Genomic DNA, 57,671 nt, shown 5'->3' with positions numbered 1-57,671 from the left:
CTACGAGCGCGGCAGCGGAGCGCAGCGCAAACAGGGCGGTAACCGCTGGGTGCGGCCCGCGCAGGATCAGGAGCAGCACGGTCCCGCGCGCCGGCCGGTGCGCCCCGGGACCGCCCCGCGATGGGGTACGGCGGGCGAACGGCCGCCCTCCGACGAGCCGCCAACCTCGCGTTAAGCCGCAGGCAACCTGCATCGCGGTAGATTCTTACCGCTGTACATGTGCAGGAGTGGAGGTGTGTTCGTGGCGTCGGAACCCGGTGAATCGATCGCTGGCTACGTGATCGAGTCGGTCCTCGGTACCGGAGGCATGGGCACGGTGTACCGCGTGCGGCACCGCACGCTGCCCCGCTCCGTGGCGCTGAAGGTGCTGCAGACCCAGCTCTCGGCGGATCCTTCCGTGCGGGCGCGGTTCGACCGCGAGGCGGACCTGATCGCGGGCCTCAAGCACTCGCACATCGTGGACGTCTACGACCGCGGGGAGTCCGACGGGCACCTGTGGATCGCGATGGAGCTGGTCGAGGGCGGCAACCTCGCCGAGACCGTGCAGCGCGAGGGGCCGTTCAGCCTCGACCGCACCGTCGCCGTGATCGAGCAGGTCGCGGACGCCCTCGACTACGCCCATCAGCACGGCATCCTCCACCGCGACGTCAAGCCCGCCAACTTCCTGGTCGACAAGGGCCGGCGAGGTGAGCAGGTCAAGCTCGCGGACTTCGGGATCGGCGCCGCCCAGACCGAGGTCGGGCAGCACACGCAGGCCGGCACCGTCGTCGGGACGCTCGCCTACACCGCGCCGGAGGCACTGCTCGGCAATCCCATCGACCACCGCGCGGACGTCTACTCGCTGGCGTGCGCGACCGTCGTCCTGCTCACGGGCGCTCCGCCCTTCACCACGACCATCTCGGGCCAGCTCATGCTGGCGCACATCAGCCAGAACCCGCCCAGCATCCGGCTCAAGAGGCCGGATCTGTCGCCGGAGATCGATCACGTGCTGAGCCGGGCGCTGGCGAAGAACCCCGCCGACCGCTTCAACACCGCGGGTGAGTTCGCCGATGCGCTGTCCGCCGCCGCCCGCCGCATGTCGGGCGCAGCGGGAATGGCCCCGCCGACGGCGCCGCAGGGCACGAATTGGCAGGGCACCCCGTCGAATCCGGCGCTCGCGACCGGATTCAACCGGGCCGGTCCGCCCTCGCCCGGGATGCAGCAGGGCCTGCCGCCCGGCGCGCCGACGGGGCTGCTCGGTCCCGTCGGGCCGGGGCAGCGGGGACCCGGAGGACCGATGGGGCCGAGCTCACCGTCGATGCCCGTGCAGGGGTCCGGTGCGCCGTCGTCGAACCGGAAGAAGTTGCTGATCGGGGGCGCCGCAGCGCTGGTCGTGGTGCTCGCGGTGGTGCTCGGGGTGGTCCTGCTCCGCGGCGGTGGTGACGACGGTCCCGCGCTCGACGCGTGGAGCAAGCGCACCGTCACCGACGTCAACGGCACGACTGAGCTCACGGACCGCCCGCAGCGGATCGTCGCGCTGGGCGCAGGCGATGCGGAGCTCGTGTCGGCCCTGGGCTTCGAGGTGGTGGCGGGGGCGAACGGGCCGAAGTCCGACATGCCCGGCTGGGTGCCGGCGCTCGCGAAGACGCAGACAGCCGGCACTGCCACCAACCCGGACAAGTCGGTGATCGAGAACGCGAAGCCGGACCTGATCATCGACACCGATCCCGCCGCGGCGGACAAGGTCAAGGACCTGAAATCCCTTGCCGGGGGCCGTGCGATCGCGGTCTCGCCCGACGGCAAGAACGGGTGGACCTGGAAGGACCAGCTGGCCTTCATCGCCGAGGCCCTCGGCGCCACGGGGCGCGCCGAGGCGGTCAAGCGGACGTACGAGAGTCGCATCACCGAACTCCGCACTGCTCACCCGGAATTCGCGGGCAAGAAGGTGGACGTGGTCCACTACGACGGCACCGCCACCACGCTCGCGGCCACGGCGGCGAACGCGCTCCAGCTGCTGGGCCAGTTGGGCTTTTCGCCGCAGGTGCCCGTCACCGGGACGGGGGCGTGGATCACCCTGGGCACGAGCGACTTCTACAAGGCGGTCAGCAGCACCCAGGTGGATCGGACGATCGTCGCGCGCACCGACGCGGGCGGGGGCAATGGCGGCTTCGACGGCCTGCCCTCGTCGTTGATCTACGGCGTGCCGATCATCATTCTGGACAAGACGAACGGCGTGGACGCGCTGCTCTACGGCGGCCCGCTCGCCATCGATACCATCGATTCGACCGTTCTTCCCGCACTGGCGAAGGGACTCAAGTGATGGCCGAGCAGACGTTGACCGCCGACGACCTGGCGCGCTACTCCGCGGCCCTGACGGACGGCAAGAAGCCCCTCGTCTACCTCGTGGAGCCGGTGCCGAGCCTCGGGCTCGCCGCGGGGGCGTCGGCGCGCGTCATCGAGATCGACGGCGACACCGTCACCGTCAAGCCGACGGGCGTCGATGACCATCTGCCGTACGAGGCACGGGAATTGCGCGCCACCAAGCAACCCAAGCCGGTCAAGCGGGCACCGAAGGCACCGGTGCCCGCCAAGGTCGCGCCCGCCAAGGCCGCGCCCGGTGGCGCGGGGAAGGTGCCGTCGGGCGGTGCGGCGAAGGGCGCCGCGCGGGCGGCGCGTTCCGTGGCCGTCACGGTGTACGTGGGCGCCGACAACACCGCCGCGCTCAAGGTGACTCGCAACGCCCAGAAGCCGCAGGGCGCAAAGGAGATCCCGCTGCCCGCCCTGCACAAGGCGCTGGCCGGCCTGGGGGACAAGGATGCTCAGGCCGCGGTCGACGAGGTGCTGTCCGCGGCGCGTGACGCGGCCGCCGACCGGGTGGCCGCCCTCCAGGCGGAGCTCGCCGCGGCGAAGAAGTCGCTCGCCACGCTGGATCGGGCGAAGCGTGGGGGAGCGCCGGGCCGCGGTCGCTAGGGTCGAGGGTATGAGCGCCGAGTTCCCGCACCTGGATCTGTCCGCCGATGAGGTACTGACCACCACCCGGTCCGTGCGCAAGCGTCTCGACCTGGAGCGGCCGGTGCCGCTCGAGGTGATCACCGACGCGCTCGAAGTGGCCCTGCAGGCACCGTCGGGCAGCAATGCGCAGGGCTGGCACTGGATCGTGCTCACCGACCCCGAGCCCAAGAGGATCGTGGCGGAGTACTACCGCAAGTCCTACTTCGCCTACGCGGAGGCCGGTGCGGCGGCGCGGGCCGCGAAGCCGCCGAAGGATCTGGAGACTGCGGAGAAGGTCGCGTCGAGTGCGACCTACCTCGCCGAGGTCATGGAACAGGTCCCTGCGCTGGTGATCGGCGCGATCCACGTTCCCGGCGGGGAGCTGCCCGAGGGCAATCAGGCGGGGCTGTGGGGATCGCTGCTCCCCGGCGCGTGGAGCCTCGCACTTGCCCTCCGCGAGCGCGGCCTGGGATCGGCATGGACCACGCTGCACCTCGGGTACGAGCGTGAGGTCGCGGAGGCGCTGGGGATTCCGGCGAACATCCGGCAGGGGGTGTTGCTGCCCGTCGCGTACACCAAGGGCACGGAATTCAAGCCGGCCAAGCGTGCTCCGCTCGAGACCGTGCTGCACGTCAACCGCTGGTAGTGGCCCGCTCGCGGCTGCGGAGCCGACGTAGCATCCGGGCGTCCGTGAAGCCGACCGCGTGCGCCGCGGACTCGATCGTGGCGCCATGCCCGATGAGCAGGTCGGCGTGCTCGAGCCGTACCGACTGCTGGTAACGCAGCGGCGTGGTGCCGAGTTCCGTGGCGAACATGCGCGTCAGGGTGCGGCTGCTCACGCCGACACCGGCCGCCAGGTCATCGAGCGGTAGCGGACCCGAGAACCCGGTGTCGATCAGGTCGAGTGCCCGGTGCACGGTGTCGTTGACGTGATCGCGGTGTTCGAGCATGACCGACCGTTGTGGCGCGTGCCCGTTGCGCCGCGCGTAGACCACCATCGCGCGTGCGACTTTCGCGCCGACGCCGGCGCCGTGCCGATCCGCGAGGATCGCGAGAGTCGCGTCGATCCCGCTCGCGACACCGGCGGAGGTCCGGATCCGGCCGTCGGTCACGTGCAGGACGTCGCGCACGACCTCGGCGCGGGGAACGTGGGCGGCGAGACGATCGCACAGTTCATGATGTGTCGTGCATCGTCGACCGTCGAGAAGCCCGGCGGCGCCGAGGGCGAACGCGCCCGCGCAGACGGACAGGACGGTGCCGCCCTCGGCGTGGTGGCGCGCGATCCAGTCGAGTGTGGACCTGGAGAGGGGCACCGTGCCGGTGGCCGTGCGCCAACCGGGCACGAGAACCACGTCGTCGGGCGAGAGATCGGGGAGCGCGGTCTCGGCGCCGAGCGGAAGCCCCTGGTGGCTGAGGACGGTGCCGTGCTCGCCGAGGTAGCGCATGCGGTACGAATGCCCCAGATCCGCGGCTGCTCCGAACGCGTGCGCCGGCCCTGCGACGTCCAGGACGTGCACTCCCGGCATCAGCACGAACGCGACGGTGCTCACGGGGTCGAGTCTCGCACGTCAGGCGGTCGCCTCGTCGAGCGTTGCGATCGTGGCGAACCTGCCAGCGAGCACGAACTCCGTGCGCTCGATGATCGCGTCGACGGGGAGTACCGCGCCGGTGTCCGGACGCGTGATGGGGAAGGTCGCGGTCGCCTCGGTGACGAAGACGACCTCGTATCCCAGGTCGGCCGCCAGGCGGGCCGTGGTCTCACAGCACTGCTCGGTCTGGATCCCCGAGATCGTCACCGTCCGGACGCCGTGCTGTTGCAGGATCTGGCCGAGGTTGGTGGTGGTGAAACAGTTACGCGAGGTCTTCGTGAGCACAGGGTCTCCGGGCGCGGGGGCCAGTCCCTGCTGCAGGACGAGGAACTCCGAGTCGGGGTCGAACACCCCGCCTGAACCGGGTTCGCTGTGCAGGACCCAGACGACGAGGTCGCCCCTGTTCCTGGCGCTGTCCACCAGCCGGTTCACGTCGTCGACGATGTCCGGGTTGGATGTCTCCGCCCATGTCGGCCGCTGCCGGAACGATTCTTGGACGTCGACCACGAGTAGTGCGTTCATACCGCCCGACGATGCCGTGCTGGGCTCTGCAGCGCCAGGCACGGTCCGGGCGCACTCCGGAACGATCCGGTCACCGTGCGCACCGATCAGACGCCGAGAGCCGCGTCCACGAGGTGGACAAGCTCGTCGTGGAAGCGCGGGCGACCGCGGAGGCGGCGGGTGCGGGCGAAGTCGTTGGCGATCGTCATGGCGGCGCCGACGGCGATGCGCGCACCCGGCGCGTCGACCTCGTCGGACCCGGCCGCGAGCAGGGCCACCCACCGCGCCACGTACGCCTTCTGCGCGGCGAGCAGTGCCTCGCCACCGGATTCGATCACGACTTCCCGCCCCACGGTGAAGGCGACCGCGAGATCGGTGGAGCTCACCAGGTTCGCGGCGTAGGAGCGCACCAGCGAGCGCAGTTCAGCGAGAGGGTCACCGTCGGACTCCGCGGCGGCGCCGACGACGCCGATCTCGAGCGCGGCGCGCGCCCGGGCGACGATGCCCACCAGGATCGAGCCCTTCGACGGGAAGTGTCCGTACACACTGGGGCCCGAGATGCCCACGGCCGCACCGATGTCGTCCATGCTCACGGCGCTGTACCCGCGGGAGAAGAAGAGTTCGGAGGCGGCGTCGAGGATCTCGTCGCTGCGCACCACGGGCGCCCGGCGCGCGGGGGGAGCGGGGAGTTCCGGCGCGGTCGACGGTGCCGCGCGCAGCACGCGCTGCGCGATCACCTCGAGATCGTCGCGGTAGCGCCGGATCCCGATGCGGCCGCGGCTGGGTGGAACGGAGCCGCCGACGGCGAGCACGGCCCAGGTGAGGACGCGGGCGTCGTCGTCGGTGAGCTCGGGGTGGTCGCGGCGCAGTACCTCGGTCCACGAGCTCAGCACGGACTCGCTGGCGGCGATCATCTCGCGCGCCTGCTCAGCCGTGAGGTGACGCCGGTTCCAGCGCCATAGCGCCAGCGGTCCGGGGCGGGAGACCGCCATCGCGAAGACCCCGGAGGAGAGGTCGTCGAAGGTTGCGCCGGGGCGGGCGAGCACCCGCGCGGTGGTCTCCGCCATCTCGTCCACCGCGGAGCGCATGGCGGCGGCGAGGATGGCCTCCTTGTCCGGGAAGTGCCGGTAGACGCTGGGGCCGCTGATCCCCGCGGCCCGCGCGATGTCGGAGACCGAGACCTTGCCGTAGCCCTGCTCGAGGAACAGCGCGGTGGCGACGTCGACCAGTTGTCGACGTCGCTCGGCGGGGCGCAGGCGGGTGCCCGCGGTGCGTGCTGCAGGTGCCATGATTAACGTCACAATAGCCCATGTGGAGGCTTCAAGATGAACTTCTACCTGCCGATCTAGCGGATTAAGCTACAGACGGTTAGCCTGTAGGAGTGACGGGCTCCGTGGCATCCGCGGGGGCTGGAAACACCTTCTTCGAAAGGACGGGAAGACCAAGTGTCTGACGCATTCATCTACGAGGCGATCCGTACGCCCCGTGGCAAGCTCAAGAACGGCTCGCTGACCGCGATCAAGCCCACCGACCTGGTCGTCGGCCTGATCGACGAGATCAAGGACCGGAACGAGAACCTCGACCCGGCGGCCATCGACGACATCGTGCTCGGCGTGGTCTCGCCCGTGGGTGAGCAGGGCGCCGACATCGCCCGCACCGCCTCCATCGTGGCCGGCCTGCCGGACACCGTCGCGGGCGTGCAGATCAACCGCTTCTGCGCCTCGGGCCTCGAGGCCACCAACATCGCCGGCCAGAAGGTCGGCTCCGGCCTCGGTGACGACCTGGTCCTCGCCGGCGGCGTGGAGTCGATGTCGCGCGTCCCGATGGGCTCCGACTTCGGCGCCCTGTTCTACGACCCGCAGTACAGCTACGACAACTACATCGCGCCCCAGGGCATCGGCGCCGACCTGATCGCCACCATCGAGGGCTTCTCCCGCGACGACGTCGACGAGTACTCGGCGCAGTCGCAGGAGCTCGCCGCGAAGGCCTGGGACGAGGGTCGCTTCGCCAAGTCCGTCGTGCCGGTCAAGGACCAGAACGGCCTCGTCGTGCTCGACAACGACGAGCACCGTCGTCCCGGCACCACCGCCGCCGACCTCGGCAAGCTCAAGCCCGCCTTCACCGTGGTCGGTGAGATGGGCGGCTTCGACGCCGTCGCGCTGCAGCGCTACAACACGGTCGAGAAGATCAACCACGTCCACACCGGCGGCAACAGCTCGGGCATCGTCGACGGTGCCGCGCTGGTCCTCGTGGGCAACGAGGCCGGCGGCAAGAAGGCCGGCCTGACCCCGCGCGGCCGCATCGTCGCCACCGCGTCGACGGGTGCCGACCCGACGATCATGCTGACCGGCCCTACGCCGGCCACCGAGAAGGTCCTCGCCAAGGCGGGCCTGACCAAGGACGACATCGACGTCTGGGAGCTGAACGAGGCCTTCGCCTCGGTCGTCCTGAAGTGGATGAAGGACTTCAAGCTCGACCGCGAGCAGGTCAACGTCAACGGCGGCGCCATCGCGCTCGGCCACCCCCTCGGCGCCACCGGCGCCATGCTGGTGGGCACCGTGCTCGACGAGCTGGAGCGCACGGGCGGCCGCTACGGCCTCATCACGCTGTGCATCGCCGGCGGCATGGGCTCGGCCACCATCATCGAGCGCGTCTGACGCCCGCCGGAACAACAGGAGACTAGAGAAAACATGTCTGACAACATGATCCGCTGGGAGCAGGATGCCGACGGCATCGTCGTGCTGACGATGGACGACCCGACCAGCTCCGCGAACACCATGAACGAGCTGTACGGCACGTCCATGCGCGCCACCGTCGACCGCCTCGAGGCCGAGGTCGAGTCGATCACCGGTGTCGTGATCACCTCCGCGAAGAAGACCTTCTTCGCCGGCGGCAACCTGACCGAGATCCGCAAGGCCACCAAGGCCGACGCGCAGCAGGTCTTCGACAACGTCCAGGAGATCAAGAAGGATCTGCGTCGCCTGGAGAAGCTGCCCAAGCCCGTTGTAGCCGCCATCAACGGCGCCGCGCTCGGCGGCGGCCTCGAGATCGCCCTCGCCGCCAACTACCGCATCGCCGCGGATGCCAAGGGCAGCAAGATCGGCCTCCCCGAGGTCAGCCTGGGCCTGCTCCCCGGTGGTGGCGGCGTGACCCGCACCGTCCGGATGCTCGGCCTGCAGGGCGCGCTCATGGGCGTGCTGCTCCAGGGCACCCAGATGAACCCGACCAAGGCGCAGCAGACCGGCCTCGTCAACGAGGTCGTCGGCACCGTCGACGAGCTGCTCCCCGCCGCCAAGGCGTGGATCAAAGCCAACCCCGAGGGCGGCGTGCAGCCCTGGGACGTCAAGGGCCACCGCATCCCCGGCGGCTCGCCGATCGACAAGACGCTGGCCCCCAACGCCCCGGCCTTCCCGGCCAACCTGCGCAAGCAGCTCAAGGGCGCGCCGATGCCGGCGCCGGAGGCCATCATGGCCGCCGCGTTCGAGGGCACCTACGTCGACTTCGACACCGCGCTCGAGATCGAGTCGCGCTACTTCACCAAGCTGGCCACCGGCCAGGTGTCGAAGAACATGATCAAGGCCTTCTTCTTCGACCTGCAGCACATCAACGGCGGCGGCTCGCGCCCCGACGGCTTCGAGAAGTACCAGGCCAAGAAGGTCGGCGTCATCGGCGCCGGCATGATGGGCGCGGCGATCGCGTACGTCTCGGCCAAGGCCGGCATCGAGGTCGTCCTCAAGGACATCGACATCGAGGCCGCCAAGCGCGGCAAGGCGTACTCGGAGCAGCTCGAGGCGAAGGCGCTGGCCAAGGGCCGCACCACGCAGGAGAAGTCCGACGCGCTGCTGGCGCGCATCACGCCCACCGTCGACCCGCAGGACTTCCAGGGCGTCGACCTCGTCATCGAGGCCGCGTTCGAGTCCGTCGAGGTCAAGAACAAGGTCTTCCAGGAGATCGAGGACATCGTCGAGCCCGACGCCATCCTCGGCTCCAACACCTCGACCCTGCCGATCACCATCCTCGCCGAGGGCGTCAAGCGCTCCGAGGACTTCATCGGCATCCACTTCTTCAGCCCCGTCGACAAGATGCCGCTGGTGGAGATCATCAAGGGCGAGAAGACCTCCGACGCCGTGCTGGCGAAGGTCATCGACTACACCCTGCAGATCAAGAAGACCCCGATCGTCGTCCACGACAGCCGCGGCTTCTTCACCTCGCGCGTGATCGGCACGTTCATCAACGAGGCCCTCGCGGCCATCGGTGAGGGCGTGGACCCGGTGTACCTGGAGCAGGCGGGCGCGCAGGCCGGCTACCCGGCGCCGCCGCTGCAGCTGACGGACGAGCTCACGCTCACCCTGATGCAGAAGATCCGCCTCGCCACCGAGACGGCGCTCAAGGCCGAGGGCAAGGACGTGCCGCAGCACGGCGCCTTCGCCGTGGTCGACTGGATGGTCGAGAACGGCCGCACGTCCAAGAAGGACGGCGCGGGCTTCTACGACTACGCCGACGGCAAGCGCACCGGCCTGTGGCAGGGCTTCCAGGAGCACTTCAAGTCGGGCTCCGTGAAGCCGGACTTCGCCGAGCTCCAGGAGCGCATGCTCTTCATCGAGTCGATCGAGACCGTCCGGTGCTTCGACGAGGGCGTGCTCACGTCCGTCGCCGACGCCAACATCGGCTCGATCTTCGGCATCGGCTTCCCGGCCTGGACCGGTGGCGTGTTGCAGTACATCAACGGCTACGAGGGCCGCCCGGGCACGCCCGCCGAGGGCCTCACCGGCCCGAAGGCCTTCGTCGCCCAGGCGAACGCCCTGGCCGCGAAGTACGGCGAGCAGTTCACCCCGCCCGCCTCGCTGGTCGCCAAGGCCGAGGCCGGCGAGACCTACGAGTAGGACTCACCGCCACCGGGCGTGAACACCGAAAGGGCCGGCACCGTCATCGCGACGGTGCCGGCCCTTTCGTCTGCAGGGGGTGAGCCCGGCAGGGCCCGTGGGTGCGGGCCGGGCAGGATCAGACCTGCGGGTGCAGGCGGTTGATCGTGGAACGGATCTGGATGCCGTGGAAGATCTCGACCAGGCCGAGCACGATCAGCACGATGCCGGTGGCCAGCACCAGCGACGGGATCGAGTCGTACGGGTAGATCACCACGAAGGCGCCGGCCGCGATCGAGATGACCGCGAGGATGATGCCCCAGACCTTGCCGGGCGCGCCCTTCGGGAAGTCGGTGTACAGCGACAGGCCCGCGACGCCGCGGAAGATCCAGCCCACGCCGATCCAGATGGCGAGGAGCACCAGCGACTCGACGACGTCGCGGAAGGCGACGATCGCCAGCACGATCGAGACCGCGCCGGAGAGGAACGTGAGCAGCCGCCACCAGAAGCTCTGCGACTGCAGGATTCCGAAGGTCGAGACGACCTGCAGGATGCCCGTGATGAGCAGGTACAGGGCGAACAGGATCGCCACCACGTGCAGGGTGGGCGACGGCCAGGCGAAGAGCACGATGCCGAGGATCACGGCGACGGCGCCGACCGCGATCGCGGTCTGCCAGGACCGCTTGGCGACCTCGGAGGCGAAGCCGCGGATGTCATCGGCGATCGAGCGGCCCGCGGCGAACGGGTCGTTCGTAGGGTTGGTGGTCATGATCTCCCTCTTCTCGTGAGACGTCTGCCGACGCCGAGGTCTGGGAGGTGTCCACGGCTCGCCGGCAAATGCCAGACAACCATAGATGTCACGTTGTTGCGATAGGAGAGCGGGATCTGTTCACGAAGATTCCGCAGATCCCACACGGACCAGCGGTGTGTTCATCGACGTCCGCGAGGGCGGCGGACCGTCGGGCCTACTCCGGGCCGGCCTCGATGACCTGCTCGGCGACCTCGGCGAGGCGGACGTTGCTGTCCTGCGAGAGGCGGGCGAGGAGGCGGAAGGCGGCGTCGGAATCGAGCTTGTAGCGCTCCATGATCATGCCCTTGGCCTGGCCGATGACGTCGCGAGTGGTGAGCGCCGCCCGGATCTGCTCCTTCTCGCGGACCGCCGAGAAGGCGACTGCCGCGTGCACGGCGTAGAGCGAGCCGATCGAGATGGACTCGGCGTCGAAGGAGTGCGGCTCACGCGCCATGAGATCGAGCGTGCCGTAGGCGTCGTTCTGCACGTACAGGCAGAAGGAGAGGATCGAACGCACGCCCGCGGCGTTGGCGGCCGCGGCGAACCGCGGCCAGCGGTCGTCGGTGGCGGTGTCCTCGAGCAGGAGGATCGTGGTCGACTCGAAGGTCGCGCCGACGCTGGGGCCTTCCTCCAGGTCGCGCTGCACGTCGGCGACGCGCTGCGCCTCCTCACCGATCACCACGGGGTGGGAGATGCCGCCCTTGGGATCGACGAGCGTCACGGATGCGAAGTCCGCGCCCGGCACCTGATCGACCGCGAACTGGGTGGCGGCGGTCAACAGCGATTCGGAGTCCGACGACTGCTCCCGCAGCAGCCTCGCGATCTCGCCCATCCTCTCGCTGAGGGTCAGTTCCTCGAGCGGGACCTCTGGTGACTCGAGGACGACACCGAGGACGGAGGGGAGTTGTTCACTGGACTGTTTGCGATGAGGCACGGCCACCCGTTCTCCGTGCCGTTTCGACACGGGGCTACTCCTTGGGTATCCGCCGGTTGCTGGACGGGAACGTTCGTCGGTCGTTACTGATAGGTGATTACCATATCGAGACGCGGCGGTCCGGGTCTAAAAACAGGCGATCCCCGGCACTGACACCGAATGCGGTGTAGAACTCGTCGAGGTTCGAGACGATGGCATTGCAACGGAATTCGGCGGGCGAGTGCGGGTCGATCGCGAGCCGGCGGATGGCCTCCTCGGGCCGGGATTTGCCGCGCCAGACGACGCCCCAACTGAAGAACAGCCGCTGCAGCCCGGTCAGGCCGTCGATGCGGGTGGACTCGTCGTCGACGGTGCCGCCCGCCCGCTCCCGGGCGATCCCGTAGGCGACGAGGGCGATGCCGAGCCCGCCGAGATCGCCGATGTTCTCGCCCACCGTGAAGCCGCCGTTGACGTGGTGCTCCGAGCCGGCGAGCTCACGTGGGACGAGGGCGTCGTACTGCTCGATGAGGGCGCGGGTGCGGGTGCCGAACTCCTCGCGGTCGGCGTCGGTCCACCAGTCCTCGAGGTTGCCGTCCCCGTCGTACTTGGCGCCCTGATCGTCGAAACCGTGGCCGATCTCGTGCCCGATCACCGCGCCGATGCCGCCGTAGTTGACGGCGTCGTCGGCGTCGGGGGAGAAGAAGGGCGGCTGCAGGATCGCGGCGGGGAAGACGATCTCGTTCATGCCGGGGTTGTAGTAGGCGTTCACGGTCTGCGGAGTCATGAACCACTCGTCGCGGTCCACGGGCGCGCCGATCTTCGCGAATTCCCGGTCGTGCTCGTAGGCCTCGCCGCGGCGCACGTTGCCCACGAGGTCGTCGCGGCGGATCTCCAGTGTGGAGTAATCGCGCGAGGAGTCCGGGTAGCCGATCTTCGGCGTGAACTTGCCGAGCTTCTCCAGCGCGCGCTCGCGCGTGGCCGGGGTCATCCACTCGAGGTCGGTGATCCGGCGGCGGTAGGCCTCGACGAGGTCGGCGACGAGCGCCTGCATCCGCTCCTTGGACTCGGCCGGGAAGTGCCGTGCCGTGTACAGCTTGCCGACCGCGAAGCCCAAGTACTGCTCGACGAGGGTGACCCCGCGCTTCCAGCGCTCGCGGATCTCCGGCGTGCCGGTGAGCACGGTGCCGTAGAAGGCGAAATGCTCGTCGACCAGGGCGTCGGTGAGGAAGGGGCTCCGCGCGTGCAGTACGCGCCAGGCGAGCCACACCCGCCACTGGTCGACCGGGCGATCGGCGAGGAGCGTCGCGGCGTGCGCGGCGAAGGAGGGCTGGCGGACGTTCACCTCGGTGAAGGCCGCGGAGTTCTCCACGCCGGTGACGGCGGCGACCCACGCCGTGGGCGCGAGCCCGGGCGCCTCGGTCGAGAGCTCGGCGAAGGTGCGCAGGTTGTAGCCCTTGTCGGCATCGCGACGGGCGACCACGTCCCAGTGACCGGCGGCGATCGCGGTCTCCAGGTCGAGGACCTGCGCGGCGGCGGCGTCCTCCTCGCCCGGCGCCACGATGCCTTCGAGCGCCTCGGCGGCCAGTCGGAAGGTCGCGGCGACGTGCCGGGCGAACTTCTCCCGCACGGGCGCGTACTGCTCCTCGCGGTAGTACGCCTCGTCGGGCAGGGAGAGGCCGCTCTGCACCAGGTTCACCAGGTAGCGGTCCGAGCGCTTGGCGTCGGTGTCCACGTAGTAGCCGATCAGGCCGCTCACGCCCGTGCGCTGCAGGCGGCCGAGCACGGTGGTCAGCTCCTCCTGCGAGCGCACCCAGCGGACCTCGGTGAGCTCGTCGGCCAGCGGGGCGAGCCCGGCGGCGGCGATGCCCGCGGTGTCCATGAAGCCGGCGTACAGATCGCCGATGCGGGCGGCGTCGCCGGTCGCGTCCGGGCGGGCCGCGCAGTCCTCGACGATGGCGCGGACGTCCGCCTCCGCGGCGTCGCGGAGGGCGTAGAAGGCGCCGTCGGTCGAGCGGTCGGCAGGGATCTCGTGCGTGTCCAGCCAGGCGCCGTTGACGTGCCCGAACAGGTCGTCCTGCACGCGGATGCCGGTGTCGACGTGGCTGAGGTCCAGAGCGGGGGAGGTGGTCACCGTTCCATCCTGCCAGTCGGTTCCCCGGTGGTCCCGGACAGTGGGATCGCGGATCGCCGGCGTTTTCCCGACCACAGCGGATCCGAGATGTGGAGTGACGCGAATCGCAATGTGGGTTAGTCTGCTCGTGCAGCTGGAAAGTTAGAGGGGATTCTTTCGATGAGGTCGACTCGTCCGCGCCTGCGGCACGCCCTGTCCGCGCTGTTCGCGGCGCTTCTGCTCGTCGGCACCACGGCTGTGATCCCCGGGGGTGCCGACCGCGCCGCCGCGGAGCCGTGGAAGCCGGGCCCCGGCGTGGCGGGGATGATCAACCCGGAGTGGATCGCTGCGCACGACGGTCCGACGCAGTATCCGGGCATGACGGTGGATTGGGATGTTCCGATCCGGATGTCCGACGGGACCGTCCTCAAGGCGAACGTCTTCCGTCCGGCGGATGCGGCGGGTCGTGCGATCACGACGAGGACCCCGACGGTCGTCAACATGACGCCTTACACGAAGTTCGTGAGCGCGTTGGCGCAGATCGCGGTGAACACTCCCGTGTTGTCCGATGCGCTCATCGGCTTCCTCAATGTGTTCAACTTCGCCGGCACGCCGATCGCGGGCGTGAACGACCTGCGCGACGTCCTCAACGGCGGGGTGATGAATTCGTTCACGGGCGTGGATCGCAAGCTGGTGCAGAACGGGTACACGCAGGTCGTGGTGGACGTGCGCGGTACCGGCAATTCGCAGGGCGTGTGGCAGGTGTTCGCCGACCGCGAGCAGCAGGACACCGTCGAGGTGCTCGATTGGGTGCGCAATCAGCCGTGGACGAACGGCCGCATGGGTATGACGGGTGTCTCGTACTCGGGCATCAATCAGCTGCAGGTCGCGTCGAAGAACCCGAAGGGGCTGCAGGCGCTGTTCCCGGTGGTGCCCGGGGCGGACATCGCGGCTGACATCGTCGCGCCCGGCGGTGGTCTGGGTGTCGGCTTCATCGGCCCGTGGCTCGCGATCGTCAACATCCTCAAGTTCATCCCCGACCTGCGCTCGCTCCTCAACGGCACCTTCGACTGGAAATGGCTGCAGGACCGGTTGCAGAACCCCGCGGTCTTCGTGCCCGAACTCCTGTCCGGTGTCTTCTCTCCCACGGTGGAGGGGCTGACACCCACGACCAGGCAACTCATCGACAAGGATTCACCCCTACGAGCAGCGTTCCGCACGCCGCTCGACAAGATCACCACCCCGACGTTCACCCTCGGCGGGTGGAACGACCTGTTCACCAACACGGAATGGCGCATGCCCAAGGATCTGAGCGCGCTGCCGCCGAGCAAGAAGAAGCTCATCATGGGGGACGTGGCCCATGCCACCGTCTCCAGCGATATGGGCGGGGTGAACCAGCCGACCCGTGCCGACGTGTTGCAGAAGGCGTGGTTCGACAAGTGGCTCAAGGACGCCGACAACGGGATCGACAACTACGCCCCGGTCACGGTGCATCGCAAGGGCGGCGGCTGGTGGCAGGGCGACACGTTCCCCGAGCCGGATCAGAAGTATCAGCGCATGTACCTCTCGAGCCTGCCCTCGGGTACTGCGCCGACGGCGCTGTCCGACAACAGCCTGCAGACCGCGCCGCCGAGGATCGCGGCGCGACGCACCGTCGGCCCGGGGCTGTCGACCCTGTGCTCCGACGACACGGGGCAGGCGATGTTCGGCCTTCTCGTCTTCACCGGGTGTACGAGGGACACCCGGGTGGCGGAGATGAACGGACTCACGTTCACGTCGAAGCCGGTCGCCACACCGACGGTCATCTCCGGTCCGATCAACCTGAGGCTCAACACCACTCAGGACGCCCGCGATGCCTACTGGAGCGTGATCGTCACCGACGTCTCGCCCGATGGCCGGTCCGAGAAGATCAGTTCGGGTCAGCTCACCACCTCGCTGCGACAGATCGACGAATCGCGCAGCATCCGGACGGCGAACGGCGACTACGCCTCCCCGTACTACCAGCTCGACATCAAGCAGCGGGAGCTGGTCGCGCCGGGCCAGGTGGTGCAGCTCGACATCGGTACCCACGCCGTCAGCGCGATCCTCAAGCCGGGGCACCGGCTGCGCGTGGACGTCTTCGCGCTGAATCTGATCAAGGCGATGACCGTCGGGCCGGTGACGGCGGAGACGCAGTTCCGGCCGCAGCACGTCGTCATCGATCCGAAGCAGCCGAGCTACCTGGTGGTGCCCTCGGACAATCCGCTGCCGTAGCCGGCGGGGGTGCGGTGCGCAGAATCCCACATGGTGGGAGAAGTGACTCGTCAGTATTCCCTATGACGCGGCACACCGTTAGCGTGCGGGGTGACGCAAACCGCAATGAGGGTTAGCCTGACGCGGAGCTGAGAAGTTAGAGGGGATTCTTTTCGATGAGGTTGACTCGCCCGCGTCTGCGGCTGACCCTGTCCGCGCTGCTCACGGCATTCGTGCTGATCGTGACGGCGATCACCGCGCCGGGTCTGGCCCCCCGGGCCGCCGCAGAACCCTGGAAGCCGGGTACCGGCGTCGCGGGGATGATCAACCCGGAATGGATCGCCTCGCACGACGGCCCGACGCAGTATCCGGGCATGACCGTGGATTGGGACGTCCCGATCCGGATGTCCGACGGGACCGTCCTCAAGGCGAACGTCTTCCGCCCCGCCGATGCGGCGGGCCGCGCGATCACGACGAAGACCCCGACGGTCGTCAACATGACGCCTTACACGAAGTTCGTGAGCGCGTTGGCGCAGATCGCCGTGAACACCCCGGTGCTCTCCGACGCGCTGATCGGGATCCTCAACGTCTTCAACTTCGCCGGCACGCCGATCGCGGGCGTGAACGACCTGCGCGACGTCCTCAACGGCGGCATGGCGAACTCCTTCACGGGCGTCGACCGCAAGCTCGTGCAGAACGGCTACACGCAGGTCGTGGTCGACGTGCGCGGCACCGGCAACTCGCAGGGCGTCTGGCAGGTCTTCGCCGACCGCGAGCAGCAGGACACCGTCGAGGTGCTCGACTGGGTACGGAACCAGCCCTGGACCAACGGCCGCATGGGCATGACCGGCGTCTCGTACTCCGGCATCAACCAGCTGCAGGTCGCGTCGAAGAACCCGAAGGGCCTGCAGGCGCTGTTCCCGGTGGTGCCCGGCGCCGACCTCGCGGCCGACATCATCGCCCCGGGTGGCGGCCTCGGCGTCGGCTTCCTCGGACCGTGGCTCGCGCTGGTCAACATCCTCAAGTTCGTCCCCGACGTGCGCTCGATGCTCAACGGCACGTTCGACTGGACCTGGCTGCGCGACCGGTTGCAGAACCCCGCCGTCTTCGTGCCCCAACTGCTGTCCGGCGTCTTCTCGCCCACCGTCGAGCAACTGGACCCGAAGACCAAGGAACTGATCGACAAGGACTCGCCGCTCCGCAAGGCCTACCGCACCCCGCTCGACAAGATCACCACCCCGACCTTCGCGCTCGGCGGCTGGCACGACCTGTTCACCAACACCGAGTGGCGGCTCCCGACGGAGCTGAGCAGCCTCCCGCCGAGCAAGAAGAAGCTCATCATGGGCGACGCGTACCACGTCACGGTCACGCACGACATGGGCGGCGTGAACCAGCCCACCCGTGCCGACGTGCTCCAGAAGGCCTGGTTCGACAAGTGGCTCAAGGACGCCGACAACGGCATCGACAACTACGCCCCGGTCACCGTGCACCGCAAGGGCGGCGGCTGGTGGCAGGGCGACACCTTCCCCGAGCCGGGCCAGAAGTACCAGCGCATGTACCTCTCCAGCCTCGCGTCGGGCTCGGCGCCCGGATCGCTCAGCGACAACAGCCTGCAGACCGCACCGCCGAAGATCGCGGCGCGGCGCACCGTCGGCCCCGGCCTGACCACGTTGTGCTCCAACGACACCGGTCAGGCGATGTTCGGCCTGTTGGTCTTCCAGGGCTGCGCCGCGGACAACCGGGTGGCGGAGATGAACGGTCTGACGTTCAGCTCGAAACCGGTCGCGAAATCGACCGTGGTCTCGGGCCCGATCAACCTGCACCTGACCACCACCCAGGACGCGAAGGACGCGTACTGGAGCGTCATGGTCACCGACGTCTCGCCCGACGGCCGGTCCGAGGTCATCAGCTCCGGGCAGCTGACCACCTCGCTCCGGCAGGTCGACGAGGCGCGCAGCATCCGCACCGCGGGTGGCGATTACACCGCGCCGTACTACCAGCTCGACATCAAGCAGCGGCAGCTGGTCAAGCCCCGTCAGGTGGTCGAGCTCGACATCGCGACGCACGCGACGAGCGCCGTCCTCAAGCCGGGCCACCGGCTGCGGGTCGACGTCTTCGCGCTGAACCTGATCAAGTCGATGACCGTGGGGCCCGTGACCTCCGAGACGCAGTTCCGGCCGCAGCACGTGCTCATCGACCCGAAGCGGCCCAGCTACCTCGTGGTCCCCTCGGACCGCCCGCTGGCGTAGCGCTCTCCGCCCGGGCCGGTGGCCCGGGCGGGATCAGCCGCCCAGGCGGGTCCGCATGCGCCAGAACAGGACCTCGGCACCGTCGGGCCCGGCGATCACGCGCCGCGCATCCCCGACGGTGCGCAGCGAGTCACCGTCGGACAGCAGACCCGGACCCTCGACGTCCGCGGCGCCGCGGGCGACGTAGAGGTGCCCGAAGGGCGCCTCGGGCAGGTCGACGGTGCCGCCCGGCGCCAGGCGTGCCGCGAACAGGGTGGCGCCGCGATTGCCGATCCGGATGGCCGCGTCCTGCGCGGGATCGCCGGAGGCGACCGGGACCAGTCCGCCCGCGGCCAGGTCGGCGTCCACCTCGCGCTGTTCGTACGACGGTGCGCCGCCCGGCTCGTCGGGCAGGACCCACATCTGGACGAACCGGACGTCTGCGCCCGCGGGGTCGGGGCGGTCGTTGCGCTCGGAGTGGAGCACGCCGGTGCCCGCGCTCATGCGCTGCGCGAGTCCCGGATGGACCAGCCCGGCGTGTCCCTCGCTGTCCTGATGGACGAGGGAACCGGACAGCACCCAGGTGACGATCTCGACGGCGCGGTGCGGATGCGTGTCGAAGCCCGTACCCGCTGCGACCTGCTCGGCGTTACAGGCCAGGAGGACGCCGTGGTGCGTATTGTCCGGATCGTAGTGGTCGCCGAACGAGAAGCAGTGCCGTGACCGCACGCCCGTCATAGACGATGCCGCGCGGTCCTCGGAGCGCATCAACCGATCCATATCCCAAGGATGGCATGTACGGAAAGGTAAACTCCGCGGCCAGGGATGCCGAACGACATGTGAGCAGCGAGGAGACCGGTGTGAGGCGAAGCGGGCGGGCACGGTACGGCTCCGCCGCGGTGGTCTCCGCTCTCCTACTCGCGCTCGGGTCCGGACTCGCCGCCTGCGGCGACAGCGCCTCCGCGGATGTGCAGAAGATGCTCGACGGCTACGCCTCGGCCCTCGGTGAGGGCAAGGCCGTCGCGGCCGCCGCTTACACCTCCTCGCCCGACGCGGCGGGCGGCGTCATCGGTCGCACCCTGCGCGACATGAATGCGAAGACCGTGGAGGTCAAGGCCTCCAACGTGCAGCGCTACTCCGGGGGCAACGCCACCTTCGACGTGAAGACGCACTGGAACTTCGGCGACGGCCGGGACTGGGACTACACCACCAAGGGCAGCGCCTCGCAGTTGTCGATCGGCTGGCGCATCTCCTGGGACCCCGCGGTGCTGGCGCCCGGGCTCACCCCCGACACGGCGATCCGGCAGATCCGCACCGACGCGAAGGCGCCGAAGGTCTTCGCCGCCGACAAGTCCGAGCTGATGTTCGCCGGCACGGTGCACCGGCTGACCGTCGACCCGAACAAGACCAAGAACCTCACCGACAGTCTGAACCGGGTCGCGAAGATCGTCTCCCCGGTGGCGCCGCTGGTCACCCCCGAGTCCCTTGCTGCGAAAGCGAAGGCGGATCCCGGTAAGCCGGTGCCCGTCGTCGACCTGCGCGACGACGACTACGGCGTGCTCGGCGACGCCCTCACGGCCGTCCCGGGCCTGCAGGACACCACCGCGGGTGATCTGCTGATCGCCAACCGCCAGCTCTTCTCGCCGCTCTTCGAGGGGATCAAGGGCGCGTGGCAGGCCAATCGCGACGCCACCGCCGGCTGGGAGGTCCAGCTGATCACGAACGGGAAGCCGCCCACGAAGATCGTCGGCTTCCAGGGGCCGCCCGGACCGGACCTGCGGACCGCGATGGATCCGAAGGTGCAGCTCGACGTGGAGAACGCCGTGGTCCAGCTGGGGCAGCCTGCCGCGATGGTCGTGGTCTCCGTCTCCACCGGTGCGGTGCTCGCGGCCGCGCAGAACACGCAGGCCAGCGCGATCGCGACGGACTGGGCGCTGACGGGGCTCTCGACCACCGGGCCGGTGCTCGCGCCGCTGTACAGCGAGGTCAACGCCGCCGCCGGGAACGACGCCGGTAAGCAGGCGAAGCTCCTCGCGCCGTTGGGCATGGGGACCGATTTCGCCATGACCGGGGTGAAGACCAGGACCGCGGAATTGCCGGGCACGGATGGGCGCGGCGCGGCGGAGCTGGGTGCGGACACCGTCAAGGCGAGCCCCTTCGGCATGGCCGTCTTCGCCTCCGCCATCGCCAAGGGCAAGACCACCGCGCCCTATGTCGTGCAGGGGCAGACCGCGAAGCCCAGCGCGCCGCTCGGCGACGTGGACGAGAAGATCCTCACGGCGGTGCGGGCGAAGATGGACGCCACCGTCTCCCCGTCGGGCGACGGCGGCGACCTGGTCGCGACCAAGGCCAAGGGACTCGTGGGTACCAACGGCCCGCAGGGCCCGGGCTGGTTCATCGGCTACCGCGGCGATCAGGCCTTCGCGATCATGGTCAGCGGCGAGCGGTCGGGGAGCGGGTCGCTGCAGGTCGCCGGCGCGTATCTGAAGTAGCTCAGGCCGTGGGCGTTGCCGGGGACTTCGCGCGACGGCTCAGTACCACGCGCGCGATGGTGCGCCAGCCGAGCAGGAACAGGCCGAGGGCGATGGTGGCGACGATGACGAAGCTGACCTCCACGCCCTTCGACGTGAGCAGGCCGCGGGCGGTCATGCCGAAGGCCACCGTCGAGATCCAGATGATGACGCCGGCGGGGAAGACGCGCCCCGGGGCGAAGGTGGCGGCGCGGCCCGGCTCGTGGCCGCGGAGCGCGGCGAGCACGTACGTGAACGCCCAGCCCACGGCCAGCGCGAGCAGGAAGGGCCACGCGGTCTCGGCGAAGCCGGACGGCGAGAACGCCTCGTTGTGGTTGAACCGGCCGATCACGACGAACAGCAGGACGAAGACCACGTCGACCGCGGCGATGACCGGAATGCGCATACGTCGAAGGTAGTGGATCTGAGGCTCCTGCCAGGAATCGGTCCGCGCCCGCAGGCACACGGTCGGGGCGCGGTCCTCCCAGCCGCGGCCCCGACCGGGCCTTGACCCCCTCGCCCCCCTCCACTCCGGGGCGACGTGAGCGTGCGGGTCGTCGCTCACAGGGACGACGATGCCCGGCGGCCCTTGACCGCTGGTTGGTGCGCGCTAAATGCGCTGATCAGGACCCGGACGTGCCGGTCGACGGTCCGCTCTCGTCGAGCGGGCCGGGGTTCGGGGGGTCGTCGTCCAGCGACGGCTGGGTCTCGGCCTCCGTGGCGGCAGGCGCCTCCTGCTCCGGCGCGGACTCACCGTTCTTGTCGGTGGTGGCCGCGTCGGGGTCCACGTCCAGGGTGGCGCGGTAGCTGCGGTAACCGGCGAAGATGACGATCCAGCCGACCACGACCACGAGCACGTAGCTGATCAAGCGGTAGAGGATCGTGGCGGTGAAGGCCTGGCTGGCGGGCATGCCGGCGAGCACCAGCGCGGGGACCAGGGCCGCCTCCACGAGGCCGAGGCCGCCGGGGATCGGGCTGATGGTGTTGACGACCTTGGACGCCGCGTAGGCACCCGCGAGCGCGGCGAGCCCCGGAGCGTCGCCGACGGCGTAACAGGCGAAGGTGAGGCAGGCGACATCGGCGACCCAGTTGAACATCGACCAGCCGAACGCCTCCGCGCCGTAGCGGCGGCTCATCTTCACGGCCTGGAGCTGCTCGATCACCTCACGAAGCCGGGCCAGTCCGGTGTCCTCGGGCTTGTTGCGCAGGTCGTTGATCCACCGGATCAGGCGCGCGCCCACCACGTACAGGCCGTCGGGATGCGAGGCCACGTACTGCACGAGCACGATGAAGACCACGAGCATGCCGACCGAGAACATCACGGAGTACGGGCTCGACTTGGCCCCGGCGAGCAGGGCGCCGACCAGGCCCAGGACCGCGAGGCCGGCCGACATCAGCAGACCGCTCATCACGATCTGCCACGCGGCGACCACCCGCGATGCGCCCCACAGGCGGGTCCGGCGGTAGACCAGCGTCGGCGCGAGGACCTGGCCGCCGGGCAGGGTCTGCGAGACCGAGTTCGACGCCATCTGCAGGCTCAGCGCCTGCCGCTGCGTGACCTTGACTCCGGCCGAGCGGAGCAGTACCCGGGTCACCTGGGCGAAGGAATCCATCGAGAAGAAGACGGCGATCACGCAGGCCAGGACCCATTCCCAGCGGATGTGCTCGAGCTCGCGGATCGATTTGGAGACCGTCGGGCCGAAGAGATAGGCCTCGACGCCGAGGATGATCGCGATGACGAGGAGGAGCACCCGGCGCACCCAGCGCAGCCGTCGCCGGGTCGCCGCGACGTCCTTGGTGGGAGCGCTCGCCGAGGGCGCGTCCGCGGAGGGCGCGTCGGCGGAGGGCGCGTCGTCGTCTGCCTGCATCGGCGCCAGCCTACTCAGCGGTTACGTTGAGAACATGCAAGGCCTCGCATCCCGGCTGCGGCGCGCCGAACCGTCGGACGCCGCCGTGGCCGTCCGCGCCTCCGACGACGACCCGCGCGCACCGCTGTGGCGCGGCGCCCAGTGGTTCCGCGCGCTGTCCGTCGTGTACGCGGTGGGCCGGCAGATCGACGAGGCCGACCGGTACCAGCGGATCGGCTGGAGCTGGGTGATGATCGGCGCCGTGGTGGCGGTGAGCCTGATCGCGGGCCTCGGCTACGCGCGCGGCTTCGGCCGCAACCGGTGGTTCGTCGTCGGCGAGTTCGCGGCTGCCGCCGTGCTGGCGCTGGGCACCGTCTGGGTCGCCTCGCCCGAGTTCACCGCGCACAACCAGACCCTGCCGACCACGCTGTGGCTCACCAACCCCGTGGTCTCGGCCGCGATCCTCGGGGGCCCCGTCGCCGGAGTGATCGGCGGCATCGCGATCGCCGTCATCAACGCGATCTACCGCGGTACCTTCCCTGAGACGGTGCTCCGCGACGCCAACTACCCGGTGTTCATGGCCGTCGGGCTGGGACTCGGCGTGGCCGCCCGGGTCGCGATCCGCTCGCAGGAGCAGCTCCGCGAGGCCGAACGGGTCGCCGCCGAGGCCCGCGCCCGGGAGCGCCTGGCCCGCGAGGTGCACGACGGGGTGCTGCAGGCCCTCGCCTTCCTCGCCCGACGGTGCGCCGACCTGGGCGGGCCCGGCACGGAGCTGGGCGCGCTGGGGGACCTGGCCGCGCAGCAGGAGCGGGCGCTGCGCCGGCTCATCGCGGAGACGCCGTCGGGCGGCACCGTGCCGGAGGAGGGGGGCACCGTCGACCTGCGCGATCTGCTGCGTCCCCTCGTCTCCGCGACCGTGAGTCTCGCCGAGCCCGGCGGGCCCGTGGTCCTGCCGGCGGCCGCCGCGGCGGAGGTGGCCGCCGCGGTGCGCAATGCGTTGGACAACACCGAGCGGCACGCCGGCCCGGGCGCGCGATCGTTCCTGCTGCTCGAGGACGTCGGCGATGCCGTGCTGGTCACCGTGCGCGACGACGGCGCGGGAATCGCCCCGGGACGCCTCGACGCCGCGCGCGCGGAGGGCAGACTGGGGGTGTCGGAGTCGATCGTCGGGCGGATGCGTGAGCTCGGCGGCCGCGCCGACCTGACCACCGACGTGGGAGAAGGGGTGGAATGGGAACTGTGGATACCGCGAACGTAGACCAGGCGGGAATCTCCGTGCTGGTGGTGGACGACCACCCGATGTGGCGCGAGGCCGTGGCCCGCGACCTCGAGGCGCGCGGCTTCGTCGTCGCGGGGACGGCCGATTCGGTGGGCGCCGCGGGGCGGATCGCCGGCGCGGTGCAGCCCTCGGTGGTTCTCATGGACATGTCGCTGCCCGACGGTGACGGCGCCGCCGGCACTGCGCTGGTGCTGCAGGCGGCGCCGAAGGCGCAGGTGCTGATCCTCTCCGCCTCCGACGAGCGGGACGATGTGGTCGAGGCCGTCAAGGCCGGCGCCTGCGGTTACCTGGTCAAGAGTGCCTCCGCCGAGGAGCTGGTGGCCGCCGTGCACGCCACGGCCGCCGGTCAGCCCGTCTTCACGCCCGGTCTCGCCGGCCTGGTACTCGGCGAGTTCCGGCGCATGGCCTCGGCGCCCGAGCCCGCCGGTCCGGCCCTCACCGCCCGCGAGACCGAGGTGCTGCGGTTGGTGGCGAAGGGCCTGTCCGCCAAGCAGATAGCCACCCGGCTGCACCTGAGCCACCGCACCGTCGAGAACCACGTGCAGGCCACGCTGCGCAAGCTCCAGCTGGGCAACCGGGTCGAGCTGGCGCGCTACGCGTTGGAGAACGGGCTGGACTGAGCCCCGGGCCGGCCCGTCCTCACGACTCCGCGAAGACCCGATCGAGTTGGCGGTCGATGATCGCGAGGGCCTCGTCGCCCGACAGGTGGCCGAGCAGCATCTGCGTCTGCAGGCCTTCGGCTCCGGCCGTGAGGAACGCCGCCTCGGGGGCGGGCTCGATGCCCGGTGGTGCGTCGCCGCTCGCCTGAGCGTGCGCGATCAGATCGGCCACGAGATCGGCGATTCCGGACGTGGCGGCACCGGCGACCGACGCGAGGGCGGGCTCGGTGAGGAACCGGACGAAGTACGCCGAGTAGACGATGTGCCGTTCGCGACGCTCCTGGTCCAGGGGCAGCAGCTCCAGCAGGACCCCGCGCACGACCGCGCGGATCATCGGCGCGTCGCCCAGCTCGGTCATGCGTTCCTTCGCGCGCGCCTCGGCGTCCGCGTTCAGGATCTCCAGTGCACCGAGCAGGACCTGATCGCGGGTCCCGAAGTAGTACTGCAGGAGTCGGGGCGAGACGTCCGCCTCGGCCGCCACCTGTCGGAGCGTGACCTGCTCCAGCCCGCCGCGCCGCGCCAGCCGCCACACCGCTTCGGCGATCCGGCGCCGCCGTTCGTCGTGGTCCACCTGTCGGGGCATCCGTCGCATCTCCTCAGCCGTTCGTGGTGCAGTCGCACCACAACGATGTTATGGTTCGATCGAATCATAACGATTCGCCGAAAGGGGTGCTGATGCGCAACGGAATCGTCCTCGTCCTGGGAGTGGCCCTGGTCGTCCTCGGAGGCCAGGGTGCGATTCGCATCCTGGTGGACCATGACAACGCCGGGCTGCTGCGATGGATGCCCGGCGGATTCGCCGTGCATCTCAGCGTCTACGTCCTGGCCGTCATCGTGGGGGCCGTACTCGCGAACCACGGTGGCCGACAGGGAGATCGATCGCAGAACGGATGACACCACAGCACGTTGACCCGGCGGAACCTGCAGACCGGCGCCGGGGGAACGCTCCGGAGCGCCGACGGCCGGTTCGCCGACATCGCCGCGGGCAGCGGCATCGTTCGCCGCACCGCCGACACCGTCGTCACCCGGGGATGGGGCTACAGCACCACGACGGGGGTCTCGTGCAGCGGCACCTACGTCCGGTAGCGCGTGCGGTTCAGCCGGCCGGAGTGTCGTCGGGCCCGGGCTTGAGGGCGTGGGGCGGGTGGCCGGTGAGGTATTCGGGGCTGAGCAGGGAGGCGAGCACGTCCTCGTCGAGAAGCCCGCGCTCGCGGACGATCTCGACGACCCCGCGTCCGGACTCCAGCGCCTCCGCGGCGACGGAGGTCGCGGCCGCGTAGCCGATAGTCGGGCTCAATGCCGTGACCACGCCGATGGACTCGGAGACCATCTGCTCCAAGCGGTCCCGGTTCGCGGTGATTCCCGTGACGCAGCGTTCGCCGAGTGCGCGGGCCCCGCGGGTGAGGTGCGTGATGGACTCGACCAGCGAGCGCGCGATAATCGGCTCGAAGGCGTTGAGCTGCAACTGGCCGCCCTCGGCGGCCATGGTGATGGTGACGTCATGGCCGATCACCTCGTAGGCGATCTGGTTCACCACTTCGGGGATGACGGGGTTGACCTTGCCCGGCATGATCGACGATCCCGCCTGCACCGCGGGGAGGTGGATCTCCGCGAGTCCGGCGCGCGGGCCCGACGACAGCAGCCGCAGGTCGTTGCAGGTCTTCGACAGCTTCACGGCGATCCGCTTGAGCACGCCGGAGAGCTGGACGAAGACCCCGACGTCGGCGGTGGCCTCGATGAGGTCCGTCGCGCCGACCAGTTCGTGGATGCCCGTGACCTCGCGCAGCTTCTCGATCACCTTGTGCCGGTATCCGGGATGGGCGTTGAGGGCCGTCCCGATCGCGGTGCCGCCGATGTTGAGCTCGTGCAGCAGGCGCGTGGCCTCCTGCAGTCGGACGATGTCCTCGCCGAGCGTCGTGGCGAAGGCGCCGAACTCCTGCCCGAGCGTCATCGGCACCGCGTCCTGCAGCTGGGTGCGGCCCATCTTGAGGATGCCAGCGAACTCCTCGGACTTCGCGGCGAAGGTGCCGCGCAGCTCCGTGAGGGCCTCGGCGAGCTCCGCGAGCTGGGTGATGAGGGCGATCTTGATCGCGGTGGGGTAGACGTCGTTCGTGCTCTGGCCCAGGTTCACATCGTCGAGCGGATGCAGCGCGGCGTAGTCGCCCTTGGGTCGGCCGAGGTGCTCGAGCGCCGCGTTGGCGATGACCTCGTTGGCGTTCATGTTCGTCGAGGTGCCGGCGCCGCCGGCGATGGTGTCCACGACGAACCACTCGTGCAGGCCTCCTCCGCGGATCCGCTCGCAGGCCGCGACGATCGCCGTCGAGCGCTCCTCGTCGAGCAGCCCGAGCTGCCGGTTCGCCGACGCCGCTGCCTGTTTCACCGCGGCCAGCGCGTTGACCAGGTGGGTGTGGATCGCGATCGGCACGCCCGTGATCGGGAAGTTCAGCAGGGCGCGGGCGGTGTGCGCGCCGTAGTAGGCGTCGGCCGGGACATCGATGTCGCCGAGCAGGTCGTGCTCACTGCGAGTCTGCGGGGAGGTCATCCGTCGATCGTTGCGCACCGTCGACGAGGCCGCGGGCGCTTCGCCGGATACCCGGCGCGCCAAGCCCGTGCCGTCGCTACGCGGGGGACGGCGAGGTGGTGAGCGGGACGCCCGCGGTGGAGAAGACGTCGACCACCTCGGCGTACAACTTCGCGCCGAGCGCGCTGCGCACGTCTTCGGCGTGCGTGATGCGGAAGCCGAAGGGCTCGTCCTGGGGCGTGCCGAAGCCGCCGCGCAGGCAGTCGACGAGCGCGTCGAGGTTGCTGCCGAAGTAGCCGTCGGGGCCGTTCACGGCGCGTCCGAGCTCGGCGTAGAAGCCCTCGACATCGGCCACGCGGCGGCCGTCCACGGTGTACGTCTTCACGAATCAGGCTCCCGTCACGATGCAGAAGGAGGCGTAGTGATCGCCGGTGTAGTACCAGTTCGGCGGCGACGTGAGCGGCGTCCCGCCGGTGATGATGCGGCGCGTGCCGCGGGTGGACGCGCCGGGCGTGATCACCGTGTACTCGTGGTAGTAGCCGGAGGCCTGCGCGGGGAGCAGGCCCTCGCGGTTCTGGAAGACCACCCCGTCGTTCTTGGGATACGGGAACGGCCCGCCCTGGTGGATGAGGTTCGCGGTGTCGGTGGCCTGGGCCGGCAGGGACGACAACGCGCAGGTGGGCAGGGCGGCGGAGGCGGGGGAGACGGTCGCGACGGTGACGCCGAGCGCCACGACGACCGATCCCGCGAGGCGGGTTGCAGTGCGCATGGTCAGAAAGTTAGCCGAAGTAGATGATCATCGGGTGGCGGCCGGGTGAAATGCGCGTTCGTCGGGGCCGGCGTTCGATGGGGATCGGTGCCGCGCGGGAGACGGCGAAGCGCAGCGGTACGCCGCGACTATCGCTCGCGGGGCTTGTACGAGGCGAGGCCCAGCGCGACGACGGCGAGCTGCCGGGTGGTGCGGTCGATGAGCTCGTCCTCGTCGCGGGTGTTGCGGGCGTCGATGCGCACGAGTTCCGCGACGAAGCCCAGCATGATCGTGACGTAGAGGTCGGCCACCATGTCCAGATCCTCGACGCTCCAGTCGGAGAGCGGGGGGATGCGTGAGAGGTCGTGGGTGAGTTCCTTGGCGAACAGGCGCAGCTCCACGTCGATCGCGCGTTGCAGCTCAGGGGAGCCGCCGTAGCGCTCGCGCACCAGGAACTGGAACTCCGCATCGTTGCTGCGGGCCTGCTTGGCGACGATGCGGACGGCCTCCGCGCCGCTGGGCGCGACGCCCTCGCGCCGGCCCTCGCGGAGCATGCGGCGCAGCACGCGCATCGCGTCTTCGACGAGGGTGACGCCCAGGTCGTCCATCGACGCGAAGTGGCGGTAGAAGGCGGTGGGCACCACGCCGGCCGCCTTGGCGACCTCGCGGAGCGACAGGCTCGCGAACGAGCGTTCACCGGCCAGGGCCAGCGCCTCGTCGAGCAGGGTCTGCCGCGTGCGCTCCTTGGCCTCCGCCCGCGACGGCCCCGGGGTGTGCCGTTCGACGGCGCGCGGAGTCGGTCTGGGCATGGGCGCAAGTCTATCGCCCCTGCGTTTCGGGGTGGGCCGCGCCGAGGTTGTGTCCGAGGTCACGGAACACGTCCTTGACGGCGGGCTGCTGATTGCGTGCATACTGTGAGTGTACAAGCGTGCACTGAACGGAGAAACACAGCCATGAGTCGCTTCACTCGATTCGCCGGATCCGTCATCGAGGCGGTGCTGACCCCGCACGCCGTGGACCGCTACCTCGAGCTCGTCGATCCGATGGTCACGTGGACCGAGATCCGCGGCCGCGTCACCGCGGTCAGCCGCCGCACCGATCGCACCGTGACCTTCACCGTGACCCCCACGCGCCAGTTCGAGGGCTTCGAGGCCGGGCAGTTCATCCAGGTCAGCACCGTGATCGACGGTGTCCGTCAGACCCGCTGCTTCTCGCCCGCCGGCTCGCAGCACCAGGGCGGCGACCTCGAGTTCACCGTGACGGCGGACGCCGAGGGGTACGTCAGCAAGCATCTGCGCGAGAACCTCGCGGTCGGCGACGTGCTGGGCCTGACCCCTGCGGCCGGCACCTTCACGCTGCCCGGTACGCCGGGGAACCGCCCTGAGCGGATCCGCCTCATCAGCGGTGGTAGCGGCATCACACCCGTACTCTCGATCGTGCGCACGCTCGTGGACGAGAACCACGACGGTGCGATCGATCTGCTGCACTTCTGCCGCGACTCCGCCGACAACCCGTACCGCGAGGAGCTCGAGCGCCTCGCCCGCTTCCGGAACATCTCGGTGACCTACGTCTACACCCGCGCGGGCGGCCGACACCTCGGCCCCGAGCATCTGGAGGACCTCGGCGACATCGGCTTCGCCTGCGGCCCCGCCCCGTTGCTCGAGACCGCGAAACAGCTGTACTCCGACGCCGGCGTCGAGCTCCGCGTGGAGGAGTTCACCCCGCCGGTGGTGGCGGCACCGTCGGGCGAGGCGACCGGCACCCTCCGCTTCACCGAGGCCGGCACCGAGGTCGACAACGACGGCCGCAGCATCCTCGATCAGGCCGAGTCCTCGGGCCTGTTCCCCGAGAGCGGCTGCCGCATGGGCATCTGCTTCTCCTGCACCGCGGTCCGCAAGTCGGGCTGCACCACCAACATCCTCACGGGCGAGACGAACGACGAGCCCGATCAGCACATCCAGCTCTGCGTCAGCGCGCCCGTCGGCGACGTCGAGATCGCGCTCTAGCCACCATCTTCGAAGGGGAGAAATCATGACCGAGCACATCACCCTCACCGCCGAGCAGGTCGAGGCGATCGGCGAGCGCTTCGACGCCATCCGCACCCGCATCCTGAGCGATCTCGGCGAGAAGGACCGCGAGTACATCTACAAGATCGTCCGCGCGCAGCGCGGTTTCGAGATCGCCGGCCGCGCCATGATGTACCTGCCACCGCTGTGGCCGCTGGCCGTCGGCTCCCTCGGCGTGTCGAAGATCCTCGACAACATGGAGATCGGCCACAACGTCATGCACGGCCAGTACGACTGGATGCGTGAGCCGGGCCTGAACTCCCGCGAGTTCGAGTGGGACACCGTGTGCCCCGCCGACCAGTGGAAGCACAGCCACAACTACCTGCACCACACGTTCACCAACGTGCTCGACATGGACCGCGACATCGGCTACGGCATCCTGCGCATGGCGCCCGAGCAGAAGTGGCACCCCTACTACCTCGGCAACCTCGCCTACGCGAGCGCGCTCATGGTGCTCTTCCAGTGGGGCGTCATGCTGCACGACCTGGAGGCCGAGCGGATCGTCAAGGGTGAGCGCAAGTGGGGCGACATCAAGGAGCTCGTGGCCGGCATGCGGAAGAAGGCCGGCAAGCAGGTGCTCAAGGACTACGTCATCTTCCCGGCTCTCACCGGCCCGCTGTTCCCGCTGACCTTCCTGGGCAACATGTCCGCCAACCTGATCCGCAACCTGTGGACCTTCTCCATCATCTTCTGCGGTCACTTCCCGTCGGGCGTGCAGACCTTCACCAAGGAGGAGACGGCCGACGAGACCCGCGGCGAGTGGTACGTGCGGCAGATGCTGGGCTCCGCCAACATCGACGGCGGCCGCCTGTTCCACATCATGAGCGGCAACCTCAGCTTCCAGATCGAGCACCACCTGTTCCCCGACATCCCCGCCAACCGCTACCCGGAGATCGCCGCCGAGGTCCGCGCGACGTGCGAGGAGTTCGGCCTGCCCTACAACACGGGCTCGCTGCGCGGCCAGCTCGGCTCGACGTGGAAGAAGATCGCCAAGCTCTCGCTGCCGAACCGCTGGACCAAGCAGGAGCCGGACCTGGCCGTGACCATCGAGCGCGCCCGGCACGAGGACGCGGCGTCGAAGGCCCTCGCCAAGGCGGGCTGGCAGCGCGCCGCCGAGCGTGAGATGGTGTCGGTCTAGGCCGGATCTCACCGGAGCGCATGAGGAGGAGGCGACGTGGGCAAGCTCGAGCGGCGCAAGGACGCGGCGCAGGAGGCGATCGAGTCGACGTCCATCCGCGTCGGCCGGATCGCGACCATCATCACGACCGCGGTCGCCGACGTCGCGCGGGAGATCGGCGACGCCGTGAGCGACGCCCTGGAGATGCGGCAGGCGGCCAAGGCCGCGGCCGCGGACGAGGCCCGGCAGGCCGGGGCGCCGCGACCGGCCTCGCCGTCCGCGGCGGCCTCGTCGGACGAGCCTCCGGCGCCCGGGCCCGACGCGCCCGCCGGCGACTCTCCCGAAGCCGGTCGGAGCTGACAGCTCCTCGATAGGAACGGCCGAATCCGGCCCCACGACCCCGTTCAGCGGGTAGTGGGGCCGGATTCTTGCGTTCCCACATCGGGCATCCGCGCCGGCACCGTCGCCCCCCGGGACGGCGGGCGGCCCGAGTCCCGAAACAACAGTGCCCCGTAGGACCTGAAGTCCTACGGGGCACCGTCGATCGATCGGGTCAGCGCTCCTGATCGCGGCCCGGGAACGGTCCGCTGTCGCGCGGTCCGCCGGGGCGCGGCCCCTGCGGGCCACCCGGACCCTGCGGCCGCGGCGGGTACGGCTGGCGCGGGCCCTGCGGACCGCCCTGCGGGCCACCCGGCCGCTGCTGCCGCGGCATCGGGCCGCTCGGGCCCGGGCCGATCGGACCACTCGGGCGCGGCCCCTGGGGGCCACCGGGGCCCTGCGGTCCGGGAGGCGGGCCCTGACGGTGCCGCTGGCCCTGGCCGGGAGCCTGGCCCTGCTGCGGGCCGCGGCCCGGCACCGGCTGCTGGTAGCTCCGCGGATCCTGCGGCGGGCGCTGCGTGGGCGCCGACGGGCGCGGCGGCAGCTCCAACCGGCCCGAGAAGCCGGGCGGGGGACCGGGACGACGGGGTCCGGGGCCGACCGGGGTCGGGCGGGCCGGACGCACGTCGGGAAGGTTCGCCGGCGGATGGAGCCTGCCGTCCTCCGGTGCCGCGGGCGCCCTCGTGGCGGAGGCGGGCGCACCCGCCCCGACCAGCGCCGGTGCGGCCTTACCGGGCCCGGCGGTCGCGGGCTTGACCGACGACAGCGGGCGGCCGTCGCGGGTCTCGGCCGGCAGCGAGGTCTCGCCGAGGCCCACGGCCTCCTGGATCTTGCGCATCCAGTTCGGCGCCCACCAGGAGTCGTCGCCGAGCAGCTTCATCACCGCGGGGACGAGCACCATGCGGACCACGGTCGCGTCGATGAGCAGCGCGAACATCAGGCCGAAGGAGACGTACTTCAGCATGACCAGGTCGGAGGTGGCGAAGGCCGCCGCGACGCACGCGAGCAGCACGGCCGCCGCGGTGATGATGCGACCGGTGTTGGCCGTACCCGCGCGGATCGCCTGGTTCGTGGTGGCTCCGCCCGCGCGTTCCTCGATCATGCGGGAGATCACGAAGACCTCGTAGTCCGTACTGAGGCCGAAGACCACCGCGATCACCAGCACCAGCACGGGCGCCATCATCGGGCCGCCGGTGAAGTTGAACAGATCGCCGCCGTGGCCGTCGACGAACATCCACGTGAGGAAGCCGAGCGTCGAGCCGAGGGACAGCAGCGACATGAGCACGGCCTTGAGCGGCAGCGTCAGCGAGCCGAAGGCCAGGAACATGGCGATCGTGGTGACCACCACGAGCAGGAACATCAGCATCGGCAGCAGGTTGAGCATCGAGTCGATCGAGTCCTGCTGGAGCACCGGCATGCCGCCGACCAGGAAGCCGACGCCCTTGCTCGGATCGGCGCCGTCCATCTTGATGCCGCGCAGTGCCGTCACGGCCTCGCCCACGGCTTCGGTGTCGTTGGGGTTCTGCATGCTGCCGTTCGACATGCGCACCGACACCTGCTGGCCGCGCACCTCGAGCTTGTCCGAGGTGCCCTTGACGGTGTCGACGGCGGCGGTCGCCGCACTGAACCGGGCCGAGTTCGGATCCGCCGGGTTCGAGTGGGTGAAGCCGGGGATCTTGTTCGCCTCGTCGAGCACCTGCTTGATCTGGGCATCGCTGGCGTTGGTGAAGACGATCTTCACCGGCTGCCCGGTGTTGTCCGGGAAGAGCTCCTGGAACTTGTCCTGCGCCTGGCGGGTCTCGTTGGTCGGCGGCAGGTAGGTCTGCGAGATGCCGCCGAACTGCAGCCCGACGATCGGGATGCAGATCGCGAGCAGCAGCGTCACGACGCCGACGATGGCGGTCTTCGGGCGCTTCATGACCGCGTCGGTCACCTTGCCCCACATGCCGGCCTCGATGTTGGCCTTGGTCTTGGCGCGCCCCGTCTTCTCCGCGGCCCAGTGGATGACGCCGCCGATCAGCGGCAGCTTCCACGAGTCGAAGATGGTGAGGAACCAGTGGAAGCTCAGCGCGAAGACCCGCGGCCCCAGCACCGCGAGCATCGCGGGCAGGAGGACCAGGGACAGCAGGGCGGCGATGAAGACGCCGAGCAGGGCGCCCGTCGCCATCGACGTGAGCAGGCCCAGCGGCGAGATGTACAGACACGCCAGCGCCGCGACGATGAGCAGCGACGACATGATGACGGTTCGGCCGGCCGTCATCACCGTGCGTCTGACAGCCGTCGGTGTGTCGTAGCCCTCGTCCAGCTCCTCCCTGAATCTGGACACCATGAACAGGCCGTAGTCGTGGGCGATGCCCAGGCCGATCAGCGAGATGATCGGGCCGACGAAGAGGTTGACGTCCATGAAGTCCGCCATCACCGAGGCGATGGCCATCGACGCACCGATGGTCAGGACGCCGATGATCATCGGCAGGACCGCGGCGACGATGCCGCCGTAGACGAAGAAGAGCACGATCGCGACCAGCGGCAGGGCGATGATCTCGGCCTTCTTCTGGTCCTTCTGCACGCCCTCGGTGACCTCGGAGGTCACGGGGACCAGGCCGGCCACCTGGGCCTGGAAGACCGGCTTGTTCGCGTCCGCGCGGAGGATGTCCATCAGCGGCTGCTGGATCTCCACCCAGTCCTTGCCGCGCTGCGTATCGTCCGCGGAACGCATGGGCAGCGTGAAGAAGCCCCACGTATCGCCCTTGGCGTCGGTGCGGGTGAACTTCTCGAAGAGCGGTTCCGAGGCCTTGGGAGCCCCGGGCGCGAACATCGTGTAGCTGAGGGAGCTCTCCTGCGGGTCCTTCTCGTTGGTCGGGTTCAGCTTGGAATCGGGACCCGTCGCGTACTTGTCCAGGATGTCCTGGCGTGTCTTCTCGACGGCCTTCTGAACGTCCGGGTCGGTGATCTTCTTGCCGTCCGCCGGCTTGATCAGCACCAGGATGTCCGGCTGCATCTCGCGACCGTTGGCCTTGTCGGTGACCTGGGCGGCAGCGACGGAGTCACTGGCGTCGTCGTAGAGACCGTTCATCTTGGTCTTCGCGCCGAGGCCCAGGAAGCCCCAGGCGCCGGTGACGGCGATCGACACGAAGAGGACGGCGACGATCGTGTATCGGAACGCGTACGTGAAGCGTCCTATCGCTGCGAACAAGCGAGAATTTCCTTTCCGGTGGCCGGTTCTAGGGCTAGGCCCGGCTCGAAAGTAGCGAAGACAGGGGACGGAACGGCTGCAGCCACGCACCCTCGTCGGGCAGCGAATCGAGGCTCACTCGTGGCAGCGGCTCGCGGAACACCCCGGCGATGTCTTCGAGATCGACGAACTCCAGAGTAGGTGAAGCCAACGCCCAGGCGGCGTGCTCACGGAACCCGAGGACGGTTACCGGGACCCCGGTCCCCGCGATCTCCTCCAGCGGTTCGCGGAAGGCCTGGCCGTCCGCGGAGGCCACGATGAGGCCACCGAGCCCGGGCGAGTACCGCCGGACGTCGATGTGATCGAGCATGTCGTCGTCGACATCGCTGTCCTCGTCGACCTTGGGCTTAGCGAAGACGGCGTAGCCCACGTTGCGCAGGGCCTCGACCCAGGGCCGGACCACGTCGGCGCTGCCGGGCGCGATGTTGGTGAAGACGGTGGCCTCGGGCTCGAGCCTGGTGTCCGTGTCCGATTCCAGGCTCGCCGTGTACTCGAGGAGCCAGCGGCCCAGGGCGTCGAACCGCGGGCGGTGAGCAGCCGTGGGGCGGCCGCCGAGGATGGAGCCGAGCCCCATGTCGAGGTTGGGCGCGTCCCAGACGAGCAGGACGCGCTCGGCCGTGTCGGGCTGCGGGTCGGCGGGTGCGTCGATCGGAGTCACCGCACCTCTCCTTCCTCCACGCGCTCCCATACGAACTCGTGGATCTCGCGGCCCACCTGCGCGGCCTTGTCCTGGAACTTGGTCACCGGGCGGTCGACGGAGATCGGCAGCCCGGCGTCGGCGAGCCGCGGCGGCAGCACGACGGGCCGCAGCAGCGGCTCCAAGGGTGCGGTCTCCGCAATCGCCTCTGCATAGTCTGCATGATCGGTGGCCACGTGCAGAATCCCTCCGATACGCAGACGGTCCGCGATCAGGGAGAACATGCGCGGCTGGAGCAGGCGGCGCTTGTGGTGACGGGCCTTCGGCCACGGGTCCGGGAAGTAGACGCGCACGCCGGTCAGCGACCCCGGCGCGATCATGTCCTCGAGCATCGCGACCCCGTCGCCCCGCACGACCCGCACGTTCGTCAGGCCGGCGCGCTGCACGGCGCCGACGAGCTGCGCGATGCCGGGCAGGTAGACCTCGACGGCCACCACGTCGTTCTCCGGTTCGGCCTGCGCCATCGCCCACGTCGACGTGCCCGTGCCGGACCCGATCTCCACGATGAGCGGTGCCTTACGCCCGAACCAGGCCTCCGCGTCCAGGGGGTGCGACGGTGCCGGGAAGGCCCCGTCGGGCGCACCGTCGACCTGGGGAGAGGCGGGCGGGATGTCCCGGCCGAGGGTCTCCCAGCCGGTGTCCATCGCCAGCTGCTGGGCGGGAGTGAGGGAGGCGCGGCGCGAGCGGAAGCTGGTTACTCGCGGGTACAGCCGACGGTGCTCGGCTCGGGGATCCTGGGACTGGGGCACGCTCTCCATCGTCCCAGCTTCCCGGTTGTGACTTAGCATTGGCCGCATGATCGTGCGTAACACTCGCCACACGGCGCTCCGCGCCGCCGCCACGATGGCGGCCCTGCTCGCCGTCCTCGGCCTCCTGGCCGGCTGCTCGAAGAGCGAAGGGCAGAAGGTGAACGACGGGCCGCTGCCCGACGCGAAGACCGTCATCGACGCCTCCGCGGCGGCCGCCCGCAACCTCCACGACGTGCAACTGGACCTCTCCGTGGAGGGCACCGTGCCGAACCTGCCCGTCAAGAGCGTCTCCGCGTACCTCACCAACGAGCCGAACCTCGGCGGGCAGGGCGACGCGGACGTGGTGTACCAAGGTTCCGCGGTCAAGGCGAAGTTCATCGTCACGGGCGGCGACCTTTATGTCCAGCTCGCGCCGGGGCAGGCCTACGGCCGGACCGGGCCGGCCGCCGATGTCTACGACGCCTCGGCCATCCTCGACCCCGAGCGCGGTATCGCGAAGCTCCTCTCCTCGGTCCGCGACCCCAAGGTCGAGGGCCGCGAGCAGATCGGCGGCACCGACGCCGTCCGCATCTCCGGGATCATCCCGGGCAGCGCGCTGGCGGGCATCGTGCCCAAGGCCGCGCTCGGCGACCGCCCCCTGACCTTCTGGGTGCAGGAGGCCGCGCCGAACAACCTCGTGCGCGCCAACGTCGGGTTCGACTCGGGCACTCTGACCGTCACCCTCTCGGACTGGGGTAAGAAGGTCACGCTGCTGGACCCGAAGACCGCGAAGTGACGCTCACCGCGACGCCCGACGCGCCCGGCACACCCAGGGGTGTGCGGGGCCGTGGTGTCGCCATGGGGGCCGCCGGTCTGGCGGTCCTGCTCGGCGCGCTCGACACCTACGTGGTGGTCTCGGTCCTCGAGGACATCATGCGCAGCGTCGACATCCCCATCAACCGGATCCAGCTCGCGACGCCGATCATCACCTGGTACCTGCTCGGATACATCGCGGCGATGCCGCTGCTCGGGCGGCTTTCCGACCGGTTCGGCCGTCGCCTGGTGCTGCAGGCGAGCCTGGCGCTGTTCATCGTCGGGTCGGTGCTCACCGCGCTCGCGGGCACGCTGGAGATCGCCTTCCAGGTACCCCTGACCGGGATCGACATCGACGTCACGGCGCTCGACCAGGTGCTGGTGGGACGTGTCGTCCAGGGCGTCGCGAGCGGCGCGCTGCTGCCCGTGACGCTGGCCCTGGCGGCCGACCTCTGGCCCGCGCGCCGACGGGCCGCCGTGCTCGGCTGGGTCGGCGCGGCGCAGGAGCTCGGGAGCGTCCTCGGCCCCGTTGTCGGCGTGGGCGTCGTGACGCTCGTGCACAACCACATCGCGTCGGTGCCCCGCGACGACGCCTGGCGCGTCGTCTTCTGGGTCAACGTGCCGCTCGCCCTCCTCGCGATGGTGCTGCTGCAGTTCACCGTCCCCAAGCGCGCCGTGTCCAAGCAGAAGGTCGACGTGGTCGGCGGACTGCTGCTCGCCGTCGCGCTCGGACTGTCGGTGATCGGCCTCTACAACCCCGAGCCCGACGGGGTGAACATCCTGCCGCCGAACGGCGCGTGGCTGCTGCTCGGCGCCGCGGTCGCCTTCGTCCTGTTCGCGGTGTGGGAGAGCACCGCCCGCACGAAGCTCATCGAGACCGCGGGGATGCGGGTGCGGCCCTTCCTCGCCGCCGGCGGTGCCTCGGTATGCGCGGGAGCGGCGCTGATGGTGACCCTGGTCGACGTCGAGATCTACGCCCGCGCCGTCCTCGAGCGTGACGGTGTCGCCGCGGTGCTGACCCTCGTCCGGTTCCTCCTCGCGCTGCCCGTCGGCGCGATCCTCGGCGGCTTCCTCGCCACCCGCGTCGGCGACCGGGTCGTCTCGGTGGCCGGCCTGATCGTCGCCGCCGGTGGATACCTGCTGATCGCGACCTGGCCGACCGACGTGCTCTCGGCGCACTACCTGGGCTTCCTCCCCGCGCTCGACACCTCGCTCGCCATCGCCGGCTTCGGCCTGGGCGTGGTGATCGGGCCGTTGTCCTCGGCGGCGCTGCGGGCGGTCCCGCTCTCGCAGGCGGGCATCGCCTCGGCACTGTTGGTGGTGGCGCGCATGAGCGGCATGCTCATCGGCGTCGCGGCGCTGACGACCTTCGGCTTCTACCGCCTGAACTCCATCGTCGACGGAATGCCGAAGATCGCCCCGCAGGGCGACATCACCAAGACCATCGTCGCCGTCGCCCGGCAGACCCAGGAGGCCTACGCGCGGATGTTCGGCGAGGTCTTCCTGGTGACCGCGGGCATCTGCCTGGTCGGCGCGGTGATCGCCCTGTTCGTCGCCGGCGGCCGCCACGAATCGGAGCAAACGCCCACCGACGAGGACGAGGCGCTCGTACCCTCGCGGTAGGACCGGCGCGGGGGCGCCGGTGCCGGAGCGGGGGCTCTCATGGGGGATCTGTCCGTGCGCACTGGTGCGCCGCGGGTGCGCGTGCTCGGGCGCGACGGGGTCGGGAGGACGACGCTCGCCGCCGCCCTGGCGGCGCGGTCGGTGGCGACGACCGAGCGCGACGACGGCGCCGACGCGGTGCTGTACTGCTTCGCGGGCGGCCTGCGCGCCACCGATCGGGCCGCGATCGAGGAGCTCGACACCGGGCCTGACGGGCCGCCGGTGGTGGCCTGGATCAAGGCGGACGCGGCCGGCTCCTGGCGCGCCGCCGACGACTACGCGGCCCGGCTGGGCGAGGTACTCGGCCGCCCGGTGATCGCGGTGATGGCGCTGCTGGACGGCGTGCACCCGGACGACCTGTCCGCGATCCGACGTCTCGCGGAATCGCCTCTCGCACTGCCGGAGTCGGCATTGGACGCCGCGGAGGTGCTCGGCGAGGACGCGCCGCTGCTGCGCCGGTTCGGGGGCTACGGCCTGGCCTGCGCGCTGGGCGCGCTGCGCGAGAGCCCGTCGATGCCCGACGACGCGCTGCTCGCCAGCCTCCGGGAGCTCAGCGGCGTGGACGCGCTGCTGCCGCCGCTCACGGCGGCGCTGGAGGGCTACGAGGCGCGCCGGGAGGCCGCCTTCGACGATGCGCTGCGCACCCTCGCGGCGACGGACTGCGGCCGCCGCGACGAGGCCGAGCAGATCCTCCTCGACCGCCTGGCGCGGGCGTCATGACGGTGCTGGTGGCAGGGCAGGACCCGGCGGGCGCGGTCGCCGTCGCGGCGCGGCTGGACGGCGCGGCCGCGGCCGTCGGGGCCGATGGTGCGCTGATCCCGCTCGGCGAGCGCACCGACGCCGGCCACGACGTCCTCATCTATGTCCTCGACGCGTGCGTGCCCGCCGACGCCGTCGACGCCCTGGCCTTCGGTCGCCTGCGCGCCGGTGTCCCCACCGTCGTGGCCGCGACCGGTGCCGACGTCTACCCGGACGCCGAGGCGACGCTGGCGGAGTCCGCCCGCCGCCTCGACGCCGCGGTGCTGAGCGTGCAGCCCGATTCGGGAGGAGGCTTCGACGCACTGCGCGCCGCGCTGGAACACCCGTCGCCCGCGCGTCCGGTGCGGCCGGTGCCGCCCGCCGCCCCGCCCGGCGCCGCGCTGGAGCGCGCCGACCGCTCCGCCTATCTGCGTTCGACGGTCGCGCGGATGCGGGCGGGGCTGCTCGCCGCGTCGGCCGAGGGCTTCCGCCGGCCCGAGGACGACCCCGAACCGGACGTCCGCGCCCGGCTCACCAGGGTGGTGGTCGGACTGGAACGATCGCTGCACGCCCAGCTGCGCGCGGCCTACCGGGGAACCTTCGCGGGCTGGCCCGAGCCCCCGGAGCCCGCGGCGCCCGTGCTGCCCCGCCCCACCCCGCCGGACGAGCCGGCAACCCGTCGGCGGCCCGAGGACCTGGCCGTCCTGATCCTGGGCGCCTCCGCGGGGCTCGGCATCGGGCGGGCCGTCGCCGCGCCGCTGGAGGCGCTGGGTGCGCTGCGCTGGCTGGCGCTGCCCATCAGCCTGGCGGTGGGGCTCGCGGCCGCGGTCTGGCTGCTCCGGGTGCGCCGCCGGACCTCCGCGCGCGCCGACCGCCGGAACTGGGCGGACGCCGCGGCCGCGAGCTTCCGGCAGCGGGTCGAGTTCGAGCTGGCCGCCGCGCTCGTCGCCGCGGAGGCCGATGCGGCGCTGCGGCTCGCGCGCGGGCCGGGAACCGATCGGGAGGCTGGTGCGTCCAATGAGTATGGACCCTGATTTCGGGCTGTTCGGGGCGCCGGACGCGGACGTCTTCGGATCCGAGCTGTTCGACGGTGCCGTTCCCGCCGCGGAGCCCTCGCCCGGCGGGCTCTGGGTGCACGCCGAGGGCGGGTGGTTCGACGTGCACGCGCTCGACACCGACGGGGACGGCCTGGCGGACACCGGCACGCTCACCGATGTGCACGGCACGGCCGTCTTCACCGATCTCGACGCCGACGGGGTGGCCGACGTCTACCACCGGATCCGCGGCGACGGCACCTTCGAGACGTGGCGTTTCGCCGCCGGGAGGTGGCGACTCCTGGATAGGGGCGACATTGCCTGACCCCGTTCGATAGGGTTGCGATCGCAAACCTGAGTGAGGGGGAACCATGGCGAAGCGGTTCACGAGGAAGCGTGCCGGTGTCGCGCTGACCCGGGCACAGGCACACGTCGTCGCGGCTCGCCGCGCCGAGGGCGCGGGCCCACGGTGGACGATCAGCGAGTTCATCGTCCTCGACGGGGACGTCGACGACGCCCTGCTGCGGCGCGCGGGGGAGCACGTGCTCGCCGCCGCGGAGCCCCTCCTGGTCCGGATCGACGAGCGGGCGTTGACCCAGCGCACAGATTCCGGTGACTCGGTCGTCGTCGAGCGGCTCGACCTCCGGCGCGAGAAGGATCCGGAGGCGGCCGCGCGGAAGCTCGCCGCGGACCGTCTGGCCTCGCCCCCGCGCGATCCGCACGTACGGCTCACGCTGCTGCGCACCTCCGAGCGCCGGGTGCGACTTCTGCTCGAGTGCGACCTCGCCGTGGCCGACGGGTACACCGCCGCCCGGGTGCGCGTCGCGATCGCGCGGGCGTACACCGCGCTGGTGCGGGGCCGGCCGCTGCCGGCGCGTCCGATCCGCCCCCTGCAGGCGCTGCTCGACGCGGAGGGGGCCTACCTCGCCTCGCGCGACCGCGGCGAGGACACCGCCTTCTGGCAGTCGACCGTGCTCCCCGGCCCGGCCACGCTGCCGGGCGGCGCACCGTCGGCCCGCAAGGACGGCCAGGTGGGCGCCCCGGCCGTGGTGGTCCCCGCGGAGCGGGCCCGCGGCCTGCACGCGGAGGCGCGCGCGGTGGGCGTGCGCAATTCCACCGTCGCCGTGGTGGCCGCCGCGCTGGTCACCGCCCGCCGCACGGGTGCCGAGCGTGTACGCGTGGATCTGCCCGTCTCCGGCCGTATCGACGAGACCGGTCTCGACACCGACGGTGCGGCGGGCACCACCATCCCCGTGGCCGTCGACCTGCGGCCCGACAGCACCGTGCGGGAGTGCCTGCGCGGTACCGACGCAGCGATCCGCGCGGCCTTCCTGCGCCAGCGCGGCCGCCCGCTCGACGGCGAGCACGGCGCCACGGGCGTGGTGGTCAACTACCTGGAACCCGTGCCCGAGGACTTCGCCGGGGTGCCCGGCGGCACCGAGGTGGTGAGCGCCGGGCCCGTGCGACACCTGGCCTTCGTCGGGCTCGTGGCGGACGGCGAGCTCACCCTGGACGTCCGGGGCCGGGCGGGAGTCTTCGACGAAGCTCGAGTCGCCGAACTCGCCGCGGACTGGGCGCGCGCCATCGCCGATCTCACGGCGGATCCCGACGCGCCCCTCGCCCCGCTGCGCGCACCGCGGGAGACAGCGCCGCAGGTCCCGGCCGTCGACGAGGAGCCTGCCGTCGAGGAGGAGCCCGTCGCCGAGGCCGTCGGGGCCGAAGGAGCCGGGACGACGACGCCCGGTGCCGGCGCGGCCGACGCCGACGTGGCGCTCGTCGCGGACCTGCTCGGCACGATCCTCGGCGTCCCGGAGGTCGGGCCCGACGACTCGTTGTTCGACCTCGGCGGCACCTCGCTCGTCGCGGTCCGCGTGACGGACCGGCTGGCCGAGCTGCGCGGCGTGCAGGTGCCCGTGGTGGAGGTCTTCGACAACCCCACGCCCCGCGGCATCGCCGCGCTGCTCGCCGCCGCGCCGCCCCTCGCGGCGACCCCGACCCCGACCCCGACCCCGACCCCGACCCCGAACGCGGTCGAGGGCGAGGGCGGGAAGCAGTCCGGGCGCCCGGACGCCGAGCCCCGGCAGGACGCCGTCGAACCGGCCGGACCCGCCCCCGACACGGTGATCCCCGCGCTCGGCGCCGTGAAGGAGGCCCCCGCCTCGCACGCCCAGGCCGGTCTCTTCCGCGACTTCCAGCTGGGTGGACCGTCGCCCGTGTACAACATGCCGCTCGTGCTCGACTTCGACGAGCCGATCGACGCCGACGCGATGGCGCTGGCGCTGCGCGACGTGGTGGAGCGCCACCGCGCGCTGCGCACCGTGCTGCGGCTGCGCGGCGACGAGGTGGTGCAGACCCTCACCGGCGCGGTCGATCCGGCCCGCCTGATGGAGCGGCGCACCGTGGCCGCGAGCGAGCGCGACGAGGTGACCCGCGCCTGCGCCCGCTACGCCTTCGATCTGGAGAAGGAGCAGCCCTTCCGGGGCTGGCTGCTGGAGGACCGTCGCGCCTCGCGGCCGCAGCGCCTGGTCCTGGTGCTGCACCACACCGCGGGTGACGGCGCCTCCGTGGCGCCGCTGCTGCGGGACCTCGTGGCCGCGTACGCCGCCCGCCGCTCCGGCGCCGCGCCCACGCTGCCCGCCCCCGCGGTGCAGTACGCCGACTACGCCGCCTGGCAGGTCGCGCGGCTGCGCGATCCCGACGGTCCGGTCGTGGCGCAACGCGACTTCTGGCGCCGCACGCTCGACGGTGCGCCCGTCGAGACGGTGCTGCCCGTCGACCGCCCGTACCCCGCCGAGAACGGCTTCGCCGGCGGCACCGTCGAATTCGCCTGGCCCGACGAGCTGACCGAGTCGCTGCGCACGGTCGCGCGCGAGTACGGCGCGAGCCTGTTCATGCTCCACTACGCCGCGCTCGCGGCCCTGCTGTCCAAGCTCGGCGCGGGCGACGACGTGGTCATCGGCACCGCCGCCTCCGGCCGCCCGGCCTCCTGCGACGACGTGGTCGGCATGTTCGTCAACCTGCTGCCCCTGCGCACCACGGTCGACTGGACCGCACCGTTCGGCGACCATCTGCGGGGCGCCCGCACGACGGTGCTCGACGCCTACGCCCACCAGGACGTGCCCTTCGGCGAGATGGTCGCGGCCGCGCCGCGCGGCTCGGCGGCCCGGCACCCCGTCTTCCAGGTGATCCTCGGCTGGAACACCGATCCCGGCTGGAGTGGCCTCAAGGAGGTCCTCGGCGCGAGCGTCGTGCCCACCGAGGCGGGCACCTCGCGCGCCGACCTGCTGTTCAGCGTCACCGAATCCGCGGGGGCGCTCACGGGCGCGGTCGAGTACCGCACCGACGTCTTCGACCGCGCGACGATCGAAACGCTGGTCGCCCGCTGGCGCACGCTGCTCACCCAGGTCGCGACGGATCCACGGACCCCCGTCGGCGCGCTCGACGTGCTGCAGGGCTCCGAGCCCGAGGACCTCGCCGCGTGGGGCGCACCGTCGGGCCCGCAGCGCCGCGTGACCGTGCCGGCCCTGGTGGACGAGTGGGTGCGGGAGACCCCGGACGCGCTCGCCGTCGTGGACGACGAGGAATCGCTGACCTACCGCGACCTGGACCGCGCCGCGAACCGCTGGGCGCGGTACCTGCGCGGCAAGGGCGTCCGGCGCGGCGACGTGGTCGCGGTGACGGTGCCGCGGTCGGCGCGCCTGATCGTGGTGGAGTTGGCGATCATGCGGGCCGGCGCCGCCTACCTGCCGATCGATGCGGCGTACCCGGCGGAGCGGATCGACTACATCCTGCGGGACGCGGCGCCGCGCCTCGTCGTCGATGCCGCGACGACCCCCGACCCGGCCGGCGACGACGCGCCGCTCACCGACGCGGAGCGCGGCGGGCCGCTGCGGCCGGAGGACGCCGCCTACCTGATCTACACCTCCGGCACCACGGGCGCGCCGAAGGGCGTGGTGGTGCAGCACGCCGGCGCGATGAACCTGGCCGCGGCCGTCGTCGAGCGGACCGGCGCCGGCGCGGGCTCGCAGGTGCTCTCGAACTTCTCCGTGGGATTCGACATCTCCTTCTGGGACCTGTTGAGCGCGATCGCCACGGGCGCCACGCTGCGCGTCTCCGCGCGGACCCGCGTGGGCGATGAGCTGGCGGACTTCGTCGAGGCGCACGGCGTCACGCACGCACTGATCACGCCGTCGGTGCTGGCCGCGGTCACGCCGGGGCGGATGCGCTGCCTGCAGTCGCTGACCGTCGGCGCGGAGCCGGTGACCGGCGCGCTGATCGAGCAGTGGGCGCCCGGCCGCCGGATGATCAACGCCTACGGCCCCACCGAGATCACCGTGGCCGCGACCCTCGGCGCGCTCGAGGCGGGCGGGAAGGTCTCCATCGGCCGGCCGATCGGCGGCGCCCGCGCCTACGTCCTCGACGCCGGCCTGCGCCGCGTGCCGCCGGGCGTGGTGGGCGAGCTGTACGTGGGCGGGCCGGGCGTGGCGCGCGGCTACCAGGGCAAGCCGCGCCTCACCGCGGAGCGGTTCGTGGCCGATCCGCTCGTCGACGGTGCGCGGATGTACCGCACGGGCGACCTCGTCCGGTGGCTGCCCGACGGCGACATGGAGTACGTCGGGCGCGCCGACGACCAGATCAAGCTGCGCGGCTTCCGGATCGAGCCGGGCGAGGTGGAGGCCGCGCTGGCCGCCTGCCCGGACGTCAGCGCCGCCGCCGTCGTCGTGCACGGCGACGGGGCCGCCAGGCGCCTCGTCGGGTACGTGACCGGCACCGCCGACGAGGCGGCCGTCCGCGCCGCCGTCGCGCGCACCCTGCCGGCGCACATGGTGCCGGCCCGGGTGGTCGTGCTCGACGCGCTGCCGCTCACCGCGAACGGCAAGGTCGACAAGACCGCGCTGCCCGCGCCGGACCTCGCCGACGAGGCCAGGTTCCGCGCGCCCGCGACCTGGACGGAGGACGTGCTCGCCGGGATCTTCGCGGAGGTACTCGGGCTGGAGAAGGTCGGCGTGGACGACTCCTTCTTCGAGCTGGGCGGCGACTCGATCACGTCGATCCAGGTGATCAGCCGCGCCCGCGCGGCCGGGCTGAGCCTCACCGCGCAGGACGTCTTCGCGCACCGCACGGTCGCGGCGCTGGCGGCCGTGGCCGGCGAGGTGGACCCGGCGGACGCCGTCCCCGACGACGGCGTCGGCGCGATCGCCCCCACGCCGGTCCTGACCTGGTTCGCCGAGCACGGCGGCAGCGCCGAGGGCTTCCATCAGTCGGTGCTGGTCCGCACCCCGTCGGGCGTGGGAACCGAGACGCTGCACGCACTGACCCAGGCGATCCTCGACCGGCACGACGCCCTGCGCGCCGAGATCGGCACGTCGCCCGAGGGGCTCTGGTCACTCACGGCCCGCCCCGCGGGCGCGCTCGCCGCCGCGGACGTCGTGGACCGGTTCGACGCCACCGGTCTGTCGCTCGACGAGGTGCGGGCCGCGGTCGCCGCCGAGCACCGGCGGGTCACCGGGCTGCTGCGGCCCGGCGCCCCGTCGCCGATCCGGGTGGTGTGGTTCGACCTCGGACCCGAGCGGGAGGGCGCGCTGCTCGTCGCGGCGCACCACTTCGTCGTCGACGGGGTGTCCTGGCGGATCCTGCTCACCGACCTCGCGACGGGCGCTCACGCCGCGTCGTCGGGCCGCGAGATCGCCCTCGCCCCGGTGGGCAGCTCGTACCGCCGCTGGTCGACGGTGCTCGCGGACCGCGCGGCGCAGGCCGGGGCCGCGGAGGTCGAGCACTGGCAGGCCGTGCTGGACGGCGCCCCGTCGCTCCTCGACGGCCGCCTCGATCCCGCCCGCGACACGCATGGCGCCGCGGGCCACGCCGAGCTCACGCTGCCCGCGGACGTCGCCGGCCCGCTGCTCGGCGCGGTCCCCGAGGCCTTCCACGCCGGGGTGCAGGACGTGCTGCTCGCGGCCTTCGCCACCGCGGTCACCACGTGGTCCGCGGAGCGCGGCCGCGGCGAGGACTCCGTGCTCGTGGAGGTGGAGACGCACGGCCGCGACGAGTCGCTCGCGCCGGGGCTGGATCTCTCGCGCACCGTCGGCTGGTTCACGAACGTGCACCCCGTCCGGCTGCGGCCGGGCACGGGCCACCCGTCGGCGGTGGTCAAGCGGGTCAAGGAGCAACTGCGGGCGGTGCCCGACGGCGGCCTCGGCTACGGGCTCGCGCGGTACGCGAACCCGGAGACCGCGCAGGCCCTCGCCGGCCTGCCGCAGCCGGAGATCGGCTTCAACTACCTCGGCCGCACCACGGGCGCGGGCGAGCAGGACTGGGCGCCGGACCGGCGCTTCGGCGATCTCTCCCCGGCGCCCGATGCGCTCGCCCTGATGCACCCGGTGGAGGTCAACGCCGTCGCCCGCGACGGTGCCGACGGCCCCGAGCTGGTGGCGTCGTGGACGTGGGCGCCCGCCCTGCTCGACGAGGACGCGGTGCACCGCCTCGGCGCGCTGTGGTTCGCCGCGCTGGAGGACGTGGTGCGCGCCGCGCGCAGCGGCGACGGTGGGCACACCCCGTCGGACTTCCCGCTGGTCGCGCTCAGCTCTGCGCAGGTCGAGCGGCTCGACGGCCGCTATCCCGGCCTGCAGGACGTGCTGCCGTTGACCCCGCTGCAGCAGGGCTTCCGCTACCACGCGGAGGCGGGCGAGGACGCGGGCGCCGGGGACGATCCGTACGTCGTCCAGACGGTGATCGACTTCGCCGGCACGATCGACGAGGACCGCTTCGCGACCGCGGTCGCGGCGCTGATGGCGCGCCGGGAGGCGCTGCGCGCGCGGTTCGTCGCCGACGGTCTCGACGCCCCCGTCCAGGTGATCGCCGCCCCCGGCGAGGTGCCCTTCCGGTTCGAGGACGTGCGCGCGGCGGACGACCCCGAGGCCCGGTTCGACGAGCTCGCGGCCGCCGAGCGCCGCCGCGGCTTCCGCCTCGACGGTGAGCCGGGTATGCGCTTCGTGCTGGTCCGGATCGGCGAGCGCGAGCACCGGCTGGTGGTGACCAACCACCACATCCTGTGGGACGGCTGGTCCGCGCCGGTGATCTTCGGTGACCTGTTGGCGGGCTACGCCGGTATCGACACCGGCGCGCCCGCGGCCACGCTGCGCGACTACTTCACCTGGCTGCGGGATCGTGACCGCGAGGCCGCGCGCGCCGCCTGGGCCGCGGAGCTGGACGGGCTCGACGAGCCGACGCTGCTCGCCCGCGCGCTCCCCGTGGCCGGCCCGGCACCGTCGGACACGGGGCGCGACGAGGTGCGCACCGTCCTGCCCGACAACCTGAACGCGGCCGTGACCCGGCTCGCCGGGAAGCTGGGCACGACGGTCGGCGCGGTCCTGCAGGCGACCTGGGCGATCGCGCTGGGCGGCGCGACGGGCCGCTCCGACGTGGTCTTCGGCTCGGTGCAGTCGGGCCGCCCGGCGGACCTCGACGGCGCCCTCGACCTCGTGGGCCTGCTCATCACGACCACGCCCGTGCGGGTCGGCCTCGACCCGCGGCGCACCGTGCGCGAGGTGGTCGACGGCGTGCAGGAGCAGTACGTGCGCCTGCTCGACCATCAGCACCTGGGCCTGACGGAGATCGCCCGCGCGGCTGGACGGCCGGAGCTCTTCGACTCCCTGTTCGTCGTCGAGAATTACCCGTCGACGGCCGGCGCGACGATCCCCGGTACCGACGTGGAGGTCGTCGACGTGCGCGGCGACGACGCCACCCACTACGCGCTGCACGTGGCCGCGATCCCCGGCGAGAGCCTGCACGTGCGGGCGGGCTTCCGCACCGACGCGCTCGACCGGTCCGTCGTCGAGGACCTGATCGACCGGTGGCGCCGGATCCTGACCGCCGCGGTGATGCGCCCCGACGCGCGCCTCGCCGACGTCGACGGGACGGGCGAGGCGGAACGCCTGCTCGTGCGCCGCTGGGGCGGCGCCGTCGGCGGCGTTCCCGGCCGCACGCTGCCCGAGCTCTTCGGCCGCCGGGCCGCGGCGCGCCCGCAGTCGCGGGCCGTCGCCGGCGACGGGACCCCGCTCACCTATGCGGAGCTCGACGCGCTCTCGAACCGGTGGGCGCGGCACTTCCGCGCCGCGGGCGTGGGCCGGGGCGACGTGGTGGCCGTGACGGCCCCGCGGTCCATCGGCTTCGTCGCGGTCGTCCTCGGCGTCGCGAAGGCGGGCGGCGCCTTCCTGACGGTCGACACGAAGACCCCGCGCGAGCGGGTCGAGGCGATGTTCGCCGACGTGCGCCCGACGCTCGAGGTGGACGCCGCGCTGCTCGCGGCGGGGCCGGGCGAGGCCGGCGACGGGCCCCTCGGCGACGAGCAGCCGAAGCTCACCGCGCAGGACGCCGCGTACGTCATCTTCACCTCGGGTTCGACGGGCGTGCCGAAGGGCGTCGTCGTGACCCACGCGGGCCTCGCCGACCTGGTGCGCTCCTTCGTCGACGAGCTGGACCTCGGGCCGGGCAGCCGCATGCTGCACAACTCCTCAGTGGGCTTCGACGCCGCCGTCTGGGAGCTGCTGTGCGCCCTCACCACGGGCGGCACGCTGGTGGTCTCGGAGGAGGTGCGCGTCGGCCGCGAGCTGGCCGCCTTCGTCGAGAAGCACCGCGTCACGCACGCGCTGCTGACCCCGTCCGTGCTGGCCTCCGTGCCCGCCGGCCGGATGCGCTCGCTGACCTCGCTCGTGGTGGGGGCCGAGGCCGTGCCGCGTCCTCTGGTCGAGCAGTGGGGCCCCGGCCGGAAGCTGCTCAACGCGTACGGCCCGACGGAGGCCACCGTCGTGGTCTCGACCGCGCGGATCCGGCCCGGGGGCGCCGGTCCGGTGCCCATCGGGCGCCCGATCCGCGGCATGTCCGTCCGGGTGCTCGACGATGCGCTGCGCCGCGTCGCGCCGGGCACGGTCGGCGAGTTGTACGTCGCGGGCGGCGCGGTCGCCCGCGGCTACGCCGGCCGCGCCGGCCTGACCGCGACCCGCTTCGTCGCCGACCCCTTCGGGTCCGCGGGCTCCCGGATGTACCGCACGGGCGATCTGGTCCGATGGCTGCCCGACGGTGCGCTGGAGTACGTGGGCCGCGCCGACGATCAGGTGAAGATCCGTGGTGTGCGGGTCGAGCTCGGCGAGGTCGAGGCCGCGCTCGCCGCGTGCCCCGGCGTCACCGCCGTCGTCGCGTCGGTGCACGAGGGTCCGACCGGTGCGCGCCTCGTGGGGCACGTCGTGGCGCCGGGGATCGCGGCCGAGGCGATCACCGCCGACGTCGCCCGGCGGCTGCCCGCCGCGATGGTGCCGTTCGTCGTGGTGCTCGACGCGCTGCCGCTCACCCCGAGCGGCAAGCTCGACCGCGCCGCGCTCCCGGAACCCGTCTTCGCCGCGGCGGCCGCACACCGCCCGCCCGAGACCGACGAGGAGCGGGCCATGGTCGCACTGTTCGAGGCGGTCCTCGGCGCTGAGGGCGTCGGCCTCGACGACTCCTTCTTCGAGCTGGGCGGCGACTCGCTGTCGCTGATGCGGCTGGTCGACCGGGTCGACCAGGACTTCGGGGTCCGGGTGCCGATCGCGGCGCTGTTCGACAGCGCGACGCCGGCGTCGATCCTCGCGTCGCTGTCGGAGGTGGGCCAGCGCCGCACGGTGGAGGTCCCCGTCGACGACATCCGGTTCACGCCCCGCACGCCCGACGTGGTGCCCACCGGCCACGACGTGCTCATCACCGGCGCCACCGGCCTCCTGGGCGGGCACCTCGTGCGGGCGGTGCTGGACGCCGACCCGTCGACGCGGGTGTGGGCGCTGGTCCGGGCCCGCGACGAAACCGCCGGGCTCGAGCGCATCCGCACCGCCATGCGGGGCTACGGCTCCTGGGCCGACGGCGACGAGGACCGGATCACGGCACTCCCCGGGGATCTCAGCGCGCCCGCGCTGGGTGTCGACGCGGAGGTCTGGGACCGGGTGATCGCGCAGGTCGACGCGATCATCCACTGCGCGGCGCGGGTCAACCACGTCGAGCCCTATCCGCGGCTGCGCACGGCCAACGTCGATTCCACGCGCTTCCTGCTGGAGCTGGCATCACGACGGCCGGGCACGGTCTTCGAGTTCGTCTCCACCATCTCGGCGGCGGGCAGCTTCGAGGAGATCCCCGACGCCGGCTACACCCATTCGAAGTGGGTGGCGGAGCGGATCGTGGAGCTCGCCGCGGCCAGCGGCGTGCGGTCGACGATCCTGCGGCCGGGCCTGCTGACGGGTGACCTGGTATCCGGCGCGACGAACACCGAGGACGCCTTCTGGAACCTCGTCCGCTCGATCGCGACCGTCGGGGCGGCGCCGTCGGAGATGCTGGAGCAGACCATCGAGATGACGCCCGTCGACCAGGCGGCCCGCGCGATGGTCGAGGTGCTGCGCACCGGCAGCGAGCCGTTGCGGGCTCTCGAGGTCGGCAGCGGCTCCGGGCCGAGTTGGCGGGAGATCGTGGAGGCGCTGCGGCGCGGCGGCTTCCCCGTCGAGCCGGTGCCCGGCGTCGAGTTCCTGGATCGCCAGACGGCGGCCTTCCGGGACCGGCCCGAGGTGGCGGAGTCGCTCGCCCGCGCCATCCTGCTCATCCGCGCGGGCCTCGAGCGCGACACCTCCGGCACCGGTGGGGCGTTCATCCCCACCGCCGTCGCCGACGGGCGGATCGGGCAGGACGGTGAGCGGGGCCCCGTCGGGGACGCCGGGCTCGACGTCTACGTCGACTACTTGGTGCGCATCGGCTTCCTGCCGGTCGCCGCGAAAGCGGTGGACGTGTGATGTGAGAGGTCGCACGTCACCCTCGGTTCTGTGACCTTGCCCGATGTGTGACACTGGTTCAAAGGTTCGTACGCGACTCTCGGAGATGACACCTATGACGGCAGCCACCATTGAAGGTCTCGAGGGGGATCTCCCCACGAAGCACGCGCAGCTCATCGCCTGGGTGCGTGAGGTCGCGGAGCTCACGCAGCCCGATCGCGTGGTGTGGGCGGACGGTTCCGACGAGGAGTGGGACCGCCTGACCTCCGAGATGGTCGCGGCCGGCACGTTCACCAAGCTGAACGAGAGCAAGAAGCCGAACTCCTTCCTCGCGCTCTCCGATCCGGCCGATGTCGCGCGCGTGGAGTCGCGCACCTACATCTGTTCGGAGACCAAGGAGGCCGCGGGCCCCACGAACAACTGGATGCGCCCCGCCGAGATGCGGGCCACCATGACGGACCTGTACCGCGGCTGCATGCAGGGACGCACCATGTACGTGGTGCCCTTCTGCATGGGTCCCTTGGGCGCCGAGGATCCGAAGCTGGGCGTGGAGCTCACCGACAGCGCGTACGTCGTGGTCTCGATGAAGATCATGACCCGCATGGGCAAGGCCGTCCTGGACAAGCTGGGCGACGAGGGCTTCTTCGTCAAGGGCATCCACTCGGTGGGCGCCCCGCTCGCGCCGGGCGAGGCCGACGTGCCGTGGCCCTGCAGCGACACCAAGTACATCACCCACTTCCCGGAGACCCGCGAGATCTGGTCGTACGGATCGGGTTACGGCGGCAACGCGCTGCTGGGCAAGAAGTGTTACGCGCTGCGCATCGCCTCGGCGATGGCGCACGACGAGGGCTGGCTCGCCGAGCACATGCTGATCCTCAAGCTGATCTCGCCGGAGGACAAGGTCTACTTCGTGGCCGCCGCGTTCCCGTCGGCCTGTGGCAAGACCAACCTCGCGATGATCCAGCCCACCCTGCCGGGCTGGCGCGCCGAGACCGTGGGCGACGACATCGCCTGGATGCGCTTCGGCAAGGACGGCCGCCTCTACGCGGTGAACCCCGAGTTCGGCTTCTTCGGCGTCGCCCCCGGCACGTCGATGGACTCGAACCCGAACGCCATGAAGACGATCGAGGCCGGCAACACCATCTTCACCAACGTCGCCAAGACCGACGACGGTGACGTCTGGTGGGAGGGCATGTCCGCCGCCCCGCAGCACCTCACCGACTGGAAGGGCCAGGACTGGGAGACCAGCTCGGCCGAGAACGAGGACGGCGTGGTCACCGTCGCGGCGCACCCGAACTCGCGCTACACCACCCCGATGTCGCAGTGCCCGTCGATCGCTCCCGAGTGGGACGATCCGCAGGGCGTGCCGATCTCGGCCATCCTCTTCGGCGGCCGCCGCAAGACGACGGTGCCCCTGGTCACGCAGGCGCGCGACTGGAAGCACGGCGTCTTCATGGGCGCGACCGTCGGCTCGGAGCAGACCGCCGCCGCCGAGGGCAAGGTGGGCACCGTCCGCCGCGACCCGATGGCGATGCTGCCCTTCCTGGGCTACAACGTGGGCGACTACTTCGAGCACTGGCTCGAGATCGGCAAGCAGGCCGACGAGTCGAAGCTGCCGAAGGTCTTCTACGTGAACTGGTTCCGCCGCGGCGATGACAAGCGCTTCCTGTGGCCCGGATTCGGCGAGAACAGCCGCGTGCTCAAGTGGATCGTCGACCGCATCGAGGGCAACGCCGCGGGCAAGGAGACGCCGATCGGCATCGTCGCGACGCCGGAGGAGCTGGACCTCACCGGTCTGGACACCCCCGTCGAGGACGTGGCCGAGGCGCTCGCCGTGAACACCGAGGAATGGAAGAACGAGCTCCCGTCGATCGACGAGTGGTTCGACTTCGTGGGCGACAAGCTGCCCACCGGCCTCAAGGACGAGCTGGACGCGCTCAAGCAGCGCCTGGGCTGATTCTCGATACGCACACTGCGCCCCCGCCGGGAACGGCGGGGGCGCAGTGCTTTCCTCGGCGACCGGGGCTTCGGGCCTCGTCGGTCATCGAGGACGCGTCGACGCCCGGACGGTGACGTCCGTGCGGATCCGCGCGGGCTCGCCCACGGGGTCGCCCGCGAGCGTGGCGAGCAGCATCGCGACGGTCGCCCGCACCTCGTCCTTCACCGCACCGGTCATGCATGTGATGGACGGGGTCGCGGTGCGGGAATGCTCGGAATCGGACATCGTGGCGACCAGGATGTCGTCGGGAACGCGGACGCCGCGCTCGGTCAGGGCCGCGACGGTGCCGGCGGCGTGCCGGCCCGTCATGCAGACGACGGCGTCGGGCATCGGTCCGTATGTTCCGGCGGCGAGGGCGTGGGCGAAGCCGCGTCCGCCGTCGACGCCATCCCGTTCCGGAACGGTCACCACGACGGGGTCCGTACGTCCGGTATCGGCGCTCCAGCGCCGGAACGCGTTCTCGCTGTCGATGTTCCAGGCGTTCGGATCGATGCCGCGGACGAGCAGGATGCGGCGTGCGCCCGCGTCCGCGAGGTGGTCGAGCATGCGCACCATGCCGGCGTCGTCGTCGGTGGAGACCCAGTGGACCCGGTCGGGCCGGCCCGGGTCGCGTCCGATGGTGACGTGGGGCAGGCCGCGCTCGTCGAGGCGCCGGAGCACCGGGTCGTCCTGGTGCGGATTGATCACGATGTAGCCGTCCATCGAGTACGCCAGCGGCGGGGCGGCGTGGGTCACCAGATCGCGCAGCAGCATGACGCCCATGCCGTGGTCGAGCAGCTCGACGCTGAGCATGCCGGCGATGCGGGAGAAGACGTCCACGCCCTCGGGGTTGTAGTCCTCGAGGGCATCGAGGGACCGGAAGACGAGGCCGACCACACCGAGCCGGGCGCCCTGCAAGCCGCGCGCGATGGCGTCGGCCTGGTAGCCCATGTCCGCGGCGACGGCGGTGATGCGTGCCCGCGTGGCCGCGGACAGCGTGCCCGTGCCGTTGAGGGCCTGGGAGACCGCGGCGGTGGACACGCCTGCGCGCGCCGCCACATCCCTGATGGTCATGCCCCGCCGTCGCATCCTCGGAATCCTACGGCTGGAGGCCGTTGTATTAAACGTTTAACCTCTCTATGGTCTGGATCACAGTCACGGCGCCGGGGCGTCGCGCACGATCGAGAAGAGGACAGGGTGGAGCTGCACACCGATATCACGACCACGCCATCCGGCGAGGCCGCCGGCCGGGCGCGAGGCGCGCGCTTCGCACCGCGGATCGCGCGGATCAGTGGGCTCTACGCGGCCCACTTCACCGAACTCGGGATCGCGCCCGGCGTGGTCGCCGATGTGGCCGCCGCGAGCCACGACGAGCTGGCCCGCTGGGCCCCGCACCTCGCGGCGGAGATCGGAGGGCTGGCCGCGGGCGCTGGTCTGCCCCTCGCGGACGTCGCTCTGCTCGACGCCCGCACCGAGATCCTCGCCCGCGCCGCCCCCTCCCGGGAGGGGGAGTGCTCGACGATGGTCCGCGCCGTCGCCGGGGCGTCGCCGGAGACCATGCAGACGTGGGACTGGCACGCGCACCTCGCGCCCGACGGGCTCCTGCTGGCCGGCGTCGGGAACACGGGCCTGCGCTTCAAGCTGTTCACCGAGTTCGGCGTCTCCGGCAAGATCGGCCTCAACGACGCCGGGGTCGGCGTCCACTTCAACATCCTCAACCACCGCTCGGACGGGGGAGCGCCGGGCGTGCCGGTCCACGCGGTCGCGCGCCGGGTCATCGAGGAGGCGACCGACGTCGATCACGCCATCGCGCTCGCCGGGAGCGCGCGGGTGAGCGCGTCGACGGTGCTGACCGTCGCCGACCGCGCTGGCCGGGCCGCGAGCATCGAGATGTCGCCCGCCGGAACCGCGGTCGTCCGACCGGGCGAGGACGGCTGGCTGTTCCACACCAACCACTTCCTCGACCCGGAACTCGCCGCGGGCGACACCATCCCGCGCGTGGAATCGTCGACCGACGTCCGGATGGACGACCTGGCCGCCCGGCGCACGGACCTGTGCGCCGGCACCGATCACGCCCGCGCGAAGGCTCTCGCGGCCGACGGCGCCGCGCCGCAGATCATGCGCCCCGACCTGTCGCTCCCGCTCGTCGAGCAGTGGAGCACCCTCCTCACCGTCGCGCTCGACACGGATTCCTTCGCCATGTCCTACCGCGCCGGAACCCCCCTCGAGGCTGCAGAACTCGGCCTCCTCACCTTCTGATCGGAATACCTGCCATGACCACCACCCAGCCCCAGCAGCGGCCCAGCGCGTCGAAGATCTTCACCGTCTCCGGCTTCGGCACCGCGATGGAGTACTACGACTTCTCGATCTACGGGCTCGCCGCCGCCCTCGTCTTCCCGAAGATCTTCTTCCCCGACTCAGCCCGATGGTGGGCACCCTGGTCTCCTTCCTCACCTTCGGCGCCGGGTTCATCGCCCGTCCGGTGGGCGGCCTGGTGATCGGGCACTTCGGCGACAAGGTCGGACGGCGGCCGATGCTCATCCTGACGCTGCTGGTGATGGGCCTGTCGACCTTCGCGATGGGCTGCCTGCCGACGGCGGACACCGTCGGAATGCTGGCGCCGGTCCTGCTCGTGACCGTGCGCATCGTGCAGGGCTTCGCCGCCGGCGGCGAGTGGGGCGGCGCGGCCCTCATCGGGATCGAGAACGCGCCCGACGACCGGCGCGGACTCTGGGGCAGCTTCACCAGCATGGGGATCGGCATCGGCACTGTGCTCGGTATCGCGGTGTTCACCGTGGTCAGCGCGTTCTCCGGCGATGCCATCTCCGGCACCGGCCTGGCCGGCGGCGCCTGGCGCATCCCCTTCCTGCTCGGCGGGGTGCTGGTGATCCTCGGCCTCGTCATGCGCCTGCGCGCCCCGCAGGAGGAGGCGCCGGCCGCCGCGGCCGACGACGACCGTCGGGCCGTTCCGCTCCCGATCTTCTCGGTGCTCCGGCGCTTCCCGGTGGCCGTGCTCTGCTCGGTGGGTATCTCCTTCGGGTACATCACGCTGGCATACGTGACCTCAGTGTTCATGCTCACGTACATGACGGACATCGGCTACAACGACACCGACAACCTGCTCATCAGCCTGGTCGGGTCGATCACGCTGATCCCCGGCGCACCCGTCTTCGCACTGCTGTCCGATCGCATCGGCCGCAAGCCCGTCATGATCGGTGGCGCCGTCGCGATCCTCGCGGCCTACACCGCGTACTTCGCGATCGTCCCGCTGCACAACCTGGTCGCGACCTATGGCATCAGCGCCCTGGCGGGCTTCCTCGTCGGCGCGACCCAGGGCCCGATCCCCGCCTTCCTCGGCGAGCAGTTCCCGCGCGAGGTCCGCTACACCGCGATCTCCGCGACCTATCAGGTCGGCTCGGCACTGGGCGGCGCGTCCGCCGCGAGCATCGCCACCTGGTTGCTCATCGCGTTCGACGGTGCCTGGTACCGAGTGGTCGGCTACCTCGCGGTGGCGCTCGGGGTTCTCGCCCTCTGCTCGTCCCGGCTCCGGGAGACCGCGTTCGAGCCGCTACCCGAGAATCGCCCGGCGATCGGGAGCGTGGTCGGCTGACCGGCACCGGCTAACACCCGAATCGGCCGGGCCGCAGTGAGGTTGGGGCGCCGGGAGACGAACGGCCGGAACGCCGCGACAGTGGATGCCGCGATGTCGCACGCTGGACCTCGCAGTGGCGATGGCAAAGCGTACAGCGTACTGATTGGTCGCCGATGGGCACGGCAACAGCCGGCGCGCCCGGTCACCGGCGGCATGAAGGGGACGGTTCTCCGGTGTGATCGAATAAATTATCACCGCGAAACAGTGTGCGCTTCACGGTGGGGAAGACAGTTTCTGATGATTCCTTTCCTCCCTTGTTTTCGCATTCACATCGTGTTGTTTTCGTTACCCGTGTCCCCTGGATTCCGATTCGCCGGTCGTGTTGGCTCGGAGGTGGGCCGAATCGGTAGCCATAGCAACCACCTTTGAGTTCTCTTTCGAATCAACGCTTCTCATCCGCGCGCGCCGTGCACATCGCTGCTGCGCGGTGATCGGTGCTGCGCTGTGGACGCCGAATCGCCCGTCCGAGGAATGGTCGTGCGCGAGGGAGAAGGAGCATTCATGTCCAGGTATCAGGGACGGCATCGCAAGGAGGCCCGGGCGACCGCGTCGGTGACCCGGGTGACGGCATCGGCGGCCGCTGCGGTCGCTGTCGGGTCGATCTGGCTCGGCGCGGGTGCCGCACAGGCGGGCGGCGACCCGTCGAAGCCTCCGGCGCCCGTTCAGCCCGCCGATCCCGGCGCGCGTGGTGGGCCCGCGAAGCCCGCCGGTGCGGGCGGCCCGGCGTCGGCGGCCGGGACAGCGGGGGTGCCGAAACCCGGTGCCCCCGCCGCGGGCGGTCAGCGCGCTGGAACGGCCGGGAACGGTGTGGCCGGGAACGGTGCGGGCGGGAACGGTGCGGGCGGGAACGGTGCGGGCGGCCAGCGCGCCGGCGTGGCCGCGAACGGAGCGGGTGGGAACGCCGCGGCCGGTCAGGGGACCGGCGCGGCAGGGAACGGCACGGCCGCGGGTGGCGCCGGCGCCCAGCGTGCCGCTACGGCCCCGAACGGCGCGGCCCCGAGCGGCGCGAGCGCGCCGGGCGCGACCGGACGCGCGGGCG

General features: G+C 71.3%; 44 protein-coding genes and 1 pseudogene (1 of these 45 running past the window's edge). 27 read left to right on the top strand and 18 right to left on the bottom strand.

What is annotated here, in order from left to right:
* The 4 genes from eccE to FK268_RS19635 form a co-directional block, all read left to right on the top strand.
* Window positions 1–175 carry the final stretch of a type VII secretion protein EccE gene (eccE, locus tag FK268_RS25250; RefSeq protein ID WP_146437141.1) on the top strand. 2,060 nt of this gene lie to the left of the window's left edge, so only the last 175 of its 2,235 coding nucleotides appear in the window; the start codon falls outside the window, past its left edge; the stop codon is at window positions 173–175.
* Between the two features lie 66 nt (window positions 176–241).
* Window positions 242–2,299, top strand: a complete 2,058-nt coding sequence (locus FK268_RS25245; protein WP_158636169.1) for a serine/threonine-protein kinase — start codon at window positions 242–244, stop codon at window positions 2,297–2,299.
* Window positions 2,299–2,949 carry a hypothetical protein gene (locus tag FK268_RS19640; protein WP_146437138.1) on the top strand — a complete coding sequence of 217 codons (651 nt, stop codon included), beginning with the start codon at window positions 2,299–2,301 and terminating at the stop codon, window positions 2,947–2,949. The genes FK268_RS25245 and FK268_RS19640 overlap by 1 nt, the downstream gene beginning before the upstream one ends.
* A 10-nt stretch (window positions 2,950–2,959) precedes the next feature.
* Window positions 2,960–3,616 (top strand): nitroreductase family protein, encoded by a 657-nt coding sequence (locus FK268_RS19635; protein ID WP_146437136.1) that lies wholly within the window; start codon window positions 2,960–2,962, stop codon window positions 3,614–3,616.
* Here the strand turns inward: FK268_RS19635 and FK268_RS19630 are convergent.
* From FK268_RS19630 to FK268_RS19620, 3 genes are all read right to left on the bottom strand, one after another.
* Window positions 3,603–4,520, bottom strand: coding sequence for a GlxA family transcriptional regulator (locus FK268_RS19630; protein WP_146437134.1), 918 nt, complete (start codon window positions 4,518–4,520; stop codon window positions 3,603–3,605). The genes FK268_RS19635 and FK268_RS19630 overlap by 14 nt on opposite strands.
* Window positions 4,521–4,538: 18 nt before the next feature.
* Complete coding sequence (locus FK268_RS19625; protein WP_146437133.1) at window positions 4,539–5,081, bottom strand: cysteine hydrolase family protein; 543 nt, start codon at window positions 5,079–5,081, stop codon at window positions 4,539–4,541.
* 86 nt (window positions 5,082–5,167) lie between these two features.
* Complete coding sequence (locus FK268_RS19620) at window positions 5,168–6,349, bottom strand: TetR/AcrR family transcriptional regulator (RefSeq protein ID WP_146437131.1); 1,182 nt, start codon at window positions 6,347–6,349, stop codon at window positions 5,168–5,170.
* Window positions 6,350–6,505: 156 nt separating this feature from the next.
* Here FK268_RS19620 and FK268_RS19615 point away from each other — a divergent pair, with 156 nt between their 5' ends.
* Together FK268_RS19615 and FK268_RS19610 are read left to right on the top strand one after the other, a co-directional pair.
* Window positions 6,506–7,717: an acetyl-CoA C-acetyltransferase gene (locus FK268_RS19615; RefSeq protein WP_146437129.1), complete on the top strand. Its 1,212-nt coding sequence runs from the start codon at window positions 6,506–6,508 to the stop codon at window positions 7,715–7,717.
* Between the two features lie 33 nt (window positions 7,718–7,750).
* Window positions 7,751–9,943: a 3-hydroxyacyl-CoA dehydrogenase NAD-binding domain-containing protein gene (locus FK268_RS19610; RefSeq protein WP_146437127.1), complete on the top strand. Its 2,193-nt coding sequence runs from the start codon at window positions 7,751–7,753 to the stop codon at window positions 9,941–9,943.
* Window positions 9,944–10,061: 118 nt separating this feature from the next.
* Here the strand turns inward: FK268_RS19610 and FK268_RS19605 are convergent, their stop codons facing one another.
* From FK268_RS19605 to FK268_RS19595, 3 genes are all read right to left on the bottom strand, one after another.
* A complete protein-coding gene (locus FK268_RS19605; RefSeq protein ID WP_146437125.1) occupies window positions 10,062–10,691 on the bottom strand; it encodes an HdeD family acid-resistance protein in 630 nt (209 codons plus the stop codon).
* Between the two features lie 196 nt (window positions 10,692–10,887).
* Window positions 10,888–11,676 (bottom strand): GAF and ANTAR domain-containing protein, encoded by a 789-nt coding sequence (locus tag FK268_RS19600; RefSeq protein ID WP_306461497.1) that lies wholly within the window; start codon window positions 11,674–11,676, stop codon window positions 10,888–10,890.
* Between the two features lie 67 nt (window positions 11,677–11,743).
* A complete protein-coding gene (locus tag FK268_RS19595; RefSeq protein ID WP_146437122.1) occupies window positions 11,744–13,756 on the bottom strand; it encodes a M13 family metallopeptidase in 2,013 nt (670 codons plus the stop codon).
* A 159-nt stretch (window positions 13,757–13,915) separates the two neighbouring features.
* Here FK268_RS19595 and FK268_RS19590 point away from each other — a divergent pair, with 159 nt between their 5' ends.
* Entirely contained in the window at window positions 13,916–15,988 is a 2,073-nt protein-coding gene (locus FK268_RS19590) for a CocE/NonD family hydrolase (protein WP_146437120.1), read from the top strand.
* Window positions 15,989–16,143: 155 nt separating this feature from the next.
* Window positions 16,144–18,216 (top strand): CocE/NonD family hydrolase, encoded by a 2,073-nt coding sequence (locus FK268_RS19585; RefSeq protein WP_146437118.1) that lies wholly within the window; start codon window positions 16,144–16,146, stop codon window positions 18,214–18,216.
* 33 nt (window positions 18,217–18,249) lie between these two features.
* Here FK268_RS19585 and FK268_RS19580 read toward each other — a convergent pair whose 3' ends face one another.
* Window positions 18,250–18,975 carry a pirin family protein gene (locus FK268_RS19580; RefSeq protein ID WP_146437117.1) on the bottom strand — a complete coding sequence of 242 codons (726 nt, stop codon included), beginning with the start codon at window positions 18,973–18,975 and terminating at the stop codon, window positions 18,250–18,252.
* A gap of 80 nt (window positions 18,976–19,055) precedes the next feature.
* Between FK268_RS19580 and FK268_RS19575 the strand changes: the two genes are divergently transcribed.
* On the top strand, window positions 19,056–20,687 hold the full coding sequence (locus FK268_RS19575; RefSeq protein ID WP_158636168.1) for an NTF2-like N-terminal transpeptidase domain-containing protein: 1,632 nt from the start codon (window positions 19,056–19,058) through the stop codon (window positions 20,685–20,687).
* A gap of 1 nt (window position 20,688) precedes the next feature.
* On the opposite strand, the gene FK268_RS19570 is transcribed toward FK268_RS19575, so the two are convergent.
* Both FK268_RS19570 and FK268_RS19565 read right to left on the bottom strand, forming a co-directional pair.
* The gene (locus tag FK268_RS19570; RefSeq protein ID WP_146437113.1) at window positions 20,689–21,111 is read right to left on the bottom strand and encodes a DUF3054 domain-containing protein; all 423 of its coding nucleotides are present in this window, start codon (window positions 21,109–21,111) and stop codon (window positions 20,689–20,691) included.
* 217 nt (window positions 21,112–21,328) lie between these two features.
* The gene (locus FK268_RS19565) at window positions 21,329–22,573 is read right to left on the bottom strand and encodes a lysylphosphatidylglycerol synthase transmembrane domain-containing protein (RefSeq protein ID WP_146437111.1); all 1,245 of its coding nucleotides are present in this window, start codon (window positions 22,571–22,573) and stop codon (window positions 21,329–21,331) included.
* 34 nt (window positions 22,574–22,607) lie between these two features.
* Between FK268_RS19565 and macS the strand changes: the two genes are divergently transcribed.
* Together macS and FK268_RS19555 are read left to right on the top strand one after the other, a co-directional pair.
* Entirely contained in the window at window positions 22,608–23,810 is a 1,203-nt protein-coding gene (gene macS, locus FK268_RS19560) for a MacS family sensor histidine kinase (protein ID WP_231707171.1), read from the top strand.
* Window positions 23,783–24,451, top strand: coding sequence for a response regulator (locus tag FK268_RS19555; protein WP_146437109.1), 669 nt, complete (start codon window positions 23,783–23,785; stop codon window positions 24,449–24,451). Before macS ends, FK268_RS19555 begins: the two co-directional genes overlap by 28 nt.
* A 19-nt stretch (window positions 24,452–24,470) precedes the next feature.
* Here FK268_RS19555 and FK268_RS19550 read toward each other — a convergent pair whose 3' ends face one another.
* Entirely contained in the window at window positions 24,471–25,073 is a 603-nt protein-coding gene (locus tag FK268_RS19550) for a TetR/AcrR family transcriptional regulator (protein WP_146437107.1), read from the bottom strand.
* A 92-nt stretch (window positions 25,074–25,165) separates the two neighbouring features.
* On the opposite strand from FK268_RS19550, the gene FK268_RS19545 reads away from it, so the two are divergent.
* Both FK268_RS19545 and FK268_RS19540 read left to right on the top strand, forming a co-directional pair.
* Entirely contained in the window at window positions 25,166–25,384 is a 219-nt protein-coding gene (locus FK268_RS19545; RefSeq protein ID WP_146437105.1) for a hypothetical protein, read from the top strand.
* Window positions 25,385–25,396: 12 nt separating this feature from the next.
* Window positions 25,397–25,576, top strand: coding sequence for a hypothetical protein (locus tag FK268_RS19540; RefSeq protein WP_146437104.1), 180 nt, complete (start codon window positions 25,397–25,399; stop codon window positions 25,574–25,576).
* A 10-nt stretch (window positions 25,577–25,586) separates the two neighbouring features.
* Here the strand turns inward: FK268_RS19540 and FK268_RS19535 are convergent, their stop codons facing one another.
* The 4 genes from FK268_RS19535 to FK268_RS19520 all read right to left on the bottom strand — a co-directional run bounded on the left by FK268_RS19535 (window position 25,587) and on the right by FK268_RS19520 (window position 28,568).
* Window positions 25,587–27,032: an aspartate ammonia-lyase gene (locus tag FK268_RS19535; protein ID WP_146437102.1), complete on the bottom strand. Its 1,446-nt coding sequence runs from the start codon at window positions 27,030–27,032 to the stop codon at window positions 25,587–25,589.
* A gap of 76 nt (window positions 27,033–27,108) precedes the next feature.
* Window positions 27,109–27,396 carry a barstar family protein gene (locus tag FK268_RS19530; protein ID WP_146437100.1) on the bottom strand — a complete coding sequence of 96 codons (288 nt, stop codon included), beginning with the start codon at window positions 27,394–27,396 and terminating at the stop codon, window positions 27,109–27,111.
* Between the two features lie 3 nt (window positions 27,397–27,399).
* Window positions 27,400–27,780, bottom strand: coding sequence for a guanyl-specific ribonuclease (locus FK268_RS19525; RefSeq protein ID WP_146437098.1), 381 nt, complete (start codon window positions 27,778–27,780; stop codon window positions 27,400–27,402).
* 128 nt (window positions 27,781–27,908) lie between these two features.
* Window positions 27,909–28,568 carry a TetR family transcriptional regulator gene (locus tag FK268_RS19520; RefSeq protein WP_146437096.1) on the bottom strand — a complete coding sequence of 220 codons (660 nt, stop codon included), beginning with the start codon at window positions 28,566–28,568 and terminating at the stop codon, window positions 27,909–27,911.
* A 144-nt stretch (window positions 28,569–28,712) separates the two neighbouring features.
* Here FK268_RS19520 and FK268_RS19515 point away from each other — a divergent pair, with 144 nt between their 5' ends.
* Genes FK268_RS19515 through FK268_RS25085 form a run of 3 tightly spaced genes read left to right on the top strand, consistent with a single transcriptional unit; the run spans window position 28,713 to window position 31,302 of the window.
* Entirely contained in the window at window positions 28,713–29,765 is a 1,053-nt protein-coding gene (locus FK268_RS19515) for a flavin reductase family protein (protein WP_146437094.1), read from the top strand.
* A 25-nt stretch (window positions 29,766–29,790) separates the two neighbouring features.
* Complete coding sequence (locus tag FK268_RS19510; protein ID WP_146437093.1) at window positions 29,791–30,963, top strand: fatty acid desaturase family protein; 1,173 nt, start codon at window positions 29,791–29,793, stop codon at window positions 30,961–30,963.
* A 36-nt stretch (window positions 30,964–30,999) separates the two neighbouring features.
* Window positions 31,000–31,302 (top strand): hypothetical protein, encoded by a 303-nt coding sequence (locus tag FK268_RS25085; RefSeq protein ID WP_231707170.1) that lies wholly within the window; start codon window positions 31,000–31,002, stop codon window positions 31,300–31,302.
* A 193-nt stretch (window positions 31,303–31,495) separates the two neighbouring features.
* Here the strand turns inward: FK268_RS25085 and FK268_RS24295 are convergent, their stop codons facing one another.
* The 3 genes from FK268_RS24295 to trmB are packed head-to-tail and all read right to left on the bottom strand — an operon-like array spanning window position 31,496 to window position 36,007.
* The gene (locus FK268_RS24295; RefSeq protein WP_158636167.1) at window positions 31,496–34,513 is read right to left on the bottom strand and encodes an MMPL family transporter; all 3,018 of its coding nucleotides are present in this window, start codon (window positions 34,511–34,513) and stop codon (window positions 31,496–31,498) included.
* Between the two features lie 34 nt (window positions 34,514–34,547).
* Complete coding sequence (locus tag FK268_RS19480) at window positions 34,548–35,210, bottom strand: NYN domain-containing protein (RefSeq protein ID WP_146437087.1); 663 nt, start codon at window positions 35,208–35,210, stop codon at window positions 34,548–34,550.
* Complete coding sequence (gene trmB / locus FK268_RS19475; RefSeq protein WP_231707169.1) at window positions 35,207–36,007, bottom strand: tRNA (guanosine(46)-N7)-methyltransferase TrmB; 801 nt, start codon at window positions 36,005–36,007, stop codon at window positions 35,207–35,209. The genes FK268_RS19480 and trmB overlap by 4 nt, the downstream gene beginning before the upstream one ends.
* 37 nt (window positions 36,008–36,044) lie before the next feature.
* Between trmB and FK268_RS19470 the strand changes: the two genes are divergently transcribed.
* The 7 genes from FK268_RS19470 (at window position 36,045) to FK268_RS19440 (ending at window position 52,959) form a co-directional block, all read left to right on the top strand.
* Complete coding sequence (locus FK268_RS19470) at window positions 36,045–36,773, top strand: LppX_LprAFG lipoprotein (protein ID WP_146437083.1); 729 nt, start codon at window positions 36,045–36,047, stop codon at window positions 36,771–36,773.
* 62 nt (window positions 36,774–36,835) lie between these two features.
* Window positions 36,836–38,413 (top strand): MFS transporter, encoded by a 1,578-nt coding sequence (locus FK268_RS19465; RefSeq protein WP_146437204.1) that lies wholly within the window; start codon window positions 36,836–36,838, stop codon window positions 38,411–38,413.
* A 39-nt stretch (window positions 38,414–38,452) separates the two neighbouring features.
* Window positions 38,453–39,172 carry a hypothetical protein gene (locus tag FK268_RS19460; RefSeq protein WP_146437081.1) on the top strand — a complete coding sequence of 240 codons (720 nt, stop codon included), beginning with the start codon at window positions 38,453–38,455 and terminating at the stop codon, window positions 39,170–39,172.
* Window positions 39,169–40,224 carry a hypothetical protein gene (locus FK268_RS19455; protein WP_146437079.1) on the top strand — a complete coding sequence of 352 codons (1,056 nt, stop codon included), beginning with the start codon at window positions 39,169–39,171 and terminating at the stop codon, window positions 40,222–40,224. Before FK268_RS19460 ends, FK268_RS19455 begins: the two co-directional genes overlap by 4 nt.
* A complete protein-coding gene (locus FK268_RS19450; RefSeq protein WP_146437077.1) occupies window positions 40,208–40,549 on the top strand; it encodes a DUF6802 family protein in 342 nt (113 codons plus the stop codon). Before FK268_RS19455 ends, FK268_RS19450 begins: the two co-directional genes overlap by 17 nt.
* Window positions 40,550–40,595: 46 nt before the next feature.
* Window positions 40,596–51,023 (top strand): non-ribosomal peptide synthetase, encoded by a 10,428-nt coding sequence (locus tag FK268_RS19445; protein WP_146437075.1) that lies wholly within the window; start codon window positions 40,596–40,598, stop codon window positions 51,021–51,023.
* Window positions 51,024–51,117: 94 nt separating this feature from the next.
* Window positions 51,118–52,959, top strand: a complete 1,842-nt coding sequence (locus tag FK268_RS19440) for a phosphoenolpyruvate carboxykinase (GTP) (protein WP_146437073.1) — start codon at window positions 51,118–51,120, stop codon at window positions 52,957–52,959.
* A gap of 84 nt (window positions 52,960–53,043) precedes the next feature.
* Here FK268_RS19440 and FK268_RS19435 read toward each other — a convergent pair whose 3' ends face one another.
* Window positions 53,044–54,054 carry a LacI family DNA-binding transcriptional regulator gene (locus FK268_RS19435; protein WP_158636166.1) on the bottom strand — a complete coding sequence of 337 codons (1,011 nt, stop codon included), beginning with the start codon at window positions 54,052–54,054 and terminating at the stop codon, window positions 53,044–53,046.
* A gap of 123 nt (window positions 54,055–54,177) precedes the next feature.
* Here FK268_RS19435 and FK268_RS19430 point away from each other — a divergent pair, with 123 nt between their 5' ends.
* The 4 genes and pseudogenes from FK268_RS19430 to FK268_RS19420 all read left to right on the top strand — a co-directional run.
* The gene (locus FK268_RS19430) at window positions 54,178–55,239 is read left to right on the top strand and encodes a C45 family autoproteolytic acyltransferase/hydrolase (RefSeq protein WP_146437069.1); all 1,062 of its coding nucleotides are present in this window, start codon (window positions 54,178–54,180) and stop codon (window positions 55,237–55,239) included.
* Window positions 55,240–55,253: 14 nt separating this feature from the next.
* Window positions 55,254–55,478: a hypothetical protein gene (locus FK268_RS24830; protein ID WP_205124503.1), complete on the top strand. Its 225-nt coding sequence runs from the start codon at window positions 55,254–55,256 to the stop codon at window positions 55,476–55,478.
* Window positions 55,406–56,590, top strand: a complete 1,185-nt coding sequence (locus tag FK268_RS19425; protein WP_205124502.1) for an MFS transporter — start codon at window positions 55,406–55,408, stop codon at window positions 56,588–56,590. Before FK268_RS24830 ends, FK268_RS19425 begins: the two co-directional genes overlap by 73 nt.
* Window positions 56,591–57,133: 543 nt before the next feature.
* Window positions 57,134–57,671 (top strand): annotated as a pseudogene (locus FK268_RS19420) (hypothetical protein); the annotation flags it as partial.

It is taken from the genome of Tsukamurella sputi (assembly GCF_007858445.1).
Lineage (GTDB): Bacteria > Actinomycetota > Actinomycetes > Mycobacteriales > Mycobacteriaceae > Tsukamurella > Tsukamurella sputi.
This window is presented reverse-complemented; position numbering and strand designations above follow the sequence as displayed.

What these genes read in the sequence shown, in the direction of transcription:
- FK268_RS19640 (WP_146437138.1), top strand. Translation starts at nt 2,299, where the DNA reads ATGGCCGAGCAGACGTTGACCGCCGACGACCTGGCGCGCTACTCCGCG.
- FK268_RS19635 (WP_146437136.1), top strand. Translation starts at nt 2,960, where the DNA reads ATGAGCGCCGAGTTCCCGCACCTGGATCTGTCCGCCGATGAGGTACTG.
- FK268_RS19625 (WP_146437133.1), bottom strand. Translation starts at nt 5,081, where the DNA reads ATGAACGCACTACTCGTGGTCGACGTCCAAGAATCGTTCCGGCAGCGG.
- FK268_RS19620 (WP_146437131.1), bottom strand. Translation starts at nt 6,349, where the DNA reads ATGGCACCTGCAGCACGCACCGCGGGCACCCGCCTGCGCCCCGCCGAG.
- FK268_RS19610 (WP_146437127.1), top strand. Translation starts at nt 7,751, where the DNA reads ATGTCTGACAACATGATCCGCTGGGAGCAGGATGCCGACGGCATCGTC.
- FK268_RS19605 (WP_146437125.1), bottom strand. Translation starts at nt 10,691, where the DNA reads ATGACCACCAACCCTACGAACGACCCGTTCGCCGCGGGCCGCTCGATC.
- FK268_RS19590 (WP_146437120.1), top strand. Translation starts at nt 13,916, where the DNA reads ATGAGGTCGACTCGTCCGCGCCTGCGGCACGCCCTGTCCGCGCTGTTC.
- FK268_RS19585 (WP_146437118.1), top strand. Translation starts at nt 16,144, where the DNA reads ATGAGGTTGACTCGCCCGCGTCTGCGGCTGACCCTGTCCGCGCTGCTC.
- FK268_RS19580 (WP_146437117.1), bottom strand. Translation starts at nt 18,975, where the DNA reads ATGGATCGGTTGATGCGCTCCGAGGACCGCGCGGCATCGTCTATGACG.
- FK268_RS19570 (WP_146437113.1), bottom strand. Translation starts at nt 21,111, where the DNA reads ATGCGCATTCCGGTCATCGCCGCGGTCGACGTGGTCTTCGTCCTGCTG.
- FK268_RS19565 (WP_146437111.1), bottom strand. Translation starts at nt 22,573, where the DNA reads ATGCAGGCAGACGACGACGCGCCCTCCGCCGACGCGCCCTCCGCGGAC.
- macS (WP_231707171.1), top strand. Translation starts at nt 22,608, where the DNA reads ATGCAAGGCCTCGCATCCCGGCTGCGGCGCGCCGAACCGTCGGACGCC.
- FK268_RS19555 (WP_146437109.1), top strand. Translation starts at nt 23,783, where the DNA reads ATGGGAACTGTGGATACCGCGAACGTAGACCAGGCGGGAATCTCCGTG.
- FK268_RS19550 (WP_146437107.1), bottom strand. Translation starts at nt 25,073, where the DNA reads ATGCCCCGACAGGTGGACCACGACGAACGGCGGCGCCGGATCGCCGAA.
- FK268_RS19545 (WP_146437105.1), top strand. Translation starts at nt 25,166, where the DNA reads ATGCGCAACGGAATCGTCCTCGTCCTGGGAGTGGCCCTGGTCGTCCTC.
- FK268_RS19535 (WP_146437102.1), bottom strand. Translation starts at nt 27,032, where the DNA reads ATGACCTCCCCGCAGACTCGCAGTGAGCACGACCTGCTCGGCGACATC.
- FK268_RS19525 (WP_146437098.1), bottom strand. Translation starts at nt 27,780, where the DNA reads ATGCGCACTGCAACCCGCCTCGCGGGATCGGTCGTCGTGGCGCTCGGC.
- FK268_RS19520 (WP_146437096.1), bottom strand. Translation starts at nt 28,568, where the DNA reads ATGCCCAGACCGACTCCGCGCGCCGTCGAACGGCACACCCCGGGGCCG.
- FK268_RS19515 (WP_146437094.1), top strand. Translation starts at nt 28,713, where the DNA reads ATGAGTCGCTTCACTCGATTCGCCGGATCCGTCATCGAGGCGGTGCTG.
- FK268_RS19510 (WP_146437093.1), top strand. Translation starts at nt 29,791, where the DNA reads ATGACCGAGCACATCACCCTCACCGCCGAGCAGGTCGAGGCGATCGGC.
- trmB (WP_231707169.1), bottom strand. Translation starts at nt 36,007, where the DNA reads ATGGAGAGCGTGCCCCAGTCCCAGGATCCCCGAGCCGAGCACCGTCGG.
- FK268_RS19470 (WP_146437083.1), top strand. Translation starts at nt 36,045, where the DNA reads ATGATCGTGCGTAACACTCGCCACACGGCGCTCCGCGCCGCCGCCACG.
- FK268_RS19465 (WP_146437204.1), top strand. Translation starts at nt 36,836, where the DNA reads ATGGGGGCCGCCGGTCTGGCGGTCCTGCTCGGCGCGCTCGACACCTAC.
- FK268_RS19460 (WP_146437081.1), top strand. Translation starts at nt 38,453, where the DNA reads ATGGGGGATCTGTCCGTGCGCACTGGTGCGCCGCGGGTGCGCGTGCTC.
- FK268_RS19455 (WP_146437079.1), top strand. Translation starts at nt 39,169, where the DNA reads ATGACGGTGCTGGTGGCAGGGCAGGACCCGGCGGGCGCGGTCGCCGTC.
- FK268_RS19450 (WP_146437077.1), top strand. Translation starts at nt 40,208, where the DNA reads ATGAGTATGGACCCTGATTTCGGGCTGTTCGGGGCGCCGGACGCGGAC.
- FK268_RS19445 (WP_146437075.1), top strand. Translation starts at nt 40,596, where the DNA reads ATGGCGAAGCGGTTCACGAGGAAGCGTGCCGGTGTCGCGCTGACCCGG.
- FK268_RS19440 (WP_146437073.1), top strand. Translation starts at nt 51,118, where the DNA reads ATGACGGCAGCCACCATTGAAGGTCTCGAGGGGGATCTCCCCACGAAG.
- FK268_RS19435 (WP_158636166.1), bottom strand. Translation starts at nt 54,054, where the DNA reads ATGACCATCAGGGATGTGGCGGCGCGCGCAGGCGTGTCCACCGCCGCG.
- FK268_RS24830 (WP_205124503.1), top strand. Translation starts at nt 55,254, where the DNA reads ATGACCACCACCCAGCCCCAGCAGCGGCCCAGCGCGTCGAAGATCTTC.
- FK268_RS19425 (WP_205124502.1), top strand. Translation starts at nt 55,406, where the DNA reads ATGGTGGGCACCCTGGTCTCCTTCCTCACCTTCGGCGCCGGGTTCATC.